Origin of the sequence: Lachnoclostridium phytofermentans, assembly GCF_000733755.1 — a bacterium.
Lineage (GTDB): Bacteria > Bacillota > Clostridia > Lachnospirales > Lachnospiraceae > Lachnoclostridium > Lachnoclostridium phytofermentans_A.
Map to the genome: position 1 here is coordinate 1 of NZ_JPOF01000007.1, position 57,671 is coordinate 57,671.

At 34.3% G+C, this 57,671-nt stretch carries 38 protein-coding genes, 1 pseudogene and 2 other annotated features (1 of these 41 running past the window's edge); of the genes and pseudogenes, 37 read left to right on the plus strand and 2 right to left on the minus strand.

Going from position 1 to position 57,671, the window contains the following annotated elements; all coding sequences use genetic code 11:
* The 8 genes from rlmH to CC92_RS0115990 form a co-directional block, all read left to right on the plus strand.
* Positions 1-448: 23S rRNA (pseudouridine(1915)-N(3))-methyltransferase RlmH (gene rlmH, locus CC92_RS0115950; RefSeq protein WP_031420470.1), on the plus strand; the 448-nt coding region annotated here is incomplete at its 5' end.
* A gap of 388 nt (positions 449-836) precedes the next feature.
* Positions 837-2,705 carry a deoxyguanosinetriphosphate triphosphohydrolase family protein gene (locus CC92_RS21840; protein ID WP_029505409.1) on the plus strand — a complete coding sequence of 623 codons (1,869 nt, stop codon included), beginning with the start codon at positions 837-839 and terminating at the stop codon, positions 2,703-2,705.
* 581 nt (positions 2,706-3,286) lie between these two features.
* Positions 3,287-3,763 carry a reverse transcriptase domain-containing protein gene (locus tag CC92_RS0115965; RefSeq protein WP_051650589.1) on the plus strand — a complete coding sequence of 159 codons (477 nt, stop codon included), beginning with the start codon at positions 3,287-3,289 and terminating at the stop codon, positions 3,761-3,763.
* Positions 3,736-4,497, plus strand: coding sequence for a class I SAM-dependent methyltransferase (locus CC92_RS0115970; RefSeq protein ID WP_029501637.1), 762 nt, complete (start codon positions 3,736-3,738; stop codon positions 4,495-4,497). The genes CC92_RS0115965 and CC92_RS0115970 overlap by 28 nt, the downstream gene beginning before the upstream one ends.
* Positions 4,498-5,019: 522 nt before the next feature.
* Positions 5,020-6,549: a hypothetical protein gene (locus CC92_RS0115975; protein WP_029501636.1), complete on the plus strand. Its 1,530-nt coding sequence runs from the start codon at positions 5,020-5,022 to the stop codon at positions 6,547-6,549.
* 533 nt (positions 6,550-7,082) lie between these two features.
* Positions 7,083-8,810 carry a class I adenylate-forming enzyme family protein gene (locus CC92_RS0115980; protein WP_034218350.1) on the plus strand — a complete coding sequence of 576 codons (1,728 nt, stop codon included), beginning with the start codon at positions 7,083-7,085 and terminating at the stop codon, positions 8,808-8,810.
* Between the two features lie 303 nt (positions 8,811-9,113).
* The gene (locus tag CC92_RS0115985) at positions 9,114-14,234 is read left to right on the plus strand and encodes an Ig-like domain-containing protein (protein ID WP_029501634.1); all 5,121 of its coding nucleotides are present in this window, start codon (positions 9,114-9,116) and stop codon (positions 14,232-14,234) included.
* A 489-nt stretch (positions 14,235-14,723) separates the two neighbouring features.
* Positions 14,724-17,060 (plus strand): protein phosphatase 2C domain-containing protein, encoded by a 2,337-nt coding sequence (locus CC92_RS0115990; protein ID WP_029501633.1) that lies wholly within the window; start codon positions 14,724-14,726, stop codon positions 17,058-17,060.
* Between the two features lie 831 nt (positions 17,061-17,891).
* Here CC92_RS0115990 and CC92_RS22630 read toward each other — a convergent pair.
* Positions 17,892-18,056, minus strand: a complete 165-nt coding sequence (locus tag CC92_RS22630; protein WP_155998589.1) for a hypothetical protein — start codon at positions 18,054-18,056, stop codon at positions 17,892-17,894.
* Positions 18,049-19,415, minus strand: a pseudogene (locus CC92_RS22260) (IS30 family transposase). The gene CC92_RS22630 and the pseudogene CC92_RS22260 overlap by 8 nt, the downstream one beginning before the upstream one ends.
* Before the next feature lie 135 nt (positions 19,416-19,550).
* Between CC92_RS22260 and CC92_RS0116010 the strand changes: the two are divergent.
* The 29 genes from CC92_RS0116010 to CC92_RS0116155 form a co-directional block, all read left to right on the plus strand.
* On the plus strand, positions 19,551-21,101 hold the full coding sequence (locus CC92_RS0116010) for an IS3 family transposase (RefSeq protein ID WP_029501631.1): 1,551 nt from the start codon (positions 19,551-19,553) through the stop codon (positions 21,099-21,101).
* 157 nt (positions 21,102-21,258) lie between these two features.
* Positions 21,259-23,484 (plus strand): hypothetical protein, encoded by a 2,226-nt coding sequence (locus CC92_RS0116015; protein WP_029501630.1) that lies wholly within the window; start codon positions 21,259-21,261, stop codon positions 23,482-23,484.
* 390 nt (positions 23,485-23,874) lie between these two features.
* Positions 23,875-24,705 carry an Ig-like domain-containing protein gene (locus tag CC92_RS21140; protein WP_081842006.1) on the plus strand — a complete coding sequence of 277 codons (831 nt, stop codon included), beginning with the start codon at positions 23,875-23,877 and terminating at the stop codon, positions 24,703-24,705.
* A gap of 611 nt (positions 24,706-25,316) precedes the next feature.
* The gene (locus CC92_RS0116025; RefSeq protein ID WP_029501629.1) at positions 25,317-26,723 is read left to right on the plus strand and encodes an MBOAT family O-acyltransferase; all 1,407 of its coding nucleotides are present in this window, start codon (positions 25,317-25,319) and stop codon (positions 26,721-26,723) included.
* An 11-nt stretch (positions 26,724-26,734) separates the two neighbouring features.
* Positions 26,735-27,874, plus strand: a complete 1,140-nt coding sequence (locus CC92_RS0116030; protein ID WP_051650587.1) for a DHHW family protein — start codon at positions 26,735-26,737, stop codon at positions 27,872-27,874.
* Between the two features lie 244 nt (positions 27,875-28,118).
* On the plus strand, positions 28,119-28,661 hold the full coding sequence (locus CC92_RS0116035) for a glycoside hydrolase family 36 N-terminal domain-containing protein (protein ID WP_162175534.1): 543 nt from the start codon (positions 28,119-28,121) through the stop codon (positions 28,659-28,661).
* On the plus strand, positions 28,658-28,918 hold the full coding sequence (locus CC92_RS0116040; RefSeq protein WP_155998587.1) for a hypothetical protein: 261 nt from the start codon (positions 28,658-28,660) through the stop codon (positions 28,916-28,918). Before CC92_RS0116035 ends, CC92_RS0116040 begins: the two co-directional genes overlap by 4 nt.
* A gap of 124 nt (positions 28,919-29,042) precedes the next feature.
* Complete coding sequence (locus CC92_RS0116045; protein WP_029501625.1) at positions 29,043-30,416, plus strand: glycoside-pentoside-hexuronide (GPH):cation symporter; 1,374 nt, start codon at positions 29,043-29,045, stop codon at positions 30,414-30,416.
* On the plus strand, positions 30,409-32,301 hold the full coding sequence (locus CC92_RS0116050; RefSeq protein WP_051650586.1) for an alpha-glucosidase: 1,893 nt from the start codon (positions 30,409-30,411) through the stop codon (positions 32,299-32,301). Before CC92_RS0116045 ends, CC92_RS0116050 begins: the two co-directional genes overlap by 8 nt.
* 208 nt (positions 32,302-32,509) lie before the next feature.
* A complete protein-coding gene (locus CC92_RS0116055; RefSeq protein WP_029501623.1) occupies positions 32,510-33,550 on the plus strand; it encodes a hypothetical protein in 1,041 nt (346 codons plus the stop codon).
* 109 nt (positions 33,551-33,659) lie between these two features.
* Complete coding sequence (locus CC92_RS0116060; RefSeq protein ID WP_155998658.1) at positions 33,660-34,703, plus strand: FAD:protein FMN transferase; 1,044 nt, start codon at positions 33,660-33,662, stop codon at positions 34,701-34,703.
* A 176-nt stretch (positions 34,704-34,879) separates the two neighbouring features.
* Complete coding sequence (locus CC92_RS0116065; RefSeq protein ID WP_029501621.1) at positions 34,880-35,101, plus strand: leucine-rich repeat protein; 222 nt, start codon at positions 34,880-34,882, stop codon at positions 35,099-35,101.
* 465 nt (positions 35,102-35,566) lie between these two features.
* Positions 35,567-36,256 carry a DNA alkylation repair protein gene (locus CC92_RS0116070; protein WP_197035808.1) on the plus strand — a complete coding sequence of 230 codons (690 nt, stop codon included), beginning with the start codon at positions 35,567-35,569 and terminating at the stop codon, positions 36,254-36,256.
* 516 nt (positions 36,257-36,772) lie between these two features.
* On the plus strand, positions 36,773-37,093 hold the full coding sequence (locus tag CC92_RS0116075) for a PadR family transcriptional regulator (RefSeq protein WP_029501619.1): 321 nt from the start codon (positions 36,773-36,775) through the stop codon (positions 37,091-37,093).
* 4 nt (positions 37,094-37,097) lie between these two features.
* Positions 37,098-37,472 (plus strand): DUF1048 domain-containing protein, encoded by a 375-nt coding sequence (locus tag CC92_RS0116080; protein ID WP_029501618.1) that lies wholly within the window; start codon positions 37,098-37,100, stop codon positions 37,470-37,472.
* Positions 37,472-37,819 (plus strand): DUF1048 domain-containing protein, encoded by a 348-nt coding sequence (locus tag CC92_RS0116085; RefSeq protein ID WP_029501617.1) that lies wholly within the window; start codon positions 37,472-37,474, stop codon positions 37,817-37,819. Before CC92_RS0116080 ends, CC92_RS0116085 begins: the two co-directional genes overlap by 1 nt.
* A 216-nt stretch (positions 37,820-38,035) precedes the next feature.
* Positions 38,036-39,262, plus strand: a complete 1,227-nt coding sequence (locus CC92_RS0116090) for a MerR family transcriptional regulator (RefSeq protein WP_029501616.1) — start codon at positions 38,036-38,038, stop codon at positions 39,260-39,262.
* Positions 39,263-39,514: 252 nt separating this feature from the next.
* Positions 39,515-41,356, plus strand: coding sequence for an FAD-dependent oxidoreductase (locus tag CC92_RS0116095; protein ID WP_029501615.1), 1,842 nt, complete (start codon positions 39,515-39,517; stop codon positions 41,354-41,356).
* 468 nt (positions 41,357-41,824) lie between these two features.
* A complete protein-coding gene (locus CC92_RS0116100; RefSeq protein ID WP_029501614.1) occupies positions 41,825-43,726 on the plus strand; it encodes an HD domain-containing protein in 1,902 nt (633 codons plus the stop codon).
* Positions 43,727-43,755: 29 nt separating this feature from the next.
* Positions 43,756-44,106, plus strand: a complete 351-nt coding sequence (locus CC92_RS0116105) for a DUF2200 domain-containing protein (protein ID WP_029501613.1) — start codon at positions 43,756-43,758, stop codon at positions 44,104-44,106.
* Positions 44,107-44,753: 647 nt separating this feature from the next.
* Positions 44,754-45,323 (plus strand): sigma-70 family RNA polymerase sigma factor, encoded by a 570-nt coding sequence (locus CC92_RS0116110; RefSeq protein WP_334290896.1) that lies wholly within the window; start codon positions 44,754-44,756, stop codon positions 45,321-45,323.
* The gene (locus tag CC92_RS0116115; RefSeq protein WP_029501611.1) at positions 45,320-46,285 is read left to right on the plus strand and encodes a hypothetical protein; all 966 of its coding nucleotides are present in this window, start codon (positions 45,320-45,322) and stop codon (positions 46,283-46,285) included. The genes CC92_RS0116110 and CC92_RS0116115 overlap by 4 nt, the downstream gene beginning before the upstream one ends.
* Before the next feature lie 442 nt (positions 46,286-46,727).
* Positions 46,728-48,413 (plus strand): methyl-accepting chemotaxis protein, encoded by a 1,686-nt coding sequence (locus CC92_RS0116120; protein ID WP_029501610.1) that lies wholly within the window; start codon positions 46,728-46,730, stop codon positions 48,411-48,413.
* Between the two features lie 97 nt (positions 48,414-48,510).
* Positions 48,511-48,744, plus strand: a complete 234-nt coding sequence (locus tag CC92_RS0116125) for a hypothetical protein (protein ID WP_029501609.1) — start codon at positions 48,511-48,513, stop codon at positions 48,742-48,744.
* 734 nt (positions 48,745-49,478) lie between these two features.
* Positions 49,479-49,689 (plus strand) — a binding site (T-box leader).
* 56 nt (positions 49,690-49,745) lie between these two features.
* Complete coding sequence (leuS, locus tag CC92_RS0116135; protein ID WP_029501608.1) at positions 49,746-52,169, plus strand: leucine--tRNA ligase; 2,424 nt, start codon at positions 49,746-49,748, stop codon at positions 52,167-52,169.
* 363 nt (positions 52,170-52,532) lie between these two features.
* On the plus strand, positions 52,533-52,931 hold the full coding sequence (locus tag CC92_RS0116140) for an anti sigma factor C-terminal domain-containing protein (protein ID WP_029501607.1): 399 nt from the start codon (positions 52,533-52,535) through the stop codon (positions 52,929-52,931).
* Between the two features lie 189 nt (positions 52,932-53,120).
* Positions 53,121-53,367 (plus strand) — a binding site (T-box leader).
* A gap of 83 nt (positions 53,368-53,450) precedes the next feature.
* Complete coding sequence (locus CC92_RS0116145) at positions 53,451-55,025, plus strand: IS1182 family transposase (protein ID WP_029501606.1); 1,575 nt, start codon at positions 53,451-53,453, stop codon at positions 55,023-55,025.
* Between the two features lie 173 nt (positions 55,026-55,198).
* The gene (locus CC92_RS0116150; RefSeq protein WP_029501605.1) at positions 55,199-56,983 is read left to right on the plus strand and encodes an alanine--tRNA ligase; all 1,785 of its coding nucleotides are present in this window, start codon (positions 55,199-55,201) and stop codon (positions 56,981-56,983) included.
* 309 nt (positions 56,984-57,292) lie between these two features.
* Positions 57,293-57,671, plus strand: the beginning of a protein-coding gene (locus CC92_RS0116155) for a hypothetical protein (protein ID WP_029501604.1). It continues 698 nt past the right edge of the window; the window shows 379 of its 1,077 coding nt (coding positions 1-379); the start codon lies at positions 57,293-57,295; its stop codon lies off the right edge, out of view.

Below are 57,671 nucleotides of genomic sequence, written 5' to 3' on the forward strand. Positions count from 1 at the left end.
AAAAGAAAAGTATTTATCAATGGCAATAGAAGAGTATTCAAAACGCCTGAGCAGGTATTGCAAATTAGAAATTATCGAGCTTCCGGATGAAAAAACACCAGACAATGCCTCTCCTGCGGAAGAGCTTCAAATTAAGAAGAAAGAGGGAGAGAGGATACTAAAAAACATCAAGGATAGTGCCTATGTAATTGCACTTGCAATTGAAGGAAAGATGCTCTCCTCCGAAGAATTAGCGGATAAGATGCAGCAGCTTGGGGTAAATGGGGAAAGCCATCTTGTTTTTGTGATAGGCGGGTCACTTGGGCTAGATGCCGAAGTTTTAGATAGGGCTGATTATAAGCTTAGTTTTTCTAAGATGACATTTCCGCATCAGGTGATGAGGATGATTTTGCTGGAGCAGGTGTATCGAGGGTATCGGATTATTAGTGGGGAACCGTACCATAAATAAGTAGAGTTTTACTGAAATTGGATTTTAGAGAACTTAAAAGTAAATATAGTAATTGAAAATGAGATTGAATATCTAAAGATGTAAGATATTTAAGCTTATTTCATTGTTATTATTTAAATTGTGTGCATATATAAGCACTCGGATTAGTTGCGGTTATGAACTAAAGATTAAAGTTTAAAGATTTTAGTTTTATAGTAACTTGAAAAAAATGTTATTTTGTGTAAAAATAAAGAGGGGGTGATAGTTTGTTATAGAAAATGATTTATGAACTCCTGTGCTTCATCAAAAAGTTTAATACAAAGGGCTTATCTTAAGTACACAGAATGAGCTTCGAATTTTAATGGAGAATCTGTTACATAATAATAAAATAAATATGTGGGGTATAAAAATGAAAAAGATATTTATTATTAAGAATAAAGGATTAGATACGGATATATATAACAATGCAAATAAAAGCTTTCTGAATAAGACCACAGGTTATTATAATACACTAAATGATAGTGCTAATGAGAAGTATTTACAAGAAAATTGTCAATTAAGTGATCAAGGAAATGTATTATTATTATCATATAATGATTCCAAAGATACTGAAATAAAAGAAATTTTTATTGGTGGTGATGCTGTTGTTAATGATAAATGGAATATATCTTATATAATGTTCAGAAAATTGACAGTTGAACAAGATAAAAGAGCAATCCAAAGTATTATTGATAAGATTGATTTAGATATAAATGAAGATTTTCAGGAGAATACATATATAGTAGTTAGTGAAATGCAATCGCTTTACGATGAACTTGAAAATAGGATAAACTCTGTACGTAAAAATGAACTAAATATAGAAAGAAAATTTACTGAAGAGTTTGATAGTGAAAAGTATGTTTTATGTAAATTGGCACAACATGATTCGCAATCATTAAGGGTTAATAATAATGAAGTTACAAGTATTAATCGATCTAAATTTCAAAGAGATAGAGAACGAGTTGTTAATTGCAAGGCTTTTAGAAGAATGGTTGATAAAGCTCAAATTTTTAGTGCTAATAAAGGAGATTATTATAGAACTAGAATGACTCATACACTTGAAGTTAATCAAATTTCAAAGGCAATTGCATATGCACTAAAAATCAATTTAGATTTGACAGAGGCAATAGCATTAAGCCATGATTTGGGGCACACTCCATTCGGACATCAAGGAGAACGTACGTTAGACTATATATTAGCAGGAAAAATTGAAGCCGGAATAGTTATGCCTACTAATTTATTAAGTAAAAGAGTATTTGGTAGTTTTAAGCATAATTATCAGAGCGCCAAAGTTTTAACTAGATTAGAAGATAAATATGTAGATTTTAGTGGACTAGATGTTAGTGTTCAAGTAGTAGAAGGAGCATTAAAGCATACGAGACTAAAGAATGATATAAAGATTGAGGATTTTATTGATAGTAAATATGTTAACTGCATGAATTTAGCTATATCTAATGAAAAGTGTATTAGCGCAACTTTAGAAGGACAGACCGTTTCAATAGCTGATGAAATAGCTCAAAGGGGGCATGATGTTGATGATGCTCTGACATCAGGTTTTATGTCTATAGATGAGCTATTAGATAGACTAAGTGTAAAAAAATGTAATTGTTTACGTAAAAATATTGAAACAGAAATTGAGTCAGTCGAATCTTCACATCGTTTAATTGCTAATAAGACAGAATTAAAAATTACACGAATTGTTTCTTGTATAGTAAATTATTTTGTGACAGATGTTATCGCGAATAGTGAGAAGTTAATCAGTGAAAGTACAATAAGCAATGTTGATATGAAAAATGAAATTCAATTTGTTAAACTTTCAGATGAAGCTGCTCAAGTAAATGATTACTTAGAAAAAATAGTACAAAAAAAAGTTATATGCAATTGTGAAGTTGCAAGAGCTGATTATAATGCTAGTGAAATAATACGTACACTTTTTAAAAAGTATTATGCTAATCCGAGATTACTTCATACGGGTACTTTAAACAAGATATTTTATGATATGTTAAACTATAGTGATACAAGTGTATCAAATAGCGCAATAAATTTAAGCGATGGAAGTATAAGATTAGTTAATGAGGAAATAGAAGCAATAACAATGAAGGAGTTATGCTCATCGGAAGAAAAGATTGATGATAATATTAATTTCATAAAAAGAAAGATACTAATCAGGAATATTGTAGATTATATAGCAGGAATGACAGATGGTTATGCGATTGAAGAGTATGAAAAATTAAAATAAACTCTCCTTTCAACACGATCGGTGAACCTATGTAATGGAGATTTATAGCCTTAGGTATTGATGACTTACCTAAGGCTATTTTTACAGTGCCAAGCATGGCACTAATCTAACTGGTGCAAGTCCAGTCGCGGGTATTTACCGCCAAGCGTAGCGAACCACAAGTTGGTATCAGTAATGGTATGGATGAAGGAAGTGGTGTAGCAAAGTTCTTGAGCCTACGTACAGAAACTTGATAAGGCAATGAGGTGGGTAAGGTTGCTGTACAAACCAAAGCCCAAAAGGTAAACGTATAACCGTAGTTGTAAATCAAGAGGTTGTGGAACGAAAGATTAGTGTCTTACCTTGGGAGATCCTACCCACATATCGAAAGATATGGTCGAAAAAGGTTTAGGGAGGGAGTCAGATGATGTCATAGTAGGTGTAACAGCCGAAGGACTGAAACGATTTATAGTACGAATCGTTATTAAGAGAATAATGCATTAGCCAGAAATCAGATGGATGGAAAAGGTAGGAACGTAACCGAGAAATACTATCTATATCGGGAGGGGTGTTGTTTTGTAATAATCAGAGGAGTAACAGTAATGGAATTAATAGATGTGATTACATCAAAGGAAAATCGAAACAGAGCCTATAAGAAAGTAGTGGTAAATAAAGGCGCAGGTGGAGTAGATGGAATGAAAGTCGAAGAACTTGGTGCATACATCAAGGAAAATAAAGACGAAATTGTTCAATCAATCAAAAACCGAACCTATATGCCAAAGCCAGTACGCAGAGTTTATATTCCAAAAGATAATGGAAAACAAAGAAGTTGTCATGATGCCATAGAGCAAGCATTGGAATATCTGAACGAGGGATATGAATGGGTCATAGACATTGATATAGAACAGTTTTTTGATAAGGTAAATCATGACAAGTTAATTCAGATTCTTAGAGAACAAGTGAAAGACAGCACTACTTTGAACCTGATTCGGAAATATCTGAAAGCAATAAATATAAACAGAGATAAAGTGGAAGTAATGGAGGTAGATATATGGAGTTTAGAAAGGTATTCGACTTGATTCCAGATGAATTTGATAAATGGCGTCCTCAATACTGTCCTGAGGCTTTTGCAGACATAATCCGGTATGCAGATTTAAAACCAGGAAAAAAAGTACTTGAAATTGGACCAGGGACAGGTCAGGCTACAAGACCGCTACTTATGACTGGATGTGATTATGTTGGAATTGAGCTTGGAGAGCATTTATATGACTTTACCAAGAAAAAATTTGCTGATTATCCAAACTGTAAGATGGTCAATGGTGATTTCACTAATTATGATTTTGCAGAAAATAAATTTGATATGATTTTTTCAGCAGCTACAATTCAATGGATACCGGAAAATATTGCGTTTAGTCGGTCTTTTGATTTACTAAAACCAGGTGGATTTCTAGTTATGATAGCAAACATTGGAAATGATAATATCAGAAATTCGTCGGAATTGATTGCAGCAAAAAATGCTATATATGAAACATATTTTACTCCTCAGACACCGTATACTTGCAGAATAAATAAAGAAAATGTAGTAAACTACGGATTTGCTCCGATAGTAGTTTCTGACTATGAATATGATACAGATATGACTGCAGATGAATTTGTTAGTTTTACTATGACCCATGCGGATCATATTACTCTTCGTGAGCCAAATCGCAGTTTGTTCATGGAGGGTTTGCGAAGAGCCATTAATAACAATGGTGGTATATGGAAGCGCCATGATAGAGTAAATGTTGTGAAAACAAAGAAAACGATTTGCTAAATCCCAATATGTCTAAAATACATTACGCTCATTAATCAATGAAGATAATTTGTTGATACTTGCGACTGCGAGTATTAGATTGCTTAAGCAAAGATGATTCGTACTCAGTAAGATATAGTAAAACGCTACTTTCTTCCGATACGGTGAACCGTATCATAAGTAGCGGAGAGTTTTACAGAAATAGGATTTATACAACAGATGGTTGTACTAAAATAAACAACAATATTTACAGTAGACAGAAAATTATGCCTTTGACATTTATAAAGTACTAAAACTTTATAAATTTGGAGGTATCATATTGGTTACGCCATTGAATTATATGACATTATTGTGATATTATAGTTGATGGTATGCAAGAAATGTAACTTTATTATTACTAAGGACTTTTTGAATTTGTATACATATATAAAAAATCGATTACGGTTATTGACTTTAAAACTAATTTAATAATTGTAGTAAAACAAAAGAGGATATGATAAAATATAGAAAAATTTGTTTATTTTATGTGGAGGTAGTGAAGAAATGATTTTCAATAAAAACCTCGGCTTTTTTTCTTCTAATTTGGATAATTATATTGAGCAGATTAATAAAGGAGATGATAGATATCTATCTTTAATTTTTTGCGTTTTTGCAGAAGATTCTGCTAAGCATAAATCAAGAGCAGCACAAGTATTAAATGAAGTTTTCAATGAATTTTCATTTGATGATTTGTATAGAATTGATGCACAAATGCGTGAAACTACTTCAATGGAATCGAGTATCAACTGGAGTGCATTAAACATTAAACATTTTATCACTGAGCAAATGTCTGTGGATGAGAAGCGTGCAGTTTTTATATTTGCATCTTTTAATCCGAATGGATATATTAGAGAGCAAGCTGTAGAAGCTCTTACAGCATATAAGGAAACCTTGGCATTTATTCTGTTAAGATGTAATGACTGGGTTTACCAAGTACGTCAATCAGCATTATTGTTCCTCTCAAAAAGTTTAGTAAATGCAAGCGACGAAGAAATAGTTAATGCTTTACCTCTTATGGAAAAACTTCGTAGGAGTGGGAGGTGTGAATATAATAATATACTATCTATTATAGCTAGTGTATTTGAATCAAATAAATCGTTGATAAATAAAGGATTAAGAAGCCAAGATATGAGAGCAAGACGATTTTGCATATCTTTCCTCAATAATATGCCTAAAATTGAGTTTAAATATCTGCTTAATTATATACGATATGAGAAGGATCCTTTTTTACGAAAAATGATTTTTCAGATACTATTAAAAGCAAATTCAGATATTAAGGAATTGAGTAAGCAATTTCTCAAAGACAAATATCCACCTAATCGCATATTAGCATTACAATATCTATATGACAATAAAGTTGAAACTGTTTTTTATGAAGCTGAGAGAATGCTAATGGACAGAAATGCACAAGTCCGTACATTGGCTCGTAGTATTGTTTTACAAACTGAAAGACAGTTTGATATTCGTCAATGTTACCTTGATAATCTGTCCACAAGTACTGCTATTAGTTTATATGGACTGGGTGAAGTGGGATTTCATGAAGATTGCAATCTGGTAGAAGAATTTTTATCAGGAAATTGTAATGAGGTTGTCCGTGCGGCAATGACCGTTTTAATGCGCTTGGATTCAGCAACGTTTGTTTTTCGTATAACAGAGATGTTGTCATCAGAACACTCTGGTATTGTTAAGACAGCAACATTGCTTCTCAAAAAATACAAAGAATATGATTTTGAAAGAATATTTCAAATTCAAGAAAATTCTTCAAATGAGAACACAAAAATAAAATGTGCTTCGCTTTTATTTTTGAGTCCGAAATGGAAGTCATTGATTTATACATTGATGCTGATTGGCAGTGGTTATGAAAAATTAGAGATTTTATGTCAGACACAATTAAACAGATGGGTTTTTTCATATAACCGTTCCTTTGCAGTGTTATCAGAAAATGAAAAACGAGAGATAAAAGAACTTTTAATTGGAAAAAAAAGATTTATAAAACCTGAAACTATAAAGGAAATATTGTTTCTATCTAAATAGCAATCAATTTAGAGAAAGATGTCAGGAATTAGCTAAAAGTATAAAATACAAAGAATATGATATTAATCCTTATGTAAAAGGAATAGATAGAGGTATGGAATGAATTATATTTGTTGACGATGATCCAGTTCAGATTACATATTGTACCAATAGTGAGAGCCAACTCTCATATTATATTAATTCATTAGGATCAGGTAGAAATACCTGGTCCTTTTTTGTGTGAAACGCTATGAAAGTATTCTACTCGTAAGCTTAAAATTTTTCTACAAATAAGCTTTTTTTGGATATCGAATTTTGTTATGATGAGATATTTCTTAGATAAATACATGTAAAAATAGAAGATAGTAGTTTATTTTTGTAAAAATAGTTCTCTTTAGCGGTAACGGTTTCGTTTCTCCAATAGTAATAGTAAGAGTATCGATAGAATACTATTGATTATGTTAATAAAAGAAAGTGAAGGATAGGCATCAAATTAGAACATGATCAAGATAAATGAACTTAATTAGTAACACATTAAAAAGGAGGAATATGTTTTGTACAAACAATCTTTATTAAAAAACAAGTTAACTGATGAACGCCCATGGATGAAATATTATCCAGAACAATTTCAGCACATAGACATTCCGCATTGTTCCTTAAATCATTATCTGAAACAAAGTAGTAGAAGTTTAGACAATCCAGTAATAGATTATTATGGAAATGTATTGACATGGAATGATATATTTACAAAAGTGAATATTGTAGCGAAAGCGTTAAAAAAGTTGGGGTGTAAGGAAAATGATCGGATACCAGTATTTCTACAATCCGTACCAGAATTCATACTCATCTTATTGGCAGCAGAAAAAATTGGAGCAGCAGTAGTATGTCGTGATGGATTAGCTGAGGAAAATACGGAAGCAGTGAAACAGACAAACTGTCACATATTGTTTGCACATGATTATCTCTCAAAAGAAGAGGAAGAATTATATTATAAAGACACCAATCTAAAACATATTATAAAAGTTTCACCATATAATATGGCAAATAAGCATAAAATACCAAGTTACATAGTGGAAAATATAGAATCTAAGTATCCTAAAGAGGTTGCTTGCAATTTGTCTAACCTCACATGGGAAGAGTTTGAGGCCTTGGGAAAATCATATGATGGAGAGTATAAAGTAAGTTATAACCCATCAAGACCAGTATTTTGTGCGTATACAAGTGGATCAACTGGACCATCAAAACAAGTAATTCATTCCTCTGCTAACATAGTAGGAATCATACATCAAACAGCGTATTTTACATCAACCATTCAAATTCGTCTTAACTGGTTAATGACTTGTTTGCCACCTGCATTAGTTGCAGTTACAGTTGCTATGATTCTTACTCCAATAGCATCAAATCAGTTATTAATTCTTGATCCATTTTGTCCGGTTGAGGATTTGGATTTAGAATTAATGAGGCACAAACCAAATTGCTGGCCATTAATACCACAGTTTATTGACGTATTAGTAAATAGTAAACGTATTCCAGAGGACTTTTCATTAGAATATTTATATTGCATTGGCTCTGGAGCAGAAGCTCTGAACAATAAGCAAATAAGAACTATGCAAAAATTCTTAAAAAATCACAAGTGCAATTCATTTTTTAGTGTTGGTTATGGGATGAGTGAAGGTGGATCTGCTTTTACAATGCCATGTGAGGCAAAACCAATTGAAGGTTGTTGTTGTGGTATGCCTATGCCAGCTACAACGCTTGGTATTTTTGATTCTAAAACGAATGAAGAAGTGGATGCTGGAGAGCTTGGAGAGATTTGTAAACACGGTCCTGGTATTATGTTGAGTTACCAGGATGAAGAGAGTACTCATAAAGTGCTACAGTGTCATGAGGACGGAAAGATATGGATGCATACAGGGGACTATGGCTATATGACGGAAGATGGTGCTTTGTATGTAATGGGTAGAGGATTACCAGAAAGGGTAACGGGGGGCTATTTATTTGCAGTTCCAATGGAAAATAAAATATGTGATATAGAAGGCATTAATGATGCATTCTTTGTAGTTGCAGATGATGTAGAAAATGAGGGATATTATGTTCCGTATCTGTATCTTGTATTAGAAGATGGTGTTAGGTTAGAAGAAGTGCAAGCGAAAATTAATAATGCGCTTGAACCACATGAGCGACCAGTGAAGACAACAATCATTGATAAACGTCCTTTTTTCCATTTTAAAACAAATAGAAGAGGGTTAGCTTCAGAAATTGTTGCTATGCAGCGTACATAAGAAATATAGGCAATTGAATTAGGTTTAGTTCCGTTATATCAATTAGTTTAATTGATGTAACGGAATTTAATGTTACATTGTTTTATACAATGACAGAGCGTAGTATGGTTTGATTTGTTGAAAGGAGATGATAAATACACTTCAAGGTAAAAAAGTGAGCAAGCTTTTAAAAAACATTAGCAATGAAAAAAGTACTTCGGCAAAGTTTGAATAAGAAACGACTAAGAAGTGATGCGTAAGTTGCATTAGTTCTGTTAATATATCAGAACTATTTTTAGAGAGAATAATAAGGAGGAATCAATATTGAAAAAATATCGTGTACGAATTATTGTACTAACATTGTCTATCGTGTTAATAGTAAGTACGTTCCCTACACCATTATCTTCAAGAGGAATTACTGCTCAAGCTGAGCAAATGAATGTGAATCAAGATGATAATTTGACGAATGATTCACAAAAATCATTAGAACTTAAGCCGTTTACTAGTACGGAAAATCTTGTAGCAGCAATGAAGGGTGAGCTATCACTAAGAGCTGATTTTAAAGAGGAGGATGAAAGCGAAGAACAGATGCTTCAAACATTTTCAGATACAATAAAGGGAAAATGTGGATATACATTAACTGAAGTTAAGTCTTTACTTGCGATTGACATCTTTCAGGATAGAAATCAGAAAGAGGTTGATGTATCAAAGTATAATTTAAGTGAAGATGAGATAACAACCATAATAGACTTAGTTTTAAAAGATTATTGTGCAACTGATAGTATTGACGTTGTTGTTAATTCAGATGAGAATGGTATTGCACAATCAATTATTATAGACATGAATAGTGGTTTTGAAGCTGGATTGGATGCACTTGATGAAATGGATGGAGTTGGAAAAATTTATCCTGCAAGTGAAAATCTTGAGGAGAAAGAAACTGCTACTCCATCATCCTATTCAAGAAGAGCACAAACTTCTCAATCAGTTGCAAGTTCAGACGAAACAACTGAGATGCCCACGGAAACACCAACGGTAACACCAACAGAAACACCAACAGAAACGCCAACGGTAACGCCAACAGAAACACCAACAGAAACACCAACAGAAACACCAACAGAAACACCAACGGTAACACCAACAGAAACACCAACAGAAACGCCAACAGAAACGCCAATAGAAACGCCAACAGAAGCACCAACAGAGACACCAACAGAAACACCAGAGGAAACACACACATATGGTGATCCAACATTTACATGGAGTGAGATTAATGTAGATCAGGAAATACCATATACTTGTACAGCAATATTCACCTGTAGTGAGTGCAATCAAGAAACAACCGTAGACTGTACAGTTACTAGAAATGGGGAAACAACAGGTACAATTACATATACAGCAACTTGTGAATTTGAAGGTAATGAATACTCGGATACCAGAGTTGAAACACACATCTATGGTAATGTTGATCCAATATTTACATGGAGTGAGATTAATATTAATCAAGAAATACCATATACTTGTACTGCAACATTCACCTGTGTTGAATGCAAACAAGAAACAACCGTAGACTGTACGGTTACTAGAGATAAGGAACAAGCGGAATACATTATATATAGAGCAACTTGTGAATTTGAAGGTAATGAATACTCGACTACCAGAGATGCGACAACAGAACAACTTTATACTCATTGGGGAGCATTATGTACGTTCTATGGTCAAAGTGCTGAATATTATGGACTTTCCACAGAATACTGGATATCAAAGAATACAGAAAATAGTCCATTCGGAGCACTTAAGGTATTGGCGGGATACACTATAGATACCCCAGTTCCAGCCCCAAATATGGATGAACTTATTGCGGGGATTACTCAGGCATTTCAAGCATATGTTTATTACTATGGGGATGCTTTGTTAGCAGTAAGAGAAGATGCATTAAAGGGTCTTGACGATAGTATGACAGATTTACAGAAATGTTTAGTATTACATGACTATCTTGCAACGCATGCTGTATTTGATATGGATACATTAATGAATTATCAAAATGATGAAAAACAGAGTGACCCAATCACGATGACACCATTTGGTGCATTGTTATATGGTAAGATTGACGGATTAAATGGCTGTGTTTGTTTTGGGTATGCTTCCGCTTATACATACTTAGTTCAAAGTGCATTCCCTGAAATATACAGAGATGAGAGCAACGCTTTCAAGAGTTATGAGGAAGTCATAGAAAGTGGGCAAGATATGGTCGACTTTGTTATGATTAAATATGACTGTGATGTAACAGAAGTTGGTGTTACCCACGGTGAAGGTGGATTTGAAGGCAGATTTAATGAACCACACTACTACAATGTAGTGAAGTTAGATAACCAATGGTATAATGTGGATGTGTGTTATGATGATATTAAAACAGAAGTATTGACTCAATATCGTGTAGAAACAGATGGAAACTTAAGTCATATGTATTTTCTAGTTTCGGATCAAACAATAGAAGATTGGTATGAGGGTTATTATGAATATATTGATACATTACATGGAACCGATAGTGAAGAACCATGTAATAGTGAACAGTACGAAGATGCATGGTTTAGCAATATTGACAGTCCAATTTCATATGATGACGAATATTGGTATTTTGTAGAAGCACAATTTTCTGATCTTGATATGATGGACAATCAAGATGGAAGTTCCCCTCAAATCGGTGACATGGACGATGAGCAAATAGCTAAAATGATGAAAGATTATGGAGATCAAATGAAGATACGTCCTCGAGGTGCAGGTGATTTATCTGAAGAGGAAGGTACTGTGTTATTTGATTTTGGAAAAGGAAATGTAACCAATCTAAATACCAATGAGATAAAGGAAAGCGTGCTAGAAGAAGAGTGTGATGATGATATACAAATTAATAATATTTATCCAGATTTGACTCATTCGCTTTCTCTTTATAATGATATACTTTATTTCAACTTGAATAATAAAATTTATATGTACAATTTAGAGGATGGTACAGTTACACAATTAAAAGAGTACAATACAGTTCATGCATATAGTAATGGTAAACCATTTACTGGTAGTTCCTACTACATTACAAATGCACAGGATGAAAATCTCAAGTTTACCATTAATAATCATCCATTAGCTGCTCTTTGTATTAAAGATGATGGAATTATGTATGTAAGTGTAGCTACAAATTATAGTAACAGCGAGTGTTCTAAATACGAAAAAGAATCAGTTAACTATAATTTTATGTATAATCGCTTTGCGGAAGATAATTCTGAAGATGATAACGATAACTCAGAATTTATGTGGTGTGCCAATGTTAAGGATAATATAAATATGAGTGATGTTGCAACTTATCTTTCTGGTGGAGCAGAGCGTGAGAACGTAGTGATAGAGCCTTGGTGTGATAAACAAGGATATACAGAAAGTAGAGATATAGCACATGGATTTAGTTCAGGTACCGAGAAGACAGACTTTACAGGTGCAAAAGAACATCATTATATCATCAATGATAAAGAAGGTTGCTATATTTGTACTTATTGTTATAAGGCGTTAGCTACAGAGGACGCAGAAGAACAGGGAATAAAAACAGGTCATACCTATGGGGAACCAGCATTTACCTGGGGAGCCTTGGAAGATGGTGGATACACATGTAAGGTAACATTCACTTGCAAGTATTGCGATGATGTGCGAACAATAGATGCCACAGTAACAAGTAAGGAAGAGATTACTGGTGGGAATTCTGATTGTAATAAAGTAAAGAACACCGTGTATACGGCAACATGTGAATTTGAAGGAAAGACGTATACTGATACGAAGACAGAAGAAGCAGAGAAAGTCATAATTCACACCTATGGAGAACCAGAATTTAACTGGGAAGGGTCAGAAGATGGTGGATGCACATGTAAGGTAACATTCACTTGCAAGTATTGCGATGATGTGCAAACAATAGATGCCACAGTAACAAGTAAGGAAGAGATTACCGCTGGGGCTACTGACTGTAATAAAGTAAAGAACATCGTGTATACGGCAACATGTGAATTTGAAGGAAAGACGTATACTGATACGAAGACAGAAGAAGCAGGGCAAGTCGTAAGTCACACCTATGGAGAGCCAAAATTTAACTGGGAAGAGTCAGAAGACGGTAGATACACATGTAAGGTAACATTCACTTGCAAGTATTGCGATGATGTACGAACAATAGATGCCACAGTAACAAGTAAGGAAGAGATTACCGCTGGGACTACAACGGGCAAGAAAGAAAGAAAGACCGTGTATACAGCAACATGTGAGTTTGAAGGAAAGACGTATACTGATACGAAGACGGTAGTAGCAATAATAGATGATTCATCAGGTGGGTCTAATGGTGGTGGAAGCGGAAATGGCGGCGGCGGAAATAGTGGCGGCGGAAATAGTGGTGGAAGTGGAAATGGTGGCGGAAGCGGCAATAGTGGCGGAAGCGGCAATAGTACTGTAAGCTCTATTAAATTAAATCATACTGAACTTAACTTATTAAAAAATGAGACTTCCTTGCTGTCTGCAACACTTACCTCAGACAATGCTATCACCAAAGAAGTGGAATTTATCAGCCAAGATGAATCAATTGCAACAGTTGATCAGAATGGAAAAGTAACGGCAGTTGGAGTTGGAACGACTCAAATTATTGCAAAATTCAAGGTCGGTAGTGATATCACTGCTACATGTGTCGTAACTGTAAAACAGAAAGTTACTAAACTTTCAATATCATCTATCTCAGCGCAGACATTTACAGGAAACGCAATCGAACCAGAGGTTATTATAAAAGACGGCAAGAACCAGCTACAAAAAGGAAAAGACTATAGCTTAAAATGGACAAATAACACGAATGCCGGTACTGCAAAAGTGACAGTAGTAGGAGAAGGCGATTATACAGGAACAAAAGAGATCACATTTTCTATTAAAGCGAGATCACTCAAAGAAGTAACCATAAGTAAGGTTTCAAATCAAACTTATACAGGCAAGGCACTAAAACCAAGTGTTAAAATTACGTATAATAAGATGAACCTTAGGAAAGGGACGGATTATAAGCTAGAGTACCAATCTAACACGAATATTGGAAAAGCAACAATCATAATAAAAGGTACGGGTAATTACACTGGGACGATGAAGATTCAGTTTATAATTAAACCGGCTAAAACAGCATTATCCTCTGTAAAAAGTAGTAAATCTAATACTGTAGTTTCTGCTTGGAAATCAATGAAAGGTATTTCTGGATATCAAGTATTCTATGCGATATCCCCAAATGGTCCATACAAATCAGCAGGAATAACATCGAAAACTAGTTATACTATTTCAAAGCTAAAGTCAAAAACGACGGTATATGTAAAGGTAAGAGCATATAAGAAAATCGACGGAAAGAATTTATATGGAGCGTATAGTAACGTGATTAAGGTAAAGGTTAAATAGTTACTGACACTCTTAGAAAATAATATAAGGGCAGAGAGAAGCTTAAAACTAAGTAGAATTCTCTCTGCCTTTATATTCATGATCAATATGGATAAAAAAGAGGTGGTTATGATAAGATAAATATATAAACCATTGATATCAGTTAGCAAACACACTCTAGGTGGAAAAAGAAATTAAGAGAAACTGGAGATATTGAGCATATAGCCTTGTGTTTGAATACATAGAGGGTTTATAATACCAAGAGAATTCATAGTCATTGCGACTATATGTCTCCGGATGACTTTGAAAGGCCCTATGAAAAAGCTCGAGGGGCTGATTCCCTTTTTAGTAAGTTAAAATGAGGAAAGCTATCTTAATATATTTTGTACTAAATCTTGGAATGGGAGCACTACATATTTAGTATAGAACCAAAATCAACTGAAAAATAGTAAAATATTAAATATTATAGTATACTAAAATTAATTTAAATATGGTAGAGGTGCGGCAAAAATGCAAGTGAAGAAAAAACTTTGTGAAGCAGGTAAAAAGTTGAATAAAGAATGTGTACAATTTAATAGTTACAATGAGGATTTGATTCAATATAGTAACTATAATTATGTACTTGTCTTAGATGGCTCAACTGGTTTAGGTAATAAGTGCGTACCTGATGATGGAAGATACAGTACGATGGCACAATGGTTTGTAAGTAGATTCGCCAAGCTGATTGACGAGAATATCGATAGTATTATTCCAACTGAAGATTTGATAAAAGAATGTATACGAACAATTAGAAAAGAATACGATGCTATGGTGACGATAGATTCATCGCTGTCACTAGAAGAACAAAGACTTTTACAGCCATCGGCTTCGATTGCTTTAATTCGAAAAATCGACAATGAAATAGAAGTATTTTCATTGGGAGATCTTACTATTTTAATTAAGACTTGTGATGGTGAGATACGTGAGTTTGGAAAATGTAATGTAGAGGCTCTTGATGAATTAGTAGTAAGTGTATTGAGAGAAGAGCATCAGAAACAGAATATACATATAGATGAGATTATGAAACAAGAAAAGATTCAAAGTCTTTTATTAGCTAACCGCAGATTAAAAAATAGCAACAAACCGGAAGGGTATTGGATTTTAGGGTTGGATGAAGAAGCTGTTAATTATGCAGATATAAAACGATACAACGATGCAGTGTGTTCTCAGAAAGATAGGGATAGCAGAGGTGAATTTATAGATTCTATGATAGTCTGTAGTGATGGTTTTGCCGATTATTATAAAAAATATAAATTAGCAGATGGAATAGATTCTTTTTGGAATGAGGTTGAACACAAAAGTTTACTAAAAATGTACCAGAAACTGCGAAAGGTTGAAGAGATAGACGAACATTGTGATCAGTATCCAAGATTTAAAAAATCAGATGATGCTACAATAGCGCTAGTTCATTTCAAAAATAAAATTCGATTATATGATAAAGAAGAGAAAAAAACGAAGACAAATGTGCTTCTACACAGAGGAATAGGTAGATTACAAAGTGTATATATGTATATGGGAATCACTAAGTCAGCTGTTGTAACAATAACTACTGCGATTGCAGTTATGATATATAACATACTAAATATGACGGTAGACGATGCAAGTAGCGATAATTATGGAATTATTAATATCTTAAGTTTTGTAGGGATTGTGATGTCGTCCTTGTTCACGATAGTTTCCATATATATGCAATATAGAAGAAATGCAAAAGGAACAAAAATAATTAGTCGTACAGATTTGAAAACAAGTTTTCAGGAAAAGCTCTGTCCTAGCGAGATAGAGGAGAGAGATGGCTTCAAGATTGAAAAGTTTTATAATGGATATAGTCATGAATATTATATGGATAGTGAGTTATTTAATGATATACTGTGTGAAGGAAGCAGAATTCAATTTATACATATAAAGCGTAAGTATGAATTACCAGATGATGTTAAACAATTAGTGCCTGTAATCATGGAGGGGGCTTTTCGAAATTCCAGTTTGATTTTTAATGGAAAATTACTCCGGCAGGCGAGTCATATTAATTCAAATGATAAAAGAGTAATATTGCAACCAGCTAAATATTTTACTGGACAATGTAGCCATGAGATCGTATATAAGGATTTTATTTTACCTGGTGACATTGGAGTTAGCTTTACAGGACAGCATCTACTAAGTAATGAGGAGAATAAAATCTTAGACATGGATTATAGTCCTTCAGCGAATTTTTTAGGCGCATCCACCATTGTATTGACAAAAGATATGCGTCTTATTATCGGAAAGCAAGCGGATTATTCGAAAGCCAATAAGGGTCGATTTGCACCATCAGGTTCCGGGTCTGTAGATTATACGGACATAAAAAAAGCATGCAACTATTATAATAAAAAGGAAGAAAAGTTAAGCTTTAATGAGATTCTTCAATATGCAATGGAAAGGGAGTTCTGCGAAGAATGTAATTACCAATTGAATAGCTCAAAGAAAAAGATGAGTACATTGATTATCGGATATGCAAGATTATTGGAAAGAGGCGGAAAACCTGATTACTTTGGGATAAGTTATTTAGATGAAGAAATTAGCGTTCTTCAAAATGATATTAGAAAATCTGAATATGGCCTAGTTGGACGAATGTTAACGATTCATGTTAAAACTTATGATGATATTCCAGATAAGCTTGAAGAATTCTGTAATCACTATATTCCAGAACGTCGTATTTCTATACAGTTATATTTGCTCACCAAGTACTTAAGACAGATGAAGCAGGAAAAAAAGTTAGACCAAGCAATTAAAGTTTTAAAATCAGAAGTTGACAATAGTGTTAAGGAAGGTTGATAAATAGTATCCTTATAGTTGGCAACAGTATTTAGCAGAGACGATACAAACTCCCTTTGTATGAATAAGTATGATTTGAGTGGCAAAGTTCAAGGATTTCACAAAACTGAAATTGGCAATCATGGCATATGGAACGCTGCAAAGTTGGTTGACGGTTATATTGTGCAACTTGGCATTCTCAATAGGTGGTGCAAGCTATATATATAGATATACTTTTACAGAAAATGGAATAATTATAAGTCAAGAAAAAACAGGAGAGGTTGTTGCTTTTCGAAGATAATCTTATAAATTCCTGTAAGTTAATTCTAGGACAGCTCTAGGCCAGCACTGCATATATATCCCCAAACTATTTAATAGAGCTGAGATAATAGAATCTAAGTAAAGGGTGAAAGGCCTGTATCCAAACTGAGATGCAGCAAATCCAACTTTGGAGGTGTTAGCAAAATCTTTGGGATATAAGCTGTTACGGGAAAACAGTTTTTATAGCTTTTTAGGAACTGTATTATAGATAAAAGATACACTGGCATTATCCTTTAATTATTGAGTGAAAGCTTTATTTGGTCAAATGAAAAACTAAATTCTAGTTTGCTTCCAGCTGACTACGTATTTTCGATTTTGAGCAACATTTTATAATTAACCCTATATAAAAACGTCCTAAAAAGTGCTATAATTCGTTTTGTAAAGTCTGTTTGTTTGCATAGCAAACAGACAGCTGGAGCAGTTTGAGAAAAAATAAATTCCACCTATCATATCTGAAAATTATGAGATTTTGACTTGCTGGTGGTTACCTATCTGCTCTCTAATTGTTAGTGTTAATTAGTTTTAATGAATCTACAGGAGATTGTGATCAGTTAATAAGTCTTGTAATTCAAAGTAGCCTTGTATATATTCGTCACGCTCTTGTTTCAGTTCAATGATTTCCATTTGTTGAGAACAAATGGTATCTAGAGAATCTTCATATAACTGAGCTAATTGTTGATAGGTTGGTCTAATCATTGATATCACCTACCTTTCTGATAACACTGCATTTTTCAATTAATACCGGTTTTAACATGACTTCGTCTGGGGAGACTTTTTTCAGTCCTGTTAAAAGCGGTATTTTTTATCTAAAAGCAGATCGGCTAGATCAAAAGGTGTAGCGCCATTTAAGCTATCTCTAGCAGTAGAATTGATATGACTAGTCATTCGGTTGATATCATCCTGAGTGTACTTATACATGCTTCTTCCTTTTGGAATAACATAGCGTATGTATTCGTGGTTTTTTTCTAAGCGTCCTTTTTGATTAGAAACATAAGGATCACAGTAGAAAACATACGTCCGGAGTCTACCATCATCTGTTTTTTCAATATCCCATGGATTCTTAAATTCTGAGCCGGTGTCGGTTAAAAGCACATTGAAATATTTGCGAAAATTACGAATTCCAATGGTATCCATTAGAGTGTTAATAGCACTAATAACACTCTTTTGAGTACAACTAGGAAGAAGAATTACAAGCATAAAGCTACAGCTTCTAAATAGTAAGGTTAGAAGACATTTACCAGCTGAACGGCCGCCTTTTACGGTATCCATTTCGACTACAGAGGCATCAGGGTGTGCTTTCATGAAATGCTCAAAATCAATATAAGTACGCTTGTTACGATATACTTGTTGTATGTTCTTATTGACACGGAGAGAAGAGACTTTTTTTCTTTTCTTGTAACGAACACGTCTTGGTAAATCGATATTTCTTGCTTGAAAGATTCGTTGATCAAGATAATTATAAAGGGTTCTTCTACATACAGGTATTTCATCAGCATGTACAGCAAAGATATGGCTAAGGGGCTGCCCTTTCAGAATCAGTGGTGACACTAATTCATTTAATTCCACTAGTTCTTCAGGTGTTATATTAATTCCTGAACGTGATGTAGATAATAGCTTTTCATAGGAAGAATGAGCCTTTGTAGCAACATAGCTGTATTTTTGAAGAATGCAGGTGTTAAACCGGGTACATGAATTGCAAACATATGGAGGTTTTGCTGAGCAATCACATGTCCAAGGTTTGTGGTACAGACAGTAGAAGGCAGGTTCTGTTGTGTAACACTTCCTACAGGTATATCTGCATTTGGCATTGCCACATACATGTTGTTCTGTGCATTCATCATAATTCATACAACCTCTGCAGTTTGAACGAGAACGATTTGGTTTGGATGCAATCCTATTCCTTTGAATTTCTTTTGATATTGTTGAGGGATCTTTGCCAAGAGTGGAAGCAATCGAACGAAAGGAGCTTCCTTGGTATAATTCCTGTTCAATATATGTTCTATCAGATAAGGTTAAATGTTTTTGATTATGTATTGCATTTTTACTTTTATTCATGATGGTTCCTTCCTGACAGATAGATAACCATGTAATATCATAACAAAAACTATGTGCATGAGTAAATTCTATATTTAATAAAAAATGGGGGTGCGGACGAAATCCTGAACTTGAATGAGTCAAAGGAGGAATGAGATGTACTCATATGAAGATCGCATCCGTGCAGTAAAGTTTTATATTAATTGTGGTTACAACGCAGCCTATACCGTTCGTAAGTTAGGTTATCCTGATGTAACCAACCTTAAGCATTGGTACAGAGAGTATTCTGAACATAATGATCTCCATACCGGAAAGAAAAAATATAGCAAATATTCAGATGATGAAAAACGAGATGCTGTAGATTATTACTTTGAAAACAATCAGAACTCATTGAAAACAGTCAAAGATCTAGGTTATCCAAGCCGGCCACTACTTCTTAGTTGGGTTGATGAATTGTATCCTGAAGATGAGAAACGTCATTGCAAACAATCCAAACCTCATGTAAGATGTTCTCAAGAAGAAAAAGTACAGGCAGTTATGGAGTCGTGTAAAGGTACACTGAAAATATCTCAAATAGCTGAGATATATAATGTTACACCCTCCGCAGTTTCTACATGGCGAAAAGAACTGCTTGGAGACAGGAGAGAAATTAGCATGTCTAATCCATCTGAAACTGATAAAGATATAGATGAATTAATCCGTAAAAAAACTGAACTTGAAGCCAAAGTAAAGCGCCTCGAACAAGATGTATATAAACTTCAACTAGAACGTGACGTTTTAGAAAAAGCCGGTGACATTCTAAAAAAAGAAAAGGGCATCAATCTTGATGAACTCACCAATCGGGAAAAGGTATTCTTGATTGATGCCCTACGCTGTAAATACAAGCTTAAAGAACTCTTGCCGATTCTGAAACTCTCAAAAAGTAGTTACTGCTATCAAGTTAATAGTATTCGCACTTTCGACAAGTACCAAGAACTCAGAGGTATTATAAAGGAATTGTTCGATACTAATAAATGCAGATACGGATATCGCCGCATTCATTGTTTGTTGCAAAACAGAGGCATTATTGTTTCTGAAAAAGTGGTGCGTCGTATTATGAAAGAAGATCAACTCCTAGTTAAATGCACAAAGAAACGCAAATACAATTCGTATAAAGGCGAAATCAGTCCAGAAATTGATAACATAATAAATCGTGATTTCTCTGCTAAAGCACCAAACCAAAAGTGGTTGACTGATATAACAGAGTTTCATATTCCAGCAGGTAAAGTGTATTTATCACCTATAATTGATTGCTTTGATGGTCTTGCTGTGTCTTGGACCATTGGTACTTCACCCAACGCAGAGCTTACAAACACAATGCTGAACAACGCGATTTCTTCCTTGCAGAAAGACGAAAAACCGGTTATTCATTCTGATCGTGGCTGTCATTATCGCTGGCCAGAATGGATAAAAATCATTACTGAAGCAGACCTAACAAGATCAATGTCAAAGAAAGGGTGTTCCCCTGACAATTCAGCTTGCGAAGGTTTTTTCGGGCGACTTAAAAATGAAATGTTTTATAATCGAAAATGGAAACATGTATCTATAGATTCTTTTATTAAAGAACTTGATTCCTATCTCCGTTGGTATAATGAAGATAGAATTAAAATATCTTTGGGTGGGATGAGCCCACTTCAATATAGACGTAGTCTAGGAATAGCAGCTTAGTCCAAGAAAACGTCCGCACCCCCAACGGGGGTGCAAGGTGGAATTTAAAATTTCACTTTACGGAAAGCTTTATTTTTTGTCATTGCACCATTTGGAAACACCAGGTATAATAAGTAAGAATATGGTATATGAGACACTTTAATATAAGAGGAGAAGTATGAAAAAAGGAGTTGTAATTCTTATCTTTCTAATGATAGCATTATCAGGTTGCAGACAGAATGAAAAAAATCTTCATGAGCATAAAGAGCAATTAGACGTGCAACAAGAAACTCTACCAGTAGGTGAACAGGATGTTAAAGGTTCACAATCAGTATTGAACCTTGACTCTTATGCAGCGTTTATTGGTATGTCAAAACAAGAGGTATTAGCTCAGCTGGGGGATCATTATGATTTACGGCCGATGGGGATTTCGAATCTAGATCAAGGATATTATTTTGATGACATAAAAACAGCATTCTTTTTCAATGGAGACCAGCGACTACAGTACATCGAACATCAAGGAGAAGCAGAATTTCTACATAAGGAAAAATGCAGTGATTTTAGCTCTATTAAAGAAGTATATGGGGAAGCAGAAGTTGATTCATATGAAATTGTAGATGATGGGTATGCAGATGATGGAATGGTTCGAGAGTACTTCTGTGGGAGTGACAATTACTACGAGATTTCATATATCGAGTCGGAATATCTAGTTTCCTTTGTATCAAAAGAGGAGACAGGGAAAGATTATACAATATACATATATAGGCCGGTTGGGTTCCTCACCCCAAATGAGATTAAGGAATTATTGGACTATGATTCGAGCCAAATTCAAAATCGATTTGGTATGGATTGTATTCTTAGCAGACAAACGGACGAATTGTTTCCATATTGGAACTATTATAGAGCGATCGGACTTTACTTTGGACAAAACTGTGATGGTGTGGAGGAAAATAGATTCATACAGTTTGCGCCATGGATTGAGTTTTCTTTAGTTCATGCAGGATTAAATTTTGAAGAAGTAAAACAAGAACTTGGAGATAGCTTGATTATGAAAGAAAACAGATACATGATGGGTTGTGTAGTCTATACCATGGAATTTCGGGAAGAGGATTTCTTTCTATCATTTGAATCGAATGATATCCTAGGAAATGATTCAAAGATGCAGATTGCTAAAACAAAGAAAGGCTATCGAGATCAGATTCGAGAGGATTTTCGGTGGAACTTTTATGAGGATAAAGTAGGATTTGAGTATAAAGGAGAGGAGTATATCCTTAATTTAGATGACCCAGAGGAGATTTTACCCCTCTATGATAGTAGTGCGTATGAGCGTTTTCAGATACCAGAGGATGCTTTGGGAGCAGGAATTTATTATGGTGGCTGGGAGGGAAGAATCGAAAGTTTTTATGTAGCCTTCGATAGTGATGAGGATATGAATTTATATGTTAGAAGATATGGTGATACTAGCGATAAAAATTATCCTTCTGAAACATATAGTATAGAACAGATATTACTAGAAAATCAAGCCGAGTCCTATTCAAAATATGAAATCGAGCATAATGAGGTCAGAGATGAAATTTTATTAGGTAATGTAACTGAGGAACAGAAGAAAATTATTAGTGACATCAATGATACGATACAAAAACACCAGTTATATCTATGTTTTAGTTTAGATAGTTATAATTATCATGATATGTTGTGGCCAAAAGTTTTAAAAAAGGAAATCGTTTATGATTTTAACCTAGATGGGAAGTTAGAAGTACTACGGATTAGCTATAAATTTGGAACGCAGGAAAAGAGCGCAGAGTCAGTATCTAAGGATACCGTTATAGAAATAGCCTTGGGGAATAAAAAAGTAATGTTTAAACTGGAGGAATATGAAACCTTAGAGATCGGAATCTGTGATGTTGATTTGGCGGATGGCTTTATAGATATCTATACAACGGAATATGCATATTGTTATGGGAGTTCGTTGCTATTTCGCTTAAATGGAGAAAGTTTGGAGGAAGCTTTAGACTTGGGTTATGATGAAATTGTAGGAGTATCCGGAGATGGGAAGATTTATGTTTGGAACGGCTGTTATCGAACCCCATATCTCGAAGAAACCTATGAAGACTTAACACTATGGTACATTGATTATAAGACAGGTATGAGTGTTTCAAGCAATCATATGATTGAAAAGCCATATCGTGCGACTTATGGAGATATTTTATTCCGCGATTTTGAGTATGTTCCAAAGGGAGAACCTACAGAAGTGACTATGGTGTTAGAAGGTGCTATTTATGAACCAGAAGATGGTGAATTACTCACAGTAATCGATAAGGATGATTCGAGTCAGACAATTAAAGTACGTACCCAGGACGGGCAAGAAGGATGGATCGGTGGTCATCATATGGTATGGAATTAAAAGGAATAGTCAGTTAGCTCTCCTTTTGACTGATACCGAGAACCGTCTCCTAAATAAATGGAATCATGAACATAATAACATTTGAATTCCAATCTCTTAATATATTAAAACTAGCGGAGGTGGCATTTTGAGCATTGGTCTTTTTATTGCAGCTGATATTTATTTGGATGAAATAAGAATCCTCCCCAAATAAATACAACAACAGTCAACGTCAAAGATTTGCAGCCAATCCACATCAAGCAAATAGTTGAATCAAATCCATGGGATAATAAGTCAATCATAAATACTTTTGGAAGTGATACACCAATTCATCGTTGTTTAAGAATAACTTTATAAAGTGTAGTTTTCATTATCACCTCATTATAAACCATGAATTGGCTGGTTCTATCCATGGTAGTATCGTTAGTGCTACAGATGGCAGCTCCTGTCCTGCCAATTAACCAGATAACTGCATATGCAGCTGAAAAGAAGACAGTAAAATTAAATGTAACGAAAAAGATGCTTACTGTTGGAAAAACGCTTCAGCTGAAAGTAACGGGAACTACGAAAAAGATTACCTGGTCAAGTAGCAAGAAGTCAGTTGCAACTGTATCAAAGAGTGGTAAAGTCACTGCGAAAGCGGCGGGTACTGCCACCATCACAGCAAAAGTAGATAATAAAAAGTATACTTGTAAAGTAACCGTTAAAGTTCCTACGAATAAGTATGTTACAAATGCTCCATTTGAAGCACAGGAAATCTCATTTGGCAAGTATTCAGGAGTTCTTCCAAAAGCTTTTAAAGCTACGAAGACTACAATGTATGGTATTGAACTTTATATAATCCATCCTTCTGATGCAGATTTGTCAAATGGTTCTTCGAATATAACAATGATAACCTCTGAAAGCGGAGCAACACAGGATCAGTTTGATACATACAAAGTAGCAATTAAAGAGCAGGTGACAGAAGAAATGCTTTGTGAACAGATTTCCACTTCTCTCGGGGTTGAGGTTTCTATAGAAGACTTCACCACTAAGACGGTAAAGAAAGGTACCTACAGTTTTGAAACAATTAGTTATTCTGTTGTCTATGATAATGCAATTATTCTCAATCAGACCATGTACTATCTCTTTGCGGATGGTTATACAACGGAAATCACCATGACCGATAATTTAAGTGATACGAATCCATCAGTGTACGATGTTACCGACTATCTAATTAGTTCCTTAAATTTTAAGAAGTAATACTTGTGCTAGCAGAAAATATTGAAATCAGAAAATATTGAAATCAGAAAATATATAAGTTCATTACCTATTTTGTTCACTAGACTTAACAGATGAGTAAGCATTACAAACACCATAATTCTTGTCTGAAAGATTTCTAATTAAACCTAGATTATTTTTACAATAAATTTCTCTAAAATGATATGGAAGCCGTATCATAAGTAAGGATTTACTGCAATTTGAAATATGTAACTAGAAAGTGAGTCAAACATTTAGAATGGAGCTAATATATCGGATACTATGGTATATTAGCTTTTTTATGTATAGAAGAGGATTAAGTGTATCCAATGAATGGAAATTAATTATTATTGAATCACATCGTTATGGAAAGTTTATGCCTATAGAATTGAGGACTTTGGAACCACCTTAGCACTTTAGACTAAGTCCTAATGGATTTGTTTATAGAATGGCTAATACTCGAATCAGGCTAACACAACACTTAAAGAATGACAGGTGAGTTTGTTTATATAAATTTTATAAAAGTGTAACTTTATTTTATATCCTACGAATAATTATTAAGTTCCAGAAAAGTACAAAAAACAATAAAACGTTATAAGAATGAGGAATAGCATATGGTTTTTAGTAGTATCACTTTTTTATTTTATTTCTTACCGGCATTAATCATAATTTATTATTTAGCGCCAAAAAAGTTAAAAAATTTGGTTATGATCATTGCTAGTTTTGTATTCTATGCATGGGGAGAAATTCGGTTTATTCCAATCATGTTATTGCTATCGATCGAAGATTTTATTTGTGCAAAGTTAATGGAAAAGCATCGTAACAATAAAAATCGACGTCGAATTTATATGTTAATTTCTGTGTGTAGTAATTTAGGTGTATTAATATTCTTTAAATATACGAACTTTCTATTAGGTAATCTATTCGGAGTGTTTGGGATGGATTCTCCCTTTGTAGAGATCATCCTTCCAATCGGAGTATCTTTTAACTCCTTCCAGTCCATCTCCTATGCGATTGATGTATATAGAGGAACGACAAGCTGTGAAAAAAAATACTACAATTACCTTGCCTATACTACCTTGTTCCCTCAGATTATAGCAGGACCGATTGTTCGTTATGTGACAGTAGAAAATGACTTAGATGATCATATACTTTCTCAGGATAGTTTTTCAATGGGGATGCGTCGTTTTATCATAGGTCTTGGGAAGAAAGTATTAATCGCTAATAATGTAGGGTTATTATGGAGCCAGATAGCCAGTGGTGGTGCGGGAGATCCTTCTGTATTATTATATTGGATTGGTATTTTAGCGTATACGTTTCAGATATATTTTGATTTTTCCGGTTATTCTGATATGGCAATTGGTCTTGCTAGAATATTCGGACTTAGTTTTGATGAAAACTTCAATTACCCTTATATTTCAAAAAGTATCACTGAATTTTGGCGTCGTTGGCATATAACACTTGGTTCCTGGTTTCGTGATTATGTATACATTCCTCTTGGTGGCAATCGATGCTCGAAGTTAAAGCATCTTAGAAATTTATTCATTGTATGGGCTTTGACAGGATTTTGGCACGGTGCATCCTGGAATTTTATCTTTTGGGGGTTATACTTTGCAATTATCTTAATTGCGGAAAAGTATTTCTTGTTAAAGGTACTTGATAGAATTCCTTCTTTCTTTCGGCATGTATATACCATTTTTCTGGTTATGATCAGCTGGGCAATCTTTTACTTTGAAGATTTAAATCAACTTAAGAATTACCTAATGGGCATGTTCGGGGGTCAGGGGATACCATTGATTAATTACGAAGCTCTCTATTATTTGTTAAGTTATGGAGTCATCTTTGTACTTGCAGCATATTTTTCGACTCCACATTTGAAGAAAGTGATTCAATATACGGAAAAAACAACAAAGAAATTTGTTTTTGTCTGTGCTACTTTCGCATATGTTTTTGTGTTTATCGGTTGTGTTGCATATCTTGTTGACAGCACTTATAATCCGTTTCTATATTTTAGATTCTAAGGAGGTTGTATATGAAAATAACATATAACAAAATATTTTTCTATTGTTTTGCCTTGTTGTGGTCAGTACTAATCCTATGTAATCTCGTTACTCCAGAGAAAACTTTTTCTGAAAATGAAAATCGTTTATTAGCAAAATTACCGAGCATTACAAATGAAAAGCTAATCAATGGTGAGTATATGAATGAGCTAGACGAATACATCAATGATCAGTTTGTTTTTAGAGATAATTGGATTTATCTAAAAACCATGGCAGAGAGAGCTATGCTTAAGCCGGATATTAATTCTGTATATTTTGCAAAAGATAACTATTTGATTGAAAAACATGATAAGAGTGATGTTGAGAAAGAACAAGCACAAAGAAACAAGGAACGCTTAACAGAGTTTGTTAAGAAATATGTAGAGAAACTCGGTGAGGACCGAGTAAATGTTATGTTGGTACCTACAGCATCGATGGTTTTGAAAGATAAATTACCACCTTTTGCTACTGGGTATGATCAAGACGCCTACATTAAGGAAGTGATAAAAGATCTACCACAAGGGACCTTTATTGATGTAAGAAATAGCTTGCTTCAACATAAAGAGGAGTATATTTATTATCGTACCGATCATCACTGGACTGCACTAGGTGCATTTTATGCATATGAGCAGTGGGCAGCAGATGCTGGATTTACCCCACTTAGCCAAGAGCAATTTAACATTACTTTAGCATCAGATCAGTTTTTGGGTACTTTACATTCCAGAGTGAATGTCAAGGTAAAGCCAGATAACATTTACTTATATGAACTAAAAGAAGATAGGAATTATCAATTACTTTATAATTTAACGGATCAAAAGGATACTTTATATGATCTAAGTAAATTAGAGGGAAAAGATAAATATTCTGTCTATATGGGCGGAAATAATGCATTGGTACAAGTTAAAACAAATAATAAGAATGGAAGAAGACTTTTGGTGATTAAAGATTCTTATGCTCATTCCTTTGTCCCTTTCGCAGTTAACCATTATGAAGAGACCTATATGATTGATTTTCGTTATTATAATGCGGGAGTGGAAGCATTTGTAGAAGAGAATGGGATTACAGATGTACTAGTGCTATATAATACAATGAATTTTGTGAAGGATAAGAATACAGCAAATTTTCTGAGATAATTAAATTAAGAAGCATTACGCTTTTATTGAGTGTAATGCTTTTTAATTCATGACAAGGAAAAGTTTGCGAAGCGTGCTTCTGGGATGCAGCAAATTCGACTTCGGAGATGTTAGCTAAATCTTTGGGATATAAGTTGTTACGGGAAAACATTGTTTATAAATTTTCATATTAATTTAAAGCCTTTTTTCAAAAAATGAATAAAGCGTTTGGAAGGAGCCAATATATCTAGATTTATTAGATATATTGGCTCTTGTATCATTTTCAATTTATTGGAAATATGCTATAATTAAGGTAAGAGATTTTAGGCATAGTCCAATTGAGGTAAAAATGCTGGATGCTAGTTTTATGAACGATTTTATCTATCAATCTCACAAGGTGATGAAAGGATATGTCCCAATGGATACATTACCAACGTCTTATGGGAAAGACGAGGATTGTGAGACTTTAGAGATAACGCTTACTGAAATATCAAGTAAAGTGACCTTAGAGCTTTATTATACGGTTTATGAAAACACCAACATTATTACAAGAAGAGTAGTTCTTAAAAATGAGGATGAGAAAGACATTACACTTCGAAGAATCATGAGTATGATGGTAGACATTCCTAATCGGAATTATAAGCTGGTAACCTTTGATGGAGGCTGGAGTAAGGAAGCACACCGTACAATTACAGGATTTTATCAAACACAGGCGAAGGCTAGTGAAAGCTATGATTACCTTAGAATCTTGGGCCTTAAAAAGACAAAGTCTATGTTATTACCACAAAAGAACAACGTCTGTTTGTGAAACGAGTTGGAGGCTTAGTAAAGCATATTTTGCCAATCGAATTAGACCCAAATGGGTTCATACTTCGAACGGTGAATAAACTTTTTAGTCTTAAGGATTGTGTTGAGCACTATGAGGGATACGGTGATTTATTTGAAACAGGAATTCTATTAAATAATCAATTTATGGGAAGTTATTATTATACTCAGACGAGGCTTCTTGGGGATTTTGGATCAAATTTATATGTGGTAAAGGAAAATAAGGTGAAAGAAATTTAGAGTAAATAAAATAATATAATTGCATTTAAAATATTGAGAGTTGCTTTTAAATTAGCATATAGGAGAATGGTAGTAGGCAAGTTGATGATAAAAAGCTATATATCCTAAAATTGGAGGGTTACATATGAAAGAAAGCAAAAACAAGAACCACATTACCTTTGGACTTGGAACCATTGGAAGAGATATGGTGTATTCCATGGTAAGTATGTATTTGATTTTTTATCTAACCGATATTATTAATGTTTCAACAAAAACCTTGTGGTGGATAACCGTTATTGTATTATGTGCCAGAATATTTGATGCATTAAATGATCCAGTGATGGGTGTTATTGTTGACAATACGAATACAAGATTTGGTAAGTTTAAACCTTGGATAGCGTTTGGAGCTATTTTATCTGGTATTTTTACAGTATTAATCTTCACTGATTTTCAGCTAAGTGGTGCACCTTATATTATTGTTTTTGGGATTATTTATTTGTTATGGGGAATGAGTTTTACTGCCAACGATATCTCTTACTGGTCCTTGCTTCCTTCTCTAAGTGTTGATCAAAAGGAGCGAGAAAAAATTGGTGCAATTGCAAGAATTTGTGCCAATGTTGGCTTGTTTTTTGTGGTTGCAGGAATTGTGCCAATTACAACGGCTCTGGGAGAAAAACTTAACAGTATGCAAAAAGGATATTTTGTATTTGCAATTATTGTTGTAGTTATTATGTGGCTTGGGCAAAGTATTACGTTATTCGGAGTAAAAGAAAATCGAAGTATTCCTGGTGGGGAAGAACACACGACCTTAAAAGGAATGGTAAAGGCAATCTTTAAGAACGATCAACTGTTATTTACAGCCATTGCTATGGCATTATTTATGATTGGTTATATGACGACAACTGGATTTGGTTTGTACTTCTTTAAATACGCGTACGGAGATGAGGGAATGTACACGATATTTGCCATGATTTTAGGAGTATCTCAGATTGCAGCACTTGTTATATTTCCTGTTATTAGCAAGCATTTTGAGAGAAAACAGATGTACCAATTTGCTACGATATTAGTTGTTGTTGGCTATGTAGTGTTCTTCTTTGCACCAACGAGTTCTATGTTCTTTATTGGTATTGCAGGTATATTACTATTTGTCGGGCAAGCATTTATCCAGCTGCTTATGTTAATGTTTCTTGCAGATTCGGTAGAATATGGGCATTGGAAGTTTGGAAAGAGAAATGATAGTGTGACATTTTCAATTCAACCATTCATCAATAAATTTGGAGGGGCAATTGCCAGTGGTATTGTAAGTGCTATTGTTATTATTTCAGGAATTAAAGAAGCAGAAACGGCAGCAGACGTGACAAAAGAAGGGCTCTTTCTTATGAAAATAGCAATGCTTGTCTTTCCACTCATCTGTATTCTTGCTGGATATATTGTCTATCATTTTAAATATAAGATAGATAAGAAACTGTATGATAAAATTATCTCTGATTTAGAGACTAGGGGTGACAGTCATGAATGAGTTAAGCTTACATAGTAAAATAAAAGAGGTATATGCAAATCCAATTGGACGAGACATATTAAAACGATTGCTACTTCAAATGAATAAAAAGGAAAGTTTGCTAACGAATCAGGTGGTTTCGAATTTAAAACTTAAAACTCTTGCGCGTCTCACAAAAAAGGTACTGGGAGAAGAATTTTTTGAAGTTTTTCTAGAGCTTTTAAATACGGAGAAGGATTTACCATTGGAGAATGCTGCACCAATCCAAAAAAAGTGGTGGAAGGAAGCAGTATTTTATCAAATCTATCCGATAAGTTTTATGGATAGTAATGGCGATGGGAAGGGAGATTTAAAGGGGATTTTATCTAAGCTTGATTATCTAAAAGACTTGGGAGTAGATGCGATTTGGCTCTCTCCAATTTATGAATCGCCCTACGATGACAATGGATATGATATTAGCAATTATTATGAAATCCTACATACCTTTGGGACGATGGAGGAGTTCGATGCTTTACTAGCCGGGATTCATGAGAGAGGAATGCGCCTTATCATGGATTTGGTAGTGAATCATACCTCAGATGAACATCCATGGTTTCAAGATGCAATCCATAACAAGGAATCAAAGTATAAGGATTATTATCTCTTTAAAAAATCAGGGGATGGAAAAGAACCAAATAACTGGACCTCATTTTTTAGTGGTCCTGCCTGGAATTATTATGATTCCTTAGACGAATGGGGGTTGCATCTCTTTTCTAAAAAGCAGATGGACTTGAATTGGGATAATGAAAATGTGCGTAAAGATATTGGAACAATGGTTCGGTGGTGGATGGAGAAGGGAATCGATGGTTTCCGTCTGGATGTTATTAACTATATATCAAAAAAGCCTTTGCTTCCAATGGGAAATGAGCAAATAGGTCAGCTGATGGGGTACTATGGGATTGAACATTATTTTTATGGACCAAATCTTCATCAATACCTGAGGGAATTAAAAGAAACCGCATTTGCTCCCTATGATGGATTTTCCGTAGGAGAGACACCAGGAGTTGGTATGGAAATGAGTAAGTTATTAACCGCAGACTACCGAAAAGAGCTTGATATGGTATTTTCTTTTGACCATTTAGAAACACCAGGTCATGTACGCTTTGATGACTATGAATATGATTTAAATTACTTAAAAAAATATTTCGTAGAATGGATGACTGGGTATGGTTCCCATTGTTGGATGTCTCTATTTTATGAAAACCATGATAATCCAAGAATGATATCAAAGGTGAATAAAAAGATTGAATACCGTGTGGTGTTAGGCAAATTATTAGCAACCATTCAATTTACTCTACGAGGCACTCCATTTATCTTTCAAGGCCAGGAAATTGGTGCGGTGAATAAGAATTTTCACTCAATTGAAGATATCCGTGATATTGAAAGTATCAATCTTTATGAAGAACTGATAGAAACGAAGTCTAAGGGGGAAGCGTTTGCTAAGGTACTTGCTGGTTCACGAGATCATGCAAGAACACCAATGCAGTGGAATGCTTCAGAACATGGTGGATTTACTACGGGAACTCCATGGATTTTAAATGATGAGGATTATAAGGACTGTAATGTAGAACAGCAGTTAAAGGATAACTCCTCTGTGCTTCATTTTTATAAGGATTTAATAGCACTCAGGAAGTATAACATTGCACTCATATATGGTGAGATTGATTTTGTAGATGTGAAAAAAAAGAACCTATTTTGCTATTATCGTAGGTTTGAGGAAGAATGCTTTTATATTGAGTGCAACTTAAGCGAAGGAACGAACAAGAGATTCCATAAAATTAATGGATATCAGCTATTATTATCCAATAATAATGGAGTTAGTGAAGTTCTTAGGCCTTATGAGTGTGCTATTTATAAAGTGGGGTGACTATAAAGGTACGCATTCTTTTTATAAATAGACAATTGGAAGTAAAATGGAATTTTTTGTTTCCTAATCCTGTGCATAAATGTGATTTTGTTTCATTTTCTTTTATATTTTATAAATTATCATTGTAATAAAATACATAATATGGTATTCTAAAAGTGTAGATTTTGTTAAATATTTATCAAAATTTAAACGATTTAAGGAGGACTATATGAAAAGAATACTTGTATTACTTATGTGTCTTGTATTAGCTATGGGGGTAATGACAGCTTGTGGAAAAAAAGACGAAAATGATGCTAAGACTAATGTGGACACAGGAACAAAAGGTGGAGTTAAAACAGGTTTAGCAGTAATTACATCAGCTGAATCATCAAAGGATGCTGGTGATGCCGACGGACTTGCTCAAGCAGATTCTACTGCAGCAGCGGTTATTGTTGATGAAAATGGTGTAATCATTGATTGTGTAATTGATGTTGTACAAACAAAAATCAAGTTTTCAAAAACTGGTGAAATTACAACTGATCCTGCAGCAGAGTTTGTTTCTAAACACGAACTTGGCGACGCATACAAAATGAGAGAAGCTTCACCGATTGGGAAAGAATGGAATGAACAAGCAACAGCTCTTTCAGAATACATAATCGGAAAAACTTTAGATGAAGTAAAAGGTATTGCCATCGATGAAAAAGGTACTGCAACTTCTGCAGACTTAACAAGTTCCGTAACTATGAAAGTTGGTAGCATGTTAGAAGCAGTTGAAAAAGCTGTTACTAATGCTGTTCCTTTAGGAGCTTCTGCAGGTGATAAATTAGGGTTAGGAATTATATCCAAACTTGGAAAAAGTACTAAGAACGCTGGTGATGGAGATGGTGTAGCTCAAGCTTACACACATTATGGCGTTGTTACATTAGGTTCTGATGGAAAAATTACTAGCAGTATCATCGATGCTTCACAAGCAAATATTAATTTCTCTATAGAAGGAAAGATAACTTCTGATAAAGCAGCTACATTCCAAACTAAAAATGAGTTAGGTGATGGCTATAATATGAAAGGTGCATCTCCTATCGGCAAAGAATGGTTTGAGCAATCAAAAGCATTCGCAGATTACATTGTTGGTAAAACAGTTGGTGAAGTAACAGGCATTGCTCTTAACGATTCTGGTGCTCCAACTTCTACAGATCTTACAAGTTCTGTTACAGTTTCAATTGGTGATTTCCTAACTGTAATTGAAAAAGCTTGCACTACTGCAAAATAATCAACTTAAAAAATATAAGAGGTAGGGAACCTACCTCTTATATTTTTCTTGTACCTGGTGGGCGCATGACCTTACATTTATTTACCTTTCAAAGGAGTTAACCAATTTGGTGAAAAAGCGAGTTATATTATTATTACTATTTACAATACTTATCACTACAACTTCATGTAGTGCAAAAGAACAGAATAGATATAGTGCCCAATTTCTAGAACTATTTAACACTGTAACTGAAATAGTTGGTTATTCTGATTCCAAGGAAGATTTTTCGGTTTTCTCACAACTTATTTATGATAATTTAGAAGAATATCACCAACTATATGACAAATACAATGAATATGAAGGAATTCATAATATAAAAACAATTAATGATAATGCAGGAATAAAGCCTGTAAAAGTAGATCAACGAATTATTGATTTATTACTTTATTCTAAAAACATTTATGAATTATCGGATGGAAGAGTGAATATTGCCATGGGTTCCGTGCTAGAAATTTGGCATGATTACAGAGAAGAAGGGATAAATAATCCTGAAAGTGCTAAGTTACCTCCTATGGAACAATTAGAAGAGGCTAACTTACATACGGATATTGATAAACTAATTATTGATGAAATGGATTCTACTGTTTATCTTTCAGATAAATATATGAAGCTTGATGTTGGGGCTATTGCAAAAGGATATGCGACAGAACAAGTATGTAAGATAGCGGAGGATAATGGATATAAGAATTTTTTAATCAGTGTTGGTGGAAATGTACGTGCTATTGGAAAGAAAGGTCCCAAAAAGGAACTTTGGAGTGTTGGAATACAAAATCCAGATAGATATTCAGAGCAAAAAAGCCTTTTTACATTGGAAATAACTGATTTATCTTTAGTAGCCAGCGGTGATTACGAACGATATTATACGGTAGATGGGAAAAGATATCACCATATCATTAATCCTACAACACTAATGCCATCCGAATACTTTACCTCTGTATCGGTAATCTGCAAAGATTCAGGTTTAGCAGATGCATTATCAACAACTATATTCAATATGTCTTTTGAAGAAGGAAAGGCATTCATCGAGAGTTTAGATGATGTTGAAGCTTTATGGGTATTTCAAGATGGGAAATTAATATATACAGAAAATTTTGAAGATCTTTTAAAAAAATAGTGGTCTGCCATTTTGAGGTCGAGAAAATGTTCTGTAAAGAACACTTATCATATAAAGGTTACTTAACGCTATATTGTAAAGTATAAGCTTGGAAAGAGCATTAAATAATGATGGGAGAAAGATAGATAGGATCATATAATCGACATTCGGAGATTTTTTGTGCTTTAGGTGTTCCTATGAAGAAAGGAGTAAATGCAGTTGTAGAGAATGGTACAAAATTAATTACTAGCAATGCATTCGCCTCTGTATCTTTGAAGCATATTCAGATACCGGAAGGACTTGTAATTATTGAAGACCTTGCATTTCGTGCTTCGACATTAGTTGAAATTGTATTGCCAAAAAGCTTTCGTCAATTAGAAAGTGAAGATAGTACAAGAAGAAGGATGTTAGCAGTATAAGCAACTGAAAATTCTTATTACATCTTGTATACAGTGTTAGGGGATCTTCACATGAAGTCCCCTAGCATCTTTTTTCATTCATTGTTTATCTATGAAAAGATGACAAAGCATCTTGTTGATTATGCTGTTGTATACGATAGTGTTCGTTAAGCTTCTGATAGTTGTCACTAACTATGAAGAGTTTTGATAAAATCTAAAAATCATTTCAATTTATTTATATCACAGATAATTATGCGTGCAAAAATACATTAGGGAACATAATATCATTAGGATTTTGGTACCTTTACTTTTCAGGATAATCATTATTATTTATTATGGGAGTGATTTTAATAGATAAAAGATTTAAAATGAATTTTTAAGAAAGGAAAGCGGAGCAGACATTTTTGTTATTAATGAGTGAACATTCATTGTTAATAAACTTGCAGAAAAGTCCTCTACAACGAAAGTATGAATTTAGAAACAATAATGGAACAACTAGAAGCCTTAGGAACACCACAAACAAAAAAGACATTAGGCAGACATGGTATACGTGAACCATTCTTTGGCGTACGAATAGGCGATATGAAAAAATTAGTTAAGTTTGTTAAAAACAATGATAATCTAAGTAAAGAATTATATAGTACTGGTAACTATGATGCCATGTACCTTGCAGGACTATCAATTAATCCGAGTAATATCACGAAAGAGGAACTACAACAATGGCTAGAGCAGGCCTATTGTGATGCTATATCAGAATATATTGTAGCAGGGGTAGCTGCTGAAAGTAAATTTGCTCTTGAACTTGCAAGAGAATGGATAAAATCAGAGCAAGAAAGGGTTTCGGCATGTGGTTGGAGCACATATAGTAATTATATTTCTATCACGGATGATAGCATCCTTGATATCGAGGAGATCAGTGAACTTTTAGATACAATAGAGATATGTATTCATAAGGAAAGAAATAGAGTGAAATACGCTATGAATGGATTTGTTATAAGCGTAGGAGCGTATGTTGTTGATTTAAATGAGAAAGCGCTAGAGGTTGCAAAGCGCATAGGAAAAGTAGATGTCTACATGGGGGATACCTGTTGTAAAGTACCACTTGCTACGGATTATGTGGAGAAGATAATTAATATGGGGCGAATTGGTAAAAAAAGAAAACGATGCATCTGCTAAGATGTTTATACTACATTAAAAAATGATAAGTAACATATCATATTTGCTATAGATTTTGTTGAGTTAATTACTTTAATATCATCGTAAATAATGATGTTTTACTGCAATTGGGAAAGCAAAAAGAGGGATTAATGTCCTGTAGGCTGTGTCAAAATAGAGAGAGTTATTAGTGGAAGCTAGTAGCTCTTTTTATTTTTAGGAAAGAATCAGAAAAATTGGGGAAGGTGTTGAATTTGTGCGTGAAATGGTAGATATGGAAAATTGGATTAGTTGAGCAAGTATGAGTAAGTATGAATAAGTATGAGAAAGTATGAGCAAATATGAATAAGTATGAGCAAGTATAAGTAAATAAGTTCAGAAGTGAGGTATCAATCAAGGGATTATTGGTGTATATGGGTAAAAATAAACGTAAAAAAGTGGGTATATTATATTGACAACATAACTAACTAGTGTTACTATATACTGGTACTAAGTAATACTTAATACTAGTATTACTAGATAGTGGAGGTAGCTTATTTGGAAAATATCACAGAAATGTTAAAAGGTGTACTAGAAGGCTGTGTTCTTGAAATTATCAGTCATGAGGAGATATATGGTTATGAGATTACGAAAAGGCTGAATGTACTTGGGTTTTCTGATGTGGTAGATGGGACTGTTTATACCATACTAATTCGACTTGAGAAAAACAAATTGGTTGAAATCACAAAAAAGAAATCAGAGATGGGACCACCACGAAAGTTTTATACGTTAAATGACGCAGGGCGCGAAGAATTGAAGAAGTTCTGGAAAAAATGGGAGTTTGTTTCTGAAAAATTAAACCAATTGAAGGAGAGGTAAATAAATGCTTGATAATTTTATAAAATTAATAATTGGTGACTTAGAAGAGAAGCGCGAATATAAACAAATGATGAAGAAAGTGGATGCACTGCCAAAAGATTATCACTATGCATTTAAAAAAATCCAAAAGTATATGTATACTGTTGGTGGACCTGGCGGTAACATGACAATATTTACGGATATGACCATGTTTACGGATTTAGTAGATTTATTCGAAACAAGCGCGGCAGATGGAAGACAGGTTATTGATGTCATTGGAAGTGATGTAGATAAGTTTTGCGATGAATTTATGAGTGCCTATCTTACTAATTCTTTAACATCACGAGAAAAATTAAATAGAGAGATTATGGAAAAATTTAATCAGGAGGGACGATCATAATGATAAAGCTTATTCAAAAAATGATTGGTGACAAAAAAGAGTACAAAGAGCAGCTGGCTAGGGTAGAGGCATTACCAGAAGATTATAAGTTCGTATTTGAAAAAATACAGGGATACATGTGGAGTTTTGCCGGGGGAGATGGTTCTGAAATGTTAAAAACTCAGCAGGAATTAATAGAGTTATTTGAAATAAGTGCAGCAGATGGCAAGCATGTTCTTGAAGTGACAGGTGAAGATGTTGCTGGTTTTTGTGACGAGTTTATACGTGATACGAAAAAGTGGACCGATAATTATCGTGAAAAATTAAACCGCAATATGTTGAATAAATATAGAACAAATAATGATTAATAGAAATGTAAGGGCTAGTGCATTAAGTAATGATGTATTAGCTCTGTTTTGTTACAAGAATATTTGGGGGTAAGATAAACTGTCAGAAGGCATACTTAGCACATTGAGTTCCTTTAAGTAATAAGTTTATAATGAGAATTCCATAACAACTTCTTCCTTTCTCGTATCGCTCTATGGTAGAATAGTGATATCATAGTACACTTTTAAGGAGAAGAGATGAAGATTGGACAATTCGCTAAGAAGCACGGAATTACTCATGATACAGTACGATATTACATAGATAAAGAGCTACTTGTTCCAAATAAGAAAGATGGTCAATACAGATTTAGTGAAGTTGATAGCAAAGAAATCGAGAAAATTATTGAGCTAAAACAAATGAATTTTTCTTTATCGGATATTCATCGAATTTTAACTTTTCAAAGACTTGGCGGCGCTAGTACAGAATTTTCCCGTAAGCTATTTCTTTTAATTTTAGAAGAAAAACAAAAATACATAAGGGAAGAACTTTTAAAGTTTCATCGAATCAATGGCTATCTGAACAAGCAAATTGAAGAAATAAAATCATATGGGCAACAAGAGGAGCAAGTACTTGGTTTCCCAATCGCATCTACAGAGTTACTAGTATGCCCTTCGTGTAAAAAAGGTGTTAACTTATCAGCAGGTGTAATCGAAAAAAATATGATTATCAATGCTAAGGTAGAATGTGATTGTGGGTATCAAGCTATAATAAAGGATGGTATTTACATCGATGAGAGGGATGTTCGTACTAAGCTAGTTGATGGAAAGCCAATGCCAACGAAAGAAGAGTATTTAATGCACACTTCTCATAATCACATTAGCTATCTTTTCAAAGGAATGGCTAAGCTAATTGATTTTATTATGAAATATCAAAAAGAACCCAAATATATTATGGAACTTTCTAACTGTGTAGGATTTTTCCTATTGCAGTATATTAATTACCTACCAGAGGATTCCGTTTATATCTTGATTGATTTTGATCTCGACCGAATCACACATTTAAAAGAGAATTTAGAACGATATTATAGCCATAAGAAGTTCATATTCTTTTGTTGCAATTATGGTAATTTACCACTCAAAAAGTTTAGTGTTGATGTAGTCGTGGATTTGTTTATGTCCAATGTTTATGAATCAGAATATAACGAGAATTTGATGGATTTTACAGTTATATACCTAAAACAAAAAGGTGTTTTTGCGGGTGCATATCCGTTTAGTAAGACAAAAGAAATAGAGAGTGAAACACTAGAGGCTCAAAAGAAGGGATATGCAAAGAAAGAAATCATCTTAGAAAAAATAATGACATCTTCGGGTGTCAAACTCCTAGAGTCTATAGAGATAACATCAGCGTTTCATGACAATTTACAACATAAAAAAGGAAAACAGGTAGAAGAATATCAATATGTTTATGTTGGAAAGAAAATATAAACCATGGTCTATACCCCATGTTTTTTAACAGAAAGCAATCTTAAAATGAAAACATTGTGTTGGCACGATGTTTTCATTTTTTTTATATGAAATCAGAGAAAAAAAGAGATTGACATAGTCTTTACACAACAATATAGAATAAAACCAGGAAAGATTGTTATTTCTTTAACGTAAATTTCTAATGATTTTTCTAATGATTGAGTAAGCTATTCTATTAAGTCTGAATAGCATATGGACAAAAGGAGAGATTTGATGAAAAGAAAAATGAAAAGAGTTCTATGTGTACTGTTGAGCATGATTTTAATCATGGGATTAGTAGCCTGTTCCAAAAAAGGTTCACCAGCAAATACTGAGGTACAGGATCAAACTGGATCGGAAACCAACGAAGGGGAGTCTTTGTCTGCATATAAGGCAGGGACATACAAAGCAACGACGAAGGGACATAATGGTGATTTAACGCTGGAAGTAGAGTTTTCCAATGATTCTATTGTAGCTATAAAGATTTTAGAGCATGTCGAATCTGCAGGAATTAGTGATCCAGCACTGGAACGAATACCAGAGGAAATTGTTAGTGGGCAAACCTTAAACGTGGATACGATAACAGGTGCTACAATATCATCGAAAGCAATCCTTGCAGCGATTGAAGACTGTGTTTCGCAAGCCGGTGGGAATGTAGAAGCATTAAAAACAAAAGAAAGTTCCCAAAATCATTCAAAAGAGGAAACTGAAATGACGACGGATGTAGTCGTGATTGGTGCAGGTGGAGCTGGGTTAGCTGCTGCAGCTTCTGCAAAACAACATGGAGCAGAGGTTATTGTATTAGAAAAACTTGCTATGATTGGCGGTTCCACAGGTCTCTCTGGCGGAGGAATTTCTGCAACTGGTACGAAGTTTCAAGAAGCAGAGGGAATTGAAGATACGAAAGAATCATGGATGGAGCTATGGAAGGAACGTCAGGCAACAAGCAATCCAAATGGAAAGTACCCAGATTATGCTGCTGTAGATAAATTTATGGATGAAGCAGTAATCACAACGGAATGGCTAGTTGACTATGTTGGCCATGAATATGTAAGTATCCAAGGGTTTGGTCTTGATCCAGTAAGAAGACTTCATTTTGCCTTTAGTGATAAAAGTACGAAAGGTGGAACTACGTTAGTTAAGAGTGTGGAAAGCTTCATTTTAGGGAAGGATGTTAAAATACTAACAGAAACACCTGCAACTGAGCTAATCACAGATAACGAAGGGAATGTAATCGGTGTTATAGCAGAAGGAAAAGATGGTAAGATAAAAATTAATGCCAAAAAGGTCATTTTAGCTGCTGGTGGATTTGCTAAGAGTGAAGAACTACTAGAGAGATTCATTCCAGCTGCTGCAGGTAGTGCTGAGCTTAGTGCTGCAGCTGCCGGAAGTACTGGTGATGGGATCCTTATGGCAGAAAAAGTAGGAGCAGCGCTTTATGAAGAACCTTGGGTAATTGGACTTGGAATCGGAAGTAAGGTTGCAGGTACCGGAGCACTTGGTATGGATTGGACAAAAGTTTATGTCAATGAAAAAGGTGAGCGTTTTACAAGTGAAGAAATTCATTATGCAATAGCAACGAATAAAATCATGGAACAAGAGGCGTCCTGGTTAATCTTAGATTCTGCGGAGATAAATGCTGATGTAGTAAAAACCTTAGAAGCAGCGATGCCAACAGACGAAGTGGTAAAAGCGGAAAGTATAAAAGAGCTTGGAGAAGCTATGGGTGTACCAGTAGATACTTTTGTTAACACAATGCAAACGTTTCAGGAAGGTGTAGAAACAGGTCAAGATGCCATGGGTAAACACAAGGATTACTTAGTACCAGTTACGACTTCTCCATATTATGCGGTTAAGATATATCCTAAGACTATGGGAACTTTTGCAGGAGTAAAAACAGACGAAAACTATAGTGTGTTACGTGAGGATGGCACGATTATCAACAATTTATATGCGGTAGGTGAGAACGCAAACAAAGTTTTATACAATCAAGTATATATGTCAGGAAGCGCAGTTCAGTTTGCGATGACAAGTGGACGTTTGGCAGGAGAGCATGCGGCTAAGAATTTGAAATAAGTATTTTATGCAGTTTAGAATTCTTAGATATTTAAGTAATATAGTTTGAAAACAGGTTTTCATAGTTATGACTGTAGAGAAAGTGGTACTAGGATGTAAGTCCTAGTGCCTTTTTTCTGTTAGAATAAAGTTCTTTCATCCCGATGGTATGCCTTATATCTTAATATTTTATAGAAGTGTATCCTATTAAGCTACTTGTTAGTCTTGATGCATTGATTAAATAAGTATTTTGTATGTTGTATAGTAATTGCTATAGTATGGTTCCTAGGGAAAAGAATGGTGTATATACGAAAGATAAGTAAAAAATAAACCAACAGAACATGAAGGGAAGAATAGAGAAGAAACTATGGTTTAAGACGAACCCCTAATATTGCGAAGGTGAGTTAAATTAGATGGAAATATTCTGGAATCAGTAGAATTATAAGTGGAGATACTTTATAATAGATACAAAATAGTAGGAGGTTTGATATGAAAAAAGGCATTTATTTGAACGATTCCATTCATGGAATGATTGCATTAACTGAATATGAAAGAAGAATTGTCTCAACCATTGGTTTTAATCGTCTCCATGATGTATATCAAAATTCTACAGTATATCTTACCTTTCCAACCAATAGAACAAAACGTTTTGAACACTCCATTGGTACGATGAAACTTTGTTCCGATATGTTTTTTCAATCGTTACTGAATGCAACGGATTCCACGCTTGGTGAATTCTTTGCAATCTATGATAGAGAATATGCCACGATTTTAGATAGATTAAGACAGCAGTCGGATGTATGTGAAGAAAAATTAGGTAGCAGACTTCCAGAAGCGATGCCACAGATTGAACAAGATAAGCTGAGACATTCCCTAATACCGAACAATATTCCAGATCAGTATAAAATCATGCATCTTATTCTCATTCAGTCTATCCGGGCAGCAGCATTGTTACATGATATTGGACATCCTCCATTTAGTCATATCGTTGAATTTGCATTGAAGGATGTTTATCTGGAATATAAATATAAAGCAATTAGTGATAGGGAAAATGCAAAAGAATTTATTGAAATCATGTCGAAATACTTTGAAGGTGATAGAAAATTACACGAACAAATGGGTGATGAAATCAGTGAGGGAATTTTAAGTAAAATTATTGTACCGATTTCAGAGAAGGATGAGAACTACGATGAGAATTTATTTGAACTACTTGTACTAGAAAGTGTAAAAAGTATTTTTGCTGAGGATGGGGCATTTAAATATCTTCATAGGATTATTGACTCTAGTTTGGATGGAGACCGTCTGGATTATGCGACGAGAGATGTAATCAACTCAGGGAAGGATGCTGGAAAGATAGAGTATAGCAGAATTATTAATGATATGCAGTTGATTGTGGAGAATGGAGAGGTTTTTTTCTGTGTTCCATTAAAAGCAGTAAGCTCAGTCGAGGATTTTGTTAAGCGTAGATACAATAGCTATAAAGATATTATTTATCATCATAGAGTCATCCAATCTGATTATATTTTAGAAGGAATCGTAAAGGATTTAGTGAAAAAATATTTAAGTGAAACAGTATTGGAGAAACCTAGTGACAACGAAGTATTGATTCCATTTAATATCTCAGGACTTTGGTTTCCACTAGGTGATAAAAAGTCAGCAATCAAAGCCAATGCACTTTCTCAATGGAATGATTCCTGGCTAACGACAGTACTTAGGCAGATTTATTATACAGAATATTATCATAATGATGAAATTGAAGAAGGCTCTGGAGATTTTGTGTTAGCACAACGTCTTGCAGAACTGCTGCGTAATAGCAAGAGGTATCATTCTTTAATAAAGCGGAGTGAGAATTTTAAGATTATTGATGATGCTGTGAAGATAGAGCTTATGAAACAAAAAGATGTGTTGGAAGAATTTCTAAAGAAAGAAAATCAACTATTTCGTCAAGAGCGATGTACAGAACTAATTCATCAATTGTTAGAGAACACAATAAAAAATTCGTCTGGATTTATTTTATCTTATATTCATAGATATTGTAAGGAAATGAAAATCAATGACTTTGAACACATGGTAAGTGAAATCGTAAAAGTGGAAACAAACAATATTGTTACCGAGCTTAAGACTTATGATACGGTTACTTTATTTAAAAGGATTTCGATTGGATTAGATTCTCCAATTTATTTCTATAATCATAAGGGAACGATCTCTACCTTAAAGGATATCAGCGGAATTGCGGACATTTTACAACTCGACTCCGATTATCTGCCAGTCTTTTATATTTACATTTTAGCAAAAGACGTGGATGGGGTTCTAAAGGAGAAGAGAGAAGAACTATTAGGTTGCATCGGTAAAAGGATTGGCGAAGAGATAATAAAAAGATTTCAAATGTAGTATAAAAAAAGGAATTTGCGAGGTGTACCATGACGAAACATCGTATTTATACAATGAGTGTCGCTAGTGTCTATCCCCATTATGTTACGAAGGCTGAAAAAAAAGGACGTACCAAAACAGAAGTGGATGAAATTATCTGTTGGCTGACAGGATATAGCGAGGAAGAGTTATTAGAGGAACTAGAAAAGCAGACGGACTTTGAGACCTTCTTTGCGAATGCTCCGAAGTTAAATCCATCCAGAGCTCTCATCAAAGGTGTGGTTTGCGGGATAAGAGTAGAGGATATTGAAGAACCGACGATGAAGGAAATTCGTTATTTGGATAAGTTGATCGATGAGTTAGCTAAGGGGAAAGCGATGGATAAAATTCTACGGAAATAATATCTTAATTTAATGATAGAAAACTATCTTTACTAAATTCCTGATAAGGGTTTAATTTGGTTAATTAGTGAAAGAATACAAGATGAGATACTGTCTTTAGAGATGGTATCTTATTTTTCTGGTCAGTTTAGTATACTTAGGGATAGGTTTAGACATTAATACAATCATTATCGAAGACAGAATAGAAGTAAATGAAGAGTTAGCGCTCAAAGTGTTGGTAGGGAAAAATTAACATAGGTTTAATTGAAAACAAGGAAAACTCAATGTATGATGGTATATAATAGATGTTAATGAGGCGGTGAGTGAACTATATTATTGTGACTATTTGATATTTAAAATATTAAACTAAATTTGTGAAGGAAGTTGTTAGATGATATTATGATTCGTTGAACTATTGAAAATCGTAGCGAAACCCCAAAAACCAAAGAATCAAATACTAAGCTAAAAAGCTAAAAATCTAAAAACCAAAAATCTAAAAACCAAAAATCTAAAAACCAAAAAGCTAAAAGCTAAAAACTAAAAACCAAAAGCTAGAAACAAAAAGCTAAAAACCAAAAAACCAAAAGTTAAAAATTAAAAAACTCATGCAACGCATCAATATTTTTATCGTCTATATGGGTGAAAGTCTTTTCTGAATTGTTAAGGAGGTGAATAACTTGGAAGATAGCAAAATCGTCGACTTGTACTGGGAACGATCAGAAGCTGCTATAGATGAAACTGCAAATAAATATTCCCGGTATTGCCATTCCATTTCGGTAAATATTCTACATAATACTGAGGACGCAGAGGAATGTGTCAATGATACATACTTACGCGCATGGAACGCTATACCGCCAAATCGTCCAAACTGTTTCTCTGTTTTTTTAGGTAAGATAACCCGCAATCTCTCCTTAGACAAATATAAAAAATATACTGCCAGAAAACGTGGTCTTGGGCAGACGGAACTTACTCTTTCCGAATTAGATGAGTGTATTCCTATCAAATCAAATGTTGAACAATCCATAGATGAAAAAGATTTAGTAAAAATTCTAAATTCCTTTCTTGAAAGTTTGCCAAAACAAAAGCGCATTATGTTTATTCAACGGTATTGGTATCTAATGTCTATCAAAGCAATTGCAGAAGACTCAAACTACAGTGAGAGTAAGGTGAAATCTACTCTATTTCGCACAAGAAACGCACTTAAATGTATTCTTGAGAAGGAAGGTATAACGTTATGAAAAACGAAAAATTGATTCGTTCCATCGGGAATGTTGCAGACAAATACATAGAGGAAGCTGCACCACAGCAGAAGGCAGCTAGCAAACGAAAAAATTTAACGCCAAAAAGGATGATATTCCGCTATTTACCTATCGCTGCTTGCATAGCAATTTTCATTCTCGGAGCAACTGTTTCTGCGGCAAACTATATACAAAAAAGTATTAGTTCTTTCTATTTACGATATTTGTCACCGGAGGAAATGGCGGTAGCAGACGCTATGGCGGAGCAATACGGAGTAAAAGTGTATTTTGACGCTTTGAAATCCGATGATATGTATAAACAGTATTTTGCCATCAACAAATTGGTGGAATACTATAATGACGAAGAAGTACGTCTTGATGCCATCCACGCCATAACACCATTTCTTACAAGCGAGGATGGCAAATTATCGGATGCCGCTGCTTTTGCACTTTCGGTGCTTAAAAAGGAGTTTAACGACCCACGCATTGTCCACATGGCAGATGGAACGGTTATATTTACGTTGTTTAACGACTACTCTGATTATGGATCCTATAATCAGATATGGATGGTGAAGAAGGATAAATTAAGCAAACTTTCCTCTTTCGAACGTCCTAAGATGTATATAGAACAAATTATTCCCTCTCCTGACAGAAAGCTCTTTGCCGTCACATTCTCTTCCAATAAGAGCGGCTATCTTATGATTTGGGATCTGGAAAATGGCATGGTTAGCCCAGAGTTAATCGATAGCGCAAGAATTATGGCTGCAAAGAATTTAGACTATACTTTTTGGCTACGGTCTGATTATGAGAATTACAGCGGGGCGCAGTCAATCGAATGGACAGATAATGATAGTATAGAATTTCGCGCGACACTATCCTATAATGGAACGGAGTTTGTGGAAAAAGCTATTGTCCAATACGATTTTCAGCAAAAACAGATGGAATGTAATATCATTCAGTAGGATTCATTGCATTATAGAAGATGTAAGTTAGTGACAGACTTTTTTTATTTTACAACCAATGAATTTAAACTAAAATGATTAAATAGATTAATGGTTATATGATTTTATCCGATAATTTGAAAGGAGTATATATTTTATTCGCTAATTAATGAATGTGATGTCATGAGTATTCTTAATATCAATAAAGATTTGATTTTGGCTACATCTTGGCATGTATTGAAAGGAGATGATACTTAAACGAATTTCAGGATGGGCTAAAGCGTATTTTTATAATTAAGCGGAATAAGTAAGGGCGCAATTCAGTTCCTAAGAACCTGATAGAGAAAACATTAATTATATAAAAACATTATATAAAACATTATATAAGCATTATATAAAACATTATATTAAAAACATAGGATAAAATTTACTTTAAGTAAAAAGATACGACGAAGGAGATACCATGAATAAGTTATTACGTAATAAAAAAATTGGAGAAAAATTAGGAATTGGATTTAGTAGCATATTGCTTTGCTTGATAATTGTTATTTTTATTGCAGGGGGCTCTTTATTACTTGTTAGTAAAAAAATGGATTATTTTTATAGTGAACCATATGTAAATAATGTCACTCAGCTTGAAATTCGCAAAGATGTTCAATATGTTGCAAAGATGGTTTTATGGGCAACTACAACCGATAACTTGGATAAAACAGCTTATTATATGTCTGAGGCTGAAGTATCGTCAAAAGCTGTATATGATAATTTAGCGATATTACAAAAAAATTTTAAGAATAAAGAATTGTTAGAGGAGTTATCAATAAAGACGGAAGCTTTAGCAGAGGCAAAAGATAGAATGTTTGAATTAGCTTCTCAAAATCAAAATAATAAAGCTTTGGAATATTTTAATACAAAGTTTCATCTTGCAATGATAAATTTAGAGGAAACATTAATTGAGATTGGTGAATTCGCAAATAATAATGCCACTATGGCATATGAGGCAGTTAATACAACCAAGATTGGATCATTGATTCTAATGTTAGTAGTTGGAGTCGGAAGTATTACATTGGTTATAATCATGTCTAGAGTATTAGCTAAGATGATAAAGCTACCGATCATTGGGCTAGAAGCTGCAGCAACTAAGCTCAGAAATGGTGATTTGAATATTGAGATAAATTATGATTCAAAGGATGAGTTAGGGACGCTGGCACAAGCATTTAAAGATACCTGTAGTTTTTTGTATACTGTAATTTCTGATTTAGATCAGATTATAGAAGGGGTTGCCAATAGAAATCTTAATATTATGTCCAAAGCAAATACTGCTTATGTAGGGGATTTTAAACCTTTATTAATCAATATGGAAAAAATGGTGGTACATTTAAATGATACAATTAGTGGAATAAATGTTGCTTCTGAACAGGTATCTTTAGGAGCTACACAGTTATCAGAAAGTGCGCAAGGACTAGCGGAAGGTGCAACAGAGCAAGCTGCTGCGGTAGAAGAACTTCAAGCTGCAATATCTGACGTTTTAGAACAAGTACACAGCAATGCAGAAGACAGTAAAGACGTGGCAAAAAAGACAATTGAGGTAGGGCAAGAAGCAAAGGATAGTAGTAGAGAAATGGATACCTTGATGGAGGCTATGAAACGTATTAGTAAGGCATCGAATGAGATTAAGAATATTACAGGTGATATTGAAGGTATCGCTGCTCAAACAAATTTACTATCTCTGAATGCTTCTATTGAAGCTGCAAGAGCTGGTGATGCGGGTAGAGGATTTGCAGTTGTAGCAAATGAAATCAGAAAGTTAGCAGAAGAAAGTGCCCAATCAGCGGTAAGAACAAGAGCTTTAATTGCTTCAGCGCTAAGCGAGGTTGATAATGGATATAGTATTACTGAAAATACTGTGAATGCACTACAAAAGGTAATTTTGGGCATGGAAGATATATCTATTATTATTGAGAGGACGAGCTCCGCCTCTATTCAACAAGCAGAGGCAATGTCACAAATTGAGCAGGGAATTGATCAGATTTCAAGTGTTGTACAGAATAATTCTGCTGCTGCAGAAGAAACTTCCGCAACGAGTGAAGAATTATCTGCACAAGCAATTACTTTAAGCGATTTAATAAGTTCTTTTGAATTAAGGAAGTAATTAACATATTAAAATAAAAGCAGAGATAGTAAGAAAGAGGTAGTAGTCGTTTGTGGTTACTACCTCTTCTACACAATTGGAGGGAGTAATACATGATATGAATTTTAAGGGATATAGCGCTTCTTTAGGAGGGGTGTATAAATTACATAACGGAGAAAAAGTGTACCAATTAGCGATTAAGAATACTGCGTTTGAGGAAGTGTTTGAAAGTAATTACATATTTCTAAGAAGTGTTTCCACTTTGGTTTATATAAAGAATGGTTATGCAGGAAGAAAAGAAAAAGTTATAGATTTGTTTCACTGGCTGCACCTTTCCTATATACTGCATTGACATTATTACATAAGATGTCTGTAAGTTGTTTACTTAAGATTGGAGAAAAAGGAAAAAAGAAAAGATCTACTAAAATACATAATAATTATGCATTATAAGTAGACCTTTCTTGGGTATAAAACCTTACTCTCTTAGAAGTGTTTTAAGTTTCTAAGGCCTCCGTATCAATTGGAGTATCTCCTGATTCATTGCCTTCGTAAGCCTCCGAGGATTGAATGCTTTGGTTACTATGATTTGACATCGTTGTTTCCTCCTACATTCATATTGGTTTTACCTTGATAGTATGTGAAGTATAATAAAAAATATACAAGATTTTAGATCAAAAACTATACTTTATTTATGGAAGATTTAATCGATCTAGTAGGATAGAATTGAAAATGTTGAAAACTTTATAAAGTTCCGAGAAAAATCGGAAATAGATCTATTGACTGGAATTTATAACAGAGGTGCTGTGGCAGAGAAAATAGCATTAAGTATCTTGATAAACTGTATAACAGTTTAAATAATATTAAGGGTATTGATATAGAATATAAACTTAGTGTTAGTTCAGGCTGCTTAATATCTCACAAAAACATCATGAGTTTTTCACAGATATATAGAATTTGCGATGAATATTTATATATTTCTAAAAAATCAGGGAAGAGCTGTTATCCTATCAAAGGATAAGATCTAGTTTTATTTTAAATTACTACTTGACATATTCTGAAGAAAAGGTTAGTGTATTATCAGATAATGAAAAAGTTATGATTAGAAGTAGTAGAAGTCATTACCAGTGACAGAGAGTTATCGGTAGGTGGAAGATAATCTGGGAAGCTTTGAACTCGTCTATGAACTCCAGAGTTGAAATGAAGTAGGCTTTGGCGGGAATTCCCGTTATAGAATTAAAGTGCAGGGTTATCCCTGAATTAGAGTGGTACCGCGGTAGTCTATCCTATCGTCTCTGTGTTGAGACGATAGGATTTTTTTATTGTTATTTAAGAATAGTAGAATGGAGAATAATTATGGAACAATTTTATAATCCAAAAGACATTGAGAAAAAATGGCAAAAATATTGGGAAGAGAATGAGACCTTTAAGACAGATGTATGGGATTTTAGTAAACCAAAATACTACGTTCTCGATATGTTTCCTTATCCGTCTGGAGTTGGTCTTCATGCAGGGCACCCAGAAGGGTATACTGCAACCGATATTGTATCACGTATGAAACGTATGCAAGGCTTTAATGTACTTCACCCAATGGGCTATGATTCCTTTGGTTTACCAGCGGAGCAATATGCGGTTAGTACAGGAAATCATCCAAACGGATTTACGAAGAAAAATATTGAAACCTTTTCCAATCAGTTAAAGGAACTTGGTTTTGACTACGATTGGTCTAAGATGCTTGCAACAAGTGATCCTGATTTTTATAAATGGACACAATGGATTTTTAAACAGTTATATTTAGATGGCTATGCAAAATATATCGATATGCCAGTAAACTGGTGCGAAGAACTTGGTACTGTTTTATCCAACGATGAAGTAATTGATGGTAAATCAGAACGTGGCGGTTATCCAGTAATTCGTAAGAATATGAAACAATGGGTAATCGATCAACCTGCTTTTGCAGAAAAATTGCTAGAAGGTTTGAATGAAATCGATTGGCCAGAATCAACGAAAGATATGCAAAGACATTGGATTGGAAAATCCGAAGGTGTGGAAGTTGATTTTCAGATTGTAGGAGGTGGAAATTTCTCCATTTACACAACCTGTATCGAAACAATTTATGGTATTACATTTATGGTTCTTGCTCCAGATGGGCAGATTGTGAAAGATTTGATGCCAAGAATTGAAAATAAAGAAGAAGTAGAAGCATATATTAGCGAAACCCTAAAGAAGAATGACTTGGATCGTACAGAGCTCAATAAGACGAAGTCAGGTTGTATCTTAAAGGGCATTTATGCAATTAATCCAGTGAATGGAAAAGAAGTACCTTTATTTATAGGTGATTTTGTATTAGCAAGCTATGGAACAGGTGCGGTTATGGCAGTTCCATCCCATGACCAAAGAGACTTTGAATATGCGATAGCTCACAACATTCCGATGATTCAAGTAATTGATGGAGCAGATGTAAGTGAAAAAGCATTTGAAAAAGGCGAGTACCTTGGAAAAGGCTGCAAATTAGTTAATTCTGAAGAATTTACTGGGCTTACAGTAGGGGAAGCAAAAGAAGCAATCACTGAGAAATTAAGTAAGATGGGGGTTGCACGTAAAACAGTAAATTATCATTTCCGTGAATGGATATTTGCTAGACAAAGATATTGGGGTGAGCCTGTACCTGTTGTATATTCAGAAAATGATGAAATCCATGTATTGGATGATAGCGAATTACCGCTTATTTTACCAGTCTTAGAAGATTACAAAGGAAAGAATGGTAAGGCACCACTTGAAAATGCTACTGAGTGGAAACATTATGAGAAAGACGGCATAAAAGGGAAGAGAGAAACTTCTACGATGCCAGGTAGCGCTGGATCAAGCTGGTATTATCTGCGATATATTGATCCAGACAATCAAGAGGAATTTGCGAATCAAGAATTGTTAAAGCATTGGATGCCAGTTGATTTATACATCGGTGGTCCAGAGCATGCAGTGGGACATTTGATGTATTCAAGAATCTGGAATCGTTATCTATATGATAAAGGCTTATCACCAGTAAAAGAACCATTTAAGAAACTAGTTCACCAAGGTATGATTCTTGGTTCCAATGGTATTAAGATGGGAAAACGTTACCCAGAGTATGTTGTAAACCCAAGCGATATCGTAAGAGATTATGGTGCAGATACGTTAAGACTTTATGAGATGTTTATGGGACCATTAGAAGTATCAAAACCTTGGAATCAACAAGGGGTAGAGGGTGCTAGAAAATTCATTAATCGTGTATGGAACTTCTTTACAAATTCAGATAATATCACAGAGGATAATGATGATACTTTAACCAAAGTATATCATCAGACAGTGAAAAAAGTTACAAGCGATTTTGAGCAATTAGGATTTAACACAGCGATTAGTCAGATGATGATCTTTGTTAATAGTGTCTACAAGGCAGGTAAATGCCCAAGAGTATATGCAGAAGGTTTCATTAAAATGCTTTCTTGTATTTGTCCTCATGTTGGCGAAGAGATGTGGAGTATCTTAGGCCATGAAGATACAATTGCATTAGAAAATTGGCCAACCTATGATGAAGAAGCAATCAAAGAGGATACCGTTACAATCGGCATTCAGGTGAATGGAAAAGTAAAAGGAACTGTGGAGTTAGCTGTTGACGAAGAAAATGATGCTGCAATCGCGAAAGCTAAGGAAGTTCAAACGGTAATGAAAGCAATTGAAGGAAAAACAATTGTAAAAGAAATCTATGTTAAGGGTAAAATTATTAATATAGTAGTAAAGTAGAATTTTTATTTAATTGAATATTAGAATTTTAGTAGCAAGATAAAAATTAATATAGCAGTAAGATGAAATTCTATATAGCAGTAAGATAAAAATTCTATAGCAGCAAGATAAAAAATCTATATAGTAGCAAGATAAAAATTAATATAGCACTAAAATAAAATTAGGTGTAATAATATCTAATATAACAATCCTACGAAATTTGAATAGTCGTTGACTACATGATTTCGTAGGATTTTTTATATATTTTTTCAAGTAAAGAATATCGCGTTGAGTGAAGAAATTAGATTTAATTATAAATTCCACCAAATAATGGGTAACTTTTAAGATTTAGTTTTGTTAATATAAGTATAGGGCAAATATAATGTGAAAATTACATGGCTAGCTTTAGAAACTGGGAATGAATATGCCCTTCCTGAAAATGTAACCATGAACAATGATGATGCAGTTCATATGTTTGGTATTCCAACTACATTTACAAAACTAGACGGGCTTAAGACCTACACATTGAACTATTCAGATCCAAGTGATTATATCCGGTTAATCGAGGGTGAAATGAAATGGACTTTAGATCATAAAGGATATTTGGCTAATAATGATAGTTTATTGGTGCTAGATGATATCGCTAAGGTATTAAGTAATGGCTTCGGTGTTTATGGTGTCTTTGTTATGGGCCCAACTAGTGATATCATTAAATTATGTAATGATAATATGGTTATTAGTGGTCAAGTAGATGAAGTATTCCCTTATGATTGGTCTAATTAATAGGAAAGCAAAACCTTAAGGAAGCTACCTTACTGCCAAGAGTGAATTGCTACATGGTATCATCCGAATTATTCAGCAATAGATCGACCTTATAAGGTCCTTATTATAGAAATATTGAGGATAAACAAAAAAGAGAATTTAATATTGACACCTATAAAATCATATGCTATGTTATACAGAACTTAAAAACAAAAGGCAAGGAAGAGAAATAGTATATATCGTGGAAGTTTCAGAGAGAGGATGAAAGGTGCGAATCCTTACAGAAATGATATAGAAGCAGTCTTGGAGCTGTGAACCGAACAGAGTAATCTAAGTAGATTTCAACGGATTTCCACCGTTATAGGGAAAAAGTATCGGAGTAATCCCGTACTGGTGAGAGCAGAGTGACCCTCTGAAATTAGGTGGTAACACGGACAGAATAGTTCGGGGGCTGTGAAAAAAGCACCTAACTAGAAAAGAGGATTTTTAATTCACGTTAGTGAGTTAAAAATCCTCTTTTTGTGGTAAAATTTATCTGCAATGAAAAATCAAACCACAACTTATTCTAAATCAAAACAAGGCATTTTGCCAATGTTTATTTCAGATTTTCTTGATATTTGTGATCCGGTTTTGACATTTGACGAATTCATGGAGGGAATTGACTTAGCTAAGTATCTGAGAAACATACCAGAACATGAAACTGGGCGCATCAGATATAATCCCGTCAACATGCTGAAAACGGTGCTTTTTGGATTTATGACCCAGGGCTACATGTCACTAAGAGAACTGGAAGATAACTGCAGAGTAAATATCAGATTCATGTATTTAATTGATAACGAAAGACCTTCCTACAGGACTTTTTCCTATTTCATCAATGATGTTTTAGGTGACTCCATTGAAGATATTTTCAACGATATCAATAAAAAGATTTTTGAACAGGAAAATGTAGACCTCAACCACCTTTACATAGACGGTTCAAAATTTGAAGCAAATGCGAATAAGTACAGCTGGGTATGGAAAAAAGCTACTGAGAAATCCAGATACCGACTGTTTGAAAAGATAACTGCCCTTTTTCATGAAATCAATACAGACCTTGAATGGTCAGGGCTTAAAATAGAAGCAAACGTAGAGTATGCACCTGAACAGCTACGTGAAATAGCTGATCAGTATGCCAAGGTTTGGAACGTTGATAGATCCGATTTTGTTTATGGAAAGGGACATCGAAAAACCTGTCAGCAGAGGCAGTATGAGAAGCTTTTAGAGTATGCCTCAAAGCTGGAGGAATACATAGAAAAGGTGAATATCTGTGGCCCTGCACGTAACAGTTATTCCAAAACAGATCATTCCGCCACATTTATGAGGATAAAAACGGATTACATGGGAAATGATCAGTTACTTCCGGCATACAATGTACAGGTTGGGGTAGCTGATGAATATATAGCAGTTGTTGACGTTAACCAGTATCGTTCAGACATGGACTGTTTTGTACCACTCATGGAGCAATTCAAAAAGACATATGGATTTTACCCGAAATATCCAACTGCGGATGCCGGATATGGTTCATATAATAACTATATTTACTGTGAACAGCATGGTATGGAAAAATACATGAAATTCACTATGTTCAAGAAGGAAACCGAAGATAAAAAATACCATAATGATCCGTTCAGAGCTGTCAATTTCAGATTTAATTCGGAAGGATACATGATATGTCCAAATGAAAAGAGATTTATTTTTTCTCACCGAAGAGCAGTACGTGGAAATGAATACGGACGTCAGGAAGAAATCTATGTCTGCGAAGACTGCAGCAACTGTCCATATACAGCTCAATGCAAGAAAACAGAGAATAATCGTACTATAAGAATCAATCAAGAACTGACAGCGATGCATCAGGAAGTGATTGAAAATCTTGAAAGTATACATGGTGCACTTTTAAGAATGAATCGATCCATTCAAGCAGAAGGAACATTTGGAATCATGAAAAATGATCGAAACTATAAAAGAATTGTCAGAAGAGGAATCAATTCTGTACGATTAGAGATTTTTTTAGTTTCTATCGGACAAAATCTATATAAATATCATAATAAAAAGATGCGACTTCAAAAATCAGCATAAAATCCAAAATGCTGATTCTATGGGGTAGGGGGATTTATGCTCTTTTTTAGAGTGTTGATTTAGATTAAAAACAACTAGAGACGTCGGTTAAACCGACGTCTCTGTGTTAGGGGCTTTTTTCACAGCCCCTTTTTTTGTTTTTAAGGACATTAAAGAATGAAAGGAGTATTGCGATGACTGCTAATGAGTTACGAAAAATGTATGTTAATTTTTTTAAAGAAAGAGGACATCATGAAATTGCGTCCGCTTCCCTTCTTCCAGAAAATGATCCTACGGTGTTATTTACTACTGCTGGAATGCATCCTCTTGTACCCTATTTATTAGGAGAGAAACATCCCCAAGGGACAAAACTTGTCAGTGTTCAAAAATGTGTACGAACAGGGGATATTGATGAAGTTGGTGATGATACACATCTGACTTTTTTTGAGATGTTAGGTAATTGGTCTTTGGGAGAATATTTTAAAGAGGAATCGATTGGTATGAGTTACGACTTTTTAACAACCTGCCTTAACATCCCAAAAGAGAAACTTACAGTAACCGTCTTTGAGGGAGATGAACTGGTACCACGTGATGAAGTAGCTGCACGCACGTGGAAAAGTCAAGGGTTACAGGAAAATCAGATTTTTTACTATGGTCGTGAGGAAAATTGGTGGGGACCTGCCGGTCAGACAGGACCCTGTGGAACGGATACAGAGATATTTTATGATCTTGGGAAACCATCATGTAGTGTGAATTGTGGTCCGGCATGTCATTGTGGAAAATATGTAGAGATATGGAATAATGTTTTTATGGAATATCATAAAAAGTCAGATGGAAGTTATGAAAAACTAAGACAGAAAAATGTCGATACGGGTATGGGATTGGAGCGGGTGTTGACGATTCTAAATGGATATACCAATGTATATGAAACTGAACTTTTCTTACCTGTTAGAAATAAGTTAGATGAAATCATAGCAGTGAATGAAACAAAGCTATCAGAAAAAAGTAAACGAATTATATGTGAACATACAAGAGCAGTTACTTTTCTATTGGGGGATTCAAAAAAGATAGTCCCCTCAAACTCGGAACAAGGTTATGTTTTAAGAAGACTAATTCGTAGAATGATTCGTCATTTGAAACAAGCTGGTATTGAGAAAAATGTGCTATGCAAGTTAGCTAAAATTATTGTGGAACAGTATGGATGTTTATATGAAGAGTTAAGAGAAAATGAATTGTTTATTATGGAGCAACTAGAAAAGGAGTATAATTTATTTAATAAGACATTAGATAAAGGTCTGAAATATGCAAAACTCTATTTTGATAAAATTGGAGAGGATAAGTTACTAAATGGTGAACTAGCTTTTAAATTATACGATACCTTTGGTTTCCCAATTGAATTTACAATTGAGTTGGCATCAGAGATGGGAATCACGGTAGATGTTGGGGGATTTCAACACAAATTTGCAGAGCATCAGAAAAAGTCTAGACAGGGAGCAGAAGTTAAATTTAAGGGCGGATTGTCAGATCAAGGGGAGCAAGCAACAAAGCTTCATACAGCAACACATCTGTTAAATGGAGCATTACAAACTGTCCTAGGTACTGATGTTTTTCAAAGAGGAAGCAATATTACAGCTGAAAGGTTACGATTTGATTTTTCTTTTCCTAGAAAGCTAACGAAGGAGGAGCTTGATAAAATTGAAAGAATAGTCAATGAAGCAATTTCTAAACATATTGATGTATTATGTGAAGAACTGACGGTGAAAGAAGCAAAAAAATCTGGAGCTGTTGGTGTCTTTGATGACAAATATGGGGAAGTCGTTAAAGTGTATACGATTCCTGGATACTCCAAAGAAATTTGTGGAGGACCACATGTACGAAATACTTCCGAGCTGAAAGTATTTCAAATAATGAAGGAGGAAGCATCCTCAGCAGGTGTTAGACGTATTAAGGCTGTCATTGGAATAACTAAAACATTTTAATAAGTTAATCTGAATCTGAAAAAGAGAATCTGAAAAGAGAGTAAGACAAAATGATTGATTTCGCAATCATTTTGTCTTACTCTCTTTTCTTCATTAAACTAGTATTAATCTAAAACAATAGTGAATAATTTTCCTCAGACTATGACTTTACAGAGCACTGAAACTATAGATGGGTTATGGATTTATGGATTTATATTAATGGAAGTATAGTTGATAAAAAATCAATGCTAATGTATAATGGAATAAAATGGATAAAAGTTTTCACTGAATGTTCTAGAGTGATAATGGGAAGTTATATGGAGGAAATCTATGAAAAGCAAAAAAATCTTTGCAATAGTAGCGGTTTTGGTCTTATTAATGTCATTGGCTGCTTGTTCAGATAAATCTACAGTGATTGATAAACCCATGCCCCCATTGCTACCTTCAGGGCAGATTTATCTGTATGGGGAACAGCATGGCGTAAAAAAAATATTGGATAAAGAATTAGAGTTGTGGAGTGAATGCTACGATAACAAGAATATGCGTCATTTATTTGTTGAACTCCCGTATTATACCGCAGAATTTTTAAATATTTGGATGCAGTCAGATACCGATGATATTTTAAATGAGGTGTACGATGATTGGATTGGCACCGCGTCATATACCCCTTCGACTAAGGAATATTATAAGGAGATAAAAAGAAAGTGTC

What these genes read in the sequence shown, in the direction of transcription:
- CC92_RS21840 (WP_029505409.1), top strand. Translation starts at nt 837, where the DNA reads ATGAAAAAGATATTTATTATTAAGAATAAAGGATTAGATACGGATATA.
- CC92_RS0115965 (WP_051650589.1), top strand. Translation starts at nt 3,287, where the DNA reads ATGGAATTAATAGATGTGATTACATCAAAGGAAAATCGAAACAGAGCC.
- CC92_RS0115970 (WP_029501637.1), top strand. Translation starts at nt 3,736, where the DNA reads ATGGAGTTTAGAAAGGTATTCGACTTGATTCCAGATGAATTTGATAAA.
- CC92_RS0115975 (WP_029501636.1), top strand. Translation starts at nt 5,020, where the DNA reads ATGATTTTCAATAAAAACCTCGGCTTTTTTTCTTCTAATTTGGATAAT.
- CC92_RS0115990 (WP_029501633.1), top strand. Translation starts at nt 14,724, where the DNA reads ATGCAAGTGAAGAAAAAACTTTGTGAAGCAGGTAAAAAGTTGAATAAA.
- CC92_RS22630 (WP_155998589.1), bottom strand. Translation starts at nt 18,056, where the DNA reads ATGATTAGACCAACCTATCAACAATTAGCTCAGTTATATGAAGATTCT.
- CC92_RS0116010 (WP_029501631.1), top strand. Translation starts at nt 19,551, where the DNA reads ATGTACTCATATGAAGATCGCATCCGTGCAGTAAAGTTTTATATTAAT.
- CC92_RS0116015 (WP_029501630.1), top strand. Translation starts at nt 21,259, where the DNA reads ATGAAAAAAGGAGTTGTAATTCTTATCTTTCTAATGATAGCATTATCA.
- CC92_RS21140 (WP_081842006.1), top strand. Translation starts at nt 23,875, where the DNA reads ATGGTAGTATCGTTAGTGCTACAGATGGCAGCTCCTGTCCTGCCAATT.
- CC92_RS0116025 (WP_029501629.1), top strand. Translation starts at nt 25,317, where the DNA reads ATGGTTTTTAGTAGTATCACTTTTTTATTTTATTTCTTACCGGCATTA.
- CC92_RS0116030 (WP_051650587.1), top strand. Translation starts at nt 26,735, where the DNA reads ATGAAAATAACATATAACAAAATATTTTTCTATTGTTTTGCCTTGTTG.
- CC92_RS0116045 (WP_029501625.1), top strand. Translation starts at nt 29,043, where the DNA reads ATGAAAGAAAGCAAAAACAAGAACCACATTACCTTTGGACTTGGAACC.
- CC92_RS0116050 (WP_051650586.1), top strand. Translation starts at nt 30,409, where the DNA reads ATGAATGAGTTAAGCTTACATAGTAAAATAAAAGAGGTATATGCAAAT.
- CC92_RS0116055 (WP_029501623.1), top strand. Translation starts at nt 32,510, where the DNA reads ATGAAAAGAATACTTGTATTACTTATGTGTCTTGTATTAGCTATGGGG.
- CC92_RS0116065 (WP_029501621.1), top strand. Translation starts at nt 34,880, where the DNA reads ATGAAGAAAGGAGTAAATGCAGTTGTAGAGAATGGTACAAAATTAATT.
- CC92_RS0116070 (WP_197035808.1), top strand. Translation starts at nt 35,567, where the DNA reads ATGGAACAACTAGAAGCCTTAGGAACACCACAAACAAAAAAGACATTA.
- CC92_RS0116080 (WP_029501618.1), top strand. Translation starts at nt 37,098, where the DNA reads ATGCTTGATAATTTTATAAAATTAATAATTGGTGACTTAGAAGAGAAG.
- CC92_RS0116085 (WP_029501617.1), top strand. Translation starts at nt 37,472, where the DNA reads ATGATAAAGCTTATTCAAAAAATGATTGGTGACAAAAAAGAGTACAAA.
- CC92_RS0116090 (WP_029501616.1), top strand. Translation starts at nt 38,036, where the DNA reads ATGAAGATTGGACAATTCGCTAAGAAGCACGGAATTACTCATGATACA.
- CC92_RS0116095 (WP_029501615.1), top strand. Translation starts at nt 39,515, where the DNA reads ATGAAAAGAAAAATGAAAAGAGTTCTATGTGTACTGTTGAGCATGATT.
- CC92_RS0116100 (WP_029501614.1), top strand. Translation starts at nt 41,825, where the DNA reads ATGAAAAAAGGCATTTATTTGAACGATTCCATTCATGGAATGATTGCA.
- CC92_RS0116105 (WP_029501613.1), top strand. Translation starts at nt 43,756, where the DNA reads ATGACGAAACATCGTATTTATACAATGAGTGTCGCTAGTGTCTATCCC.
- CC92_RS0116115 (WP_029501611.1), top strand. Translation starts at nt 45,320, where the DNA reads ATGAAAAACGAAAAATTGATTCGTTCCATCGGGAATGTTGCAGACAAA.
- CC92_RS0116120 (WP_029501610.1), top strand. Translation starts at nt 46,728, where the DNA reads ATGAATAAGTTATTACGTAATAAAAAAATTGGAGAAAAATTAGGAATT.
- CC92_RS0116125 (WP_029501609.1), top strand. Translation starts at nt 48,511, where the DNA reads ATGAATTTTAAGGGATATAGCGCTTCTTTAGGAGGGGTGTATAAATTA.
- leuS (WP_029501608.1), top strand. Translation starts at nt 49,746, where the DNA reads ATGGAACAATTTTATAATCCAAAAGACATTGAGAAAAAATGGCAAAAA.
- CC92_RS0116145 (WP_029501606.1), top strand. Translation starts at nt 53,451, where the DNA reads ATGAAAAATCAAACCACAACTTATTCTAAATCAAAACAAGGCATTTTG.
- CC92_RS0116150 (WP_029501605.1), top strand. Translation starts at nt 55,199, where the DNA reads ATGACTGCTAATGAGTTACGAAAAATGTATGTTAATTTTTTTAAAGAA.